Source organism: Caballeronia sp. J97, assembly GCF_905220305.1.
Taxonomy (GTDB): Bacteria; Pseudomonadota; Gammaproteobacteria; order Burkholderiales; family Burkholderiaceae; genus Caballeronia.
The window spans coordinates 1-57,671 of record NZ_CAJMZL010000026.1 but is presented as its reverse complement, the minus strand read 5'-3'; the positions used below and the strand labels follow the sequence as shown (position 1 = coordinate 57,671).

Genomic DNA, 57,671 nt, shown 5'->3' with positions numbered 1-57,671 from the left:
CCCGTTTCAGCGCGCCCGGTTCTGCCGACGGGCGGTTGCAAGGGCAGATCGGGATCGCGATTCATATCGACGAGAAAAAATTCGAGCTCGGGCGCGACGACGGGCCGCCAGCCCTTCGCGGCGTATTGCTGCAGCACTTGCCGCAGCACGCGGCGCGGCGAAATCGCCACGGGCGTGCCGTCGAAATGCACGCAGTCGTGGATCACTTGCGCGGTCGGATCGGTGGCCCACGGAATCAGGCGGATCGTCGCGGGATCGGGCACGCACACCATGTCGGGATCGGTGACGCCGGTGAAACTGCCGTCGACGGGATAATCGCCCGTCACGGTCTGGATCATCACGGCTTGCGGCAGCCGCATCGATTCTCCCGACTCGAACTTGCTGCGCGGAATGATCTTGCCGCGCGCCGTGCCGGCCATGTCGGGAATGATCGCTTCGATCTCGGTGATGCGGTGTTTTCGCAGGAATTCGTCGATGCGTTCCATGTTCGTTCTCGTGTTTTGAGCAGGCGCGCGTTTCCACCGCCTTCGCGATGCATCGCAAAGGCGCAAGGAAGACGCGCGCATTACGCGTGCAGACGCACGCGCGCGGATCGGTGGTTAAGCGTCGAGAAAACGAAAAGAGGCGCTACGGCAGCAGCGAAGCCGCGCCGACGCAATGGACGGCGATGAACGCGCGGGCGGACACCGCGTTGCGACGCCGCACGCAGCGGCGAGAGAGGACGGTCAGAACCGACAGGAAGCGGCGATCGGAAATCTTGCCGCAGCGATCGGCGCCGGAGCGTTGGCTCCGACGTGCCAGAGGGCTTTGGACTTTCACGATAAGACTCGTTGTCGAGTTGATCTGCAGGGCGCATGTCGATGCCGACAATTGCCCTTCAGCGAGCATATACGAGACATAAACGCCGTCAATACGTTTTTTCCATCGGCCGCGCGCGTGGCGATTTTGTTGCGCGAGGAAGGCGTTGCGCAATTCATCGATAATGTCGGCTCTTTCAGCGATATCTCGACGGAGCCGATGCTCTCCAACCTGCTCGTCCAACTCGTCAATGGCCTGGCCGACGCTTGCGCGCTCTTTCTCGTCGCGTCGGGCCTGTCGCTCATCTTCGGCGTCACGCGCATCGTCAACTTCGCGCACGGCTCGCTCTACATGCTCGGCGTGTATGTCGCGTATAGCCTGACGAGCCGCTTCGGCACGAGCGTCGCGGGCTTCTGGGCGTCGCTTGCGGGCGCGGCGCTGCTGGTCGGCGCGATCGGCGCGGCGATCGAAATGAGCGTGCTCAGGCGCATCTATCGCGCGCCCGAGTTGTTTCATCTGCTTGCCACGTTCGCGCTCGTGCTGATCATTCGCGATGCCGCGCTCTGGTTGTGGGGACCCGACGATCTGTTCGGCCCGCGCGCTCCGCATCTTGAAGGCGCGGTGCAGATGCTCGGTCACGCGCTGCCGGCCTACGATCTCGCGTTGATCGTCATCGGTCCGCTCGTGCTGCTCGCGCTCTGGTACGCGCTCACGCGCACGCGCTGGGGCACGCTCGTGCGCGCGGCGAGCGCGGATCGCGAGATGCTCGGCGCGCTCGGCGTCAATCAGGCGTGGCTCTTCACCGGCGTGTTCTTCGTCGGCGCGATGCTCGCGGGACTCGGCGGCGCGCTGCAGGTGCCGCGCATGTCGGCGAATCTGTCGCTCGATATCGAGACCATCGGCAATGCGTTCGTCGTGGTCGTGGTCGGCGGGATGGGCTCGATTCCGGGCGCGTTCGTCGCGGCGCTGCTGATCGCCGAGATCAAGGCGATGTGCATCGGCATCGGGCATGTGTCGATCATCGGCGTCGATTTCTCGTTGTCGAAGTTCACGCTCGCCGCGGAGTTCGTCGTGATGGCCGTCGTGCTCGTGCTGCGTCCATGGGGACTCTTCGGGCGCGCGCAGACGATCGCGCGTTCCGCCGCGCCCGCCGATCAGCCTTTGCGTCCCGCCACGCGCGCGATGAAGATCGCCGGGGCAGTTGTCGTGATCGCGCTTGCGCTCGCGCCGCTCGCCGCCGATGCCTTTCCCTACATGCCCGTGCTGTTCGTCGAGATCATGATCGCGGTCCTGTTCGCCGCGAGCCTGCACTTCATCATGGGACCGGGCGGCATGCACTCGTTCGGTCATGCGGCGTATTTCGGTCTCGGCGCATACGGCGCGGCGCTGTTTCTCAAGGTGTTCGCGTTGCCGATGGAAGCCGCGCTCGTGCTCGGGCCGCTCATCGCGGGCATCGGCACGATCGTGTTCGGCTGGTTCTGCGTGCGCCTGTCGGGTGTCTATCTGGCGATGCTCACGCTCGCGTTCGCGCAGATCGTCTGGTCGGTCGTCTTTCAGTGGGACGCGGTGACGGGCGGCAGCAACGGCATATTGGGCATCTGGCCGTCGCCGTGGCTGTCGTCGCCCGTCGCGTTCTATTACCTCACGCTCGCCTTCGCCCTGATCGGCGTGTGGCTTCTGCGCCGCATGCTTTTCTCGCCACTCGGTCTCGCAATGCGCGCGGGTCGCGACTCGCCGTTGCGCGCGGAGGCCATCGGCGTGAACGTCGCGCGCGTGCAGTGGGCGGCGTTCGTCGCCGCCGCGCTCGTGTGCGGACTCGCGGGCTCGCTCTATGCGTTCTCGAAGGGCAACATCTCGCCCGAAGCGATCAGCGTGGGCCGTTCCGTCGACGGCCTCGTGATGGTCCTGCTCGGCGGCATCCAGACGCTTGCCGGCCCGATCGTCGGCGCGAGTGTGTTCACCTGGTTGCAGGATGCCGTCGCGCGCCAGACCGATTACTGGCAGGCGCTGCTCGGCGCCGCGATCCTCGTGCTCGTCATCGCGTTTCCGCAAGGCATCGCGGGCTTCGTGCGCGAGCGCTTCTTCGGGGGGGGCGCAATGACGCTGCTTTCGATCGCGCATCTCTCGAAGTCGTTCGATGGCGTGCACGCGGTGGACGACGTCTCGTTCGAACTTCAGTCGGGTCAGTTGCTCGCGCTGATCGGCCCGAACGGCGCGGGCAAGTCGACGTGCTTCAACATGATCAACGGCCAGCTCAAGCCGACGGCCGGCACGATCCGTTTCGATGGTCACGATATCGCAGGCATGCGTCCGCGCGATATCTGGCGACGCGGCGTGGGCCGAACGTTTCAGATCGCCGCGACCTTCAATTCGATGACCGTGCTCGAAAACGTGCAGATGGCGTTGCTGTCGCGCGAGCGGCGCGTCTATACGCTTTTCGGCCGCGTTGCGTCATGGAAGGAAGACGAAGCGCTGGCCTTGCTCGATCTCGTCGGCATGGCGACGCATGCGCGGCGAAGCTGCGCGGTGCTTGCATACGGCGACGTGAAACGCGTCGAACTAGCGATCGCGCTGGCGAATCATCCGAAGCTCTTGTTGATGGACGAACCGACCGCCGGCATGGCGCCGCAGGAACGCAATGAACTGATGGCGCTCACCGCGCGCCTCGCGAAAGAGCGCAACATCGGCGTGCTGTTCACGGAGCACAGCATGGACGTGGTCTTCTCGCATGCGGACAAGCTGATCGTGCTCGCGCGTGGGCGTCTCATCGCGCAAGGCGATGCCGAAGCGATCCGCAACGATGCGCGGGTGCGCGAGGTCTATCTCGGCACGGGCGCGTCGTTTTCGCCGCGCGTGGGGGCATCGACATGACGTGCCTGAAAGTCGAAGCGCTGAATGCGTTCTATGGCCGCGCGCAGATCCTGTTCGACGTCGCCTTCGAAGTCGGCCGCGGCGAAGTGGTCGCGCTGATGGGCCGCAACGGCGCGGGCAAATCGACGACGATGAAAGCCGTGATGGGTCTCCTGCCGCGCATGGCGGGGGCCGTGTCCTTCATGGGTGAAGACATCGCCGGCATGGCGCCGCATCGCATCGCGCGAAAAGGGCTGGGCTATGTGCCCGAAGATCGCCGTGTGTTCGGCGATCTCACGGTGATGGAGAATCTCGACACGGGCCGTCAGCCGCCGCGCGAGGATGCGCCGCTATGGACGCCCGACAAGCTCTTTCGCGTGTTCCCGAATCTCGGCGAAATGCGCCATCGTCGCGCGAGCCGGATGAGCGGCGGCGAGCAGCAGATGCTGACCGTATCGCGCACGCTGATGGGCAATCCGCGTCTCGTGTTGCTCGACGAACCGTCGGAAGGCGTCGCGCCCGTGATCGTCGAGCAAATGGCCGATATGATTCTCGACTTGAAGCGCGAAGGGCTCGCGATACTCTTGTCGGAACAGAACCTGCACTTCGCGGAACTGGTCAGCGATCGTGTGTATGTGCTGGAGAAAGGCCAGATTCGCCATGAAGGCGCGATGAACGCATTCGCACGCGACGACGCCGCGCGCCGCGAGTTTTTAGGTATTTGAAGGCAAGCCAAACAAAGGAAGAGGAGAGCATCACATGACGATTCGTGCAGGCACGCACCTGAGCCTCGCCGCCATTGCAGCGGCCATGACTTTCGCCGCGCACGCCGACACCATCAAGATCGGCGAGATCAACAGCTACAAGGCGCAGCCTGCGTTTCTGATGCCGTACAGGAACGGCTGGAACCTCGCGCTCGACGAGATCAACGCGGCGGGCGGCATCGACGGCAACAAGCTCGAAGTCGTCTCGCGCGACGACAACGGCAATCCCGGCGACACGGTTCGCGTCGCGCAAGAACTCGTCACGCGCGAGCAGGTGAGGCTGTTGTTCGGCGGTTTTCTGTCGAATACGGGTCTCGCGCTCGCCGACTACGCGAAGCAAAGGCGCATCTTCTTCCTTGCGGCCGAGCCACTCACCGACAAGATCGTCTGGCAGGACGGCAACAAGTACACGTACCGGCTGCGCCCGTCGACTTACATGCAGGTCGCGATGCTCGTGCCCGAAGCCGCGAAGCTCAAGAAGAAGCGCTGGGCGCTCGTCTATCCGAATTACGAGTACGGTCAATCGGCTGTGGCCACGTTCAAGCGCTTGCTGAAGGCCGCGCAGCCGGATGTCGAGTTCGTCGCGGAGCAGGCGACGCCGCTCGGCAACATCGATGCGGGCGCGGTGACGCAAGCGCTCGCCGACGCGAAGCCCGACGCCATCTTCAACGTGCTCTTCAGCGCGGACCTCGGCAAGTTCGTGCGCGAAGGCAATACGCGCGGCTTGTTCAAGGATCGCGCGGTCGTGTCGCTGCTGACGGGCGAGCCGGACTATCTCGATCCGCTCGGCAAGGAAGCGCCGGTCGGCTGGATCGTCACGGGCTATCCGTGGTATTCGATCGATACGCCGGAGAACAAGAAGTTCGTCGCCGCCTATCAGGCGAAGTATCACGACTATCCGCGCCTCGGATCGGTCGTGGGCTATACGGCGATGATGTCGATCGCCAACGGCCTGAAGAAAGCCGGCTCACCCGATTCCGACAAGCTCGCCGCCGCATTCAAGGGCTTGTCAGTCGATACGCCGTTCGGTCCCATCACGTACCGCAAGCAGGACAATCAATCGACGATGGGCGCGTATGTCGGCGTGACCGGCCAGAAGGACGGCAAGGGCGTGATGACCTCGTTCCGCTATATCGATGGCGCGAGCGTCCAGCCATCGGATGAAGAAGTGAAGAAGCTGCGTCTGGAGCAGTGACGCATCATGCCTTCGGGAAGGGCTTGCTGACGAACTTCGAACCGGCGAGCCCGAAGCGCCACGGCACGTCCATCGCCTTGGTAATGCCGATGCGCGGCCCGTGCACGATCGGAAAGTCCTCCTCGGGCGGCTCGATATGAAACGGCGCTTCGAGCAGGGACATGCCGTTGTTCTTGTGCGTGATGCCGAGCGCCTGCGCGACGCGGCCCGGCCCCGAGCATAGAAGTCTGATCGGCTCGAGGCCGCGCCGCTCGCGCATTTCATCGATGCCGACGAGCGGCTCGATCGCGCGAATCAGCACACCCGCGCCGTGACCGGCTTCGCGGCACACGAAGTTCATGCACCAGTGAATGCCGTACGAGCGGTAGACGTAGACGCGCGCGGGCGGCCCGAACATTGCTTCATTGCGGGGCGTCGGTCCGGAGAAGCTGTGCGAGGCGGGATCTTCGCGATCGTAGGCTTCTGTTTCGACGATGCGGCCGCCGACGCCGTCGACGGTCACGATCGCGCCGATCAGCCGTTGCGCGACGATGTCCGACGGCGCATTGAAATCGATGGGTTTGGGCTTCTTGTTCACAAGCGGTATTCTAGCCGCGCCGCCGCAACCGACCTGAACATCGGGAGACGCCGAATGAAAACTTCCTGGTTCCTCAAGTTCTCCAACGCGCTCGCGCAAGTGGCGGGGCGGGCCTCGACCTTCGTCATCGCCGTGGCGCTCGTGATCGTCTGGGCCGCTTCGGGGCCGCTCTTTCACTTCAGCGACACCTGGCAACTCGTCATCAATACGTCGACGACCATCGTGACGTTCCTGATGGTGTTCCTCATCCAGAACACGCAGAACCGCGACACCGCCGCGATGCAGATCAAGCTCGACGAACTCATTCGCGCAATCGACAAGGCGCATAACGCGCTGCTCGATCTCGAAGAACTGGACGAAAAGGAACTCGCGGTTTTCCGCAAGCGGTATGAAAAGCTCGCGCAGGAGGCGCGCCACGACCTGCGCTCGGCGAGCAAGGATATCGACATGCCTTCGTTCGGCGACGGCGAAGACCGCTCCGGCGAACCGAAGCGGTAGCGGCGACGGCGTCTACTTCGTGAGGCGCAGCACGCCCAGATTGCCGGCGATCTGCTGGAAGATGTTCTCGAGCGTCGTGTTGTCCGGCGCGTGGTAATAGTTGCCCGGGCTCGCGCAGTTCTGCATCGTGACCTGCGCCGTCGAGCTCGATGCCGACGAACCGAACGTGATCGAATAGATCGTGATGCCGGCCGCCTTGATCGCCGTGCAGATCGCCAACTGGTACGAGTTGGCGTCGTCGGGGTAACCCGCGTTGTTGCCGCTCGACGTGTCGATGGCGCTGCCGCCATGCAGCTCCGACGAGTCCGTGAGCGCGTTCGACATCTTGGTGCCGTCGGCCCGGAGCACCGTCGGCGCCGACAGGCTGTTGGTGCCCACGCCCGAGAGACCGTTGAAATACAGCGTGTTGGGAATCGACCCTGCCGCGCCGATCTGGTTCAGCCCGTCGGTGAGCACGATCATCACGCGTTGCAGGTTCTGCACGGAGCCGTCGGTGGGCTTCGGCAGGCTCGGGTCCGACGACGTCCAGCCGTTCTTCGTGCCCGCGACATTCTGCGACCACGACGGCTCCAGCATGCGCCAGCCCCAGAGCAGTCCGACCGGAATGATCGTCGAGCCGGACGGCGTCATCTTATTGACGGCCGTGGTGAGCGTGGTGGCGTTCTGCGTGAGGAAGGTCATCGAGGTGGCGAGGCAGCCTGAATTCTGCGTCAGGTTCTGCCCGGTCGTGTTGGTCTCGTCGAACTGCGTGCCGATGCCCGTGCCCGTGCCGCCGCTCGGGCTGTTGCACTTGTTCGCCGAGCCCGACGAGCCGATCGTGAACGGCACGTTGGAAATGGTCGACGTCGTGCTCCCCGATGTGTTGCACTGGCTGTAGCGGGTCGACGAGCTATAGGTGATCACCTTCAGCTTGGTCGTCGGCACGTTGTAGTAGTAGCGCTGGAACTTGCGGGTGTCCGTCGGCGAGTAGGCTTCGGGCGACAGATTGCCGCCGGTGCGCGGCTCGATCACGCAGCCGTTCCACGTGCCCGTCGTCACGTTGCTGGTGTTGTAGGTCGGCAGCGTCGAACTGAGCCAACTGCCGGTGGACGGCAGCGCGCCCGTCGTATTGACGGTGCTCGCGAACGGCACCAGTCCGATGAAGTTCTTGTTGGTGGAGGTGCTTCCGCTCGGCAGCAGATCGGCGATCAGCGCGTTGGCCGCGGTCTGGAGGCCGCTCATCTTGCTCGGGCCGGACGTGCCGTTCGCGGCGTCCTTCATCGAGCCGGTGTTGTCGAGCACCATGACGAGTTCCAGCGTGCTCTGCGGCAACCGCAGCGCGGTGTTGTTCGCCGATACCGACGACGTATCCGGCGACGTCGCGCCGCCGCCGGAACCCGTGCCGGAACCGCTGCCCGATGTGTTGCTGAACACCTTCGGCGCAAGCAAAGGCAACGAACCCGATGCCGACAGCGCGATGGTCTGCCCGGTAGCCGGTGCGCCCGATACGGTCGCGCTGAATTGCGCGTCGGGCATGGTGAAGCCCAGCACGCCGGCGGGGCTGTTCGCGTCGTAGTAGGCGCGCGCGTCCTTTTGCCATGTGGCGAGGGACGTGCCGGTCGGCGTGTTGCCATAGCGTTGCAGATCGACGCCCGCCGACAGCGTGGCGGCATCGAGCGCCATTTGCATGCGGCCCTGCGTCATCACGTAGTCGATCATGTCGAGCGACACGCACATGGACCCGATCATCGCGCTCGCGCACATCGCGAACATCATCGCGATGCTGCCCTCGTCGCTCTTCGACGTCCGGCTGCACGAGCGGAGCGTCGACCAGAACCCTTTGCGCTTGATTTCCATGTGGGCGTCCATGATCCGGCGAGCGTCAGTAGAACGCCCGCATCGCGCGCGGCCGCACGTACACGCGGCGGTACACGGTCTGCTGGCCCGGCAGGCCCGACATCAGATTCGAGGTCATCGTGAACGGGTTATACGACAGGAACACTTCCACGATGATCGCGGAATCGCCCGTGCGAAATGGCCACGAAGCCGGCAACGGGCTCGTGCCCGTAATCCGCGATGCCATGTTCGTGCTCTTGCTGTTGGTCCATGAAGGCGGCGACGCCGTCCACTGGACTTTCGGCGTGGCCGTCGTCATCGAGGTATCCATGTCCTTGCATTTGTTGCTGGAATCGGGATCGCACACGAACGTCACATACACCATGCCGTTCGCCTTCAACTGATACGGCGCGGCGAGCAGCGCCGCGTCCTGCCATAGCGAGCCGTAGCTGTTCGCATCGGTGGTGTCGTTGTTGTCCGCGATGATCGAGGTCATCTGACCGATGGTGTTGGCGAGCGTGAACGCGGTGCGGTCCACCGCGCTGACGGCGCGCATGTACATGTAGACCTCGGCGAAGCCGAGCATCACGATCAACATCATCGGCACGATGATGACGAATTCGACGGACACGCTGCCGCGATCCGAACGCAACATGCGGTTCAGCTTCGCGCGGATCGACCGCACTGTTTCGAAGAGCGTTCTCATTTCTCGTTCTGCACGATGAAATTGCGCTGGAAGGTCAGTTCCGAAATCCCGAACATCGCCGGAATGCCGGTGATGCCGGGCATCCTGACCTGGATGTTGTAGGCGACCACGTCGCCGTATCCGCCCATGTCCTGCGTCGGCGTGTACGTGGAACTGGCTACATTGGCGTAGCCGTAGTTACCGTAGTTCAGCTCGGTGACGGTGATGGTCGCGCCCAGCGTTCTCCATCCGCCGAGGATCGCTTCGACGATCGCCTGCGCCTTCTGCACGCGCGTGCCCGTGTTCGGCGCGGTCGTCGTCAGGCCCACGCGCGACGCTTCCTGCGCCGCGGCCTGCACCGTCGCGTCGACGATCATCTCCAGCGCGAGCTCCACCGTGCCGATGATGAGGATCGCCGCGATGAACACGACGAACGCGAATTCGATGGACGCGATGCCGCGCTCGTCGCGCAGCAGTCGCATCGCGACGGCCGGCGATCGTGGGCGGCGGCGCGCGGAGGCTTTCATTTGAGACGCGTCGTCTGCACCTGGGCCGTCGGAATCGCGGCCGGCGTCGCGGGCCGCGCGGACGATGCGGTCGAAACCGGCGATGCGGACGGAACGGCCGACGCGCGTTGCGACATCAGCTCGCGCTGAATGTCGTAGTAGCGCAGGTTGTCCTCGACCGATGCCTTCGGCAGATCGCGCGACAGGATTTCCGCAGCCGCTTCGCGGTTGCCGAGCAGCCCGTAGGCGAGGGCGAGATCCTGGCGCGCCTGCGGTGGCGCGGCGGGAAAGCGCGTCACGTCGAGCAGCACGTTCGCGCCTTCGCGCGGATCGCCGGAGAGCGTCAGCGACAGGCCGAGGTTCACCGAGAGCAGCGGGTCGCCGACATTCTTCCGCAGCGCCTGGCGCAGCACGCTCTGCGCGCCCTTGTGATCGCCGCTCATGTCGAGCGCGGCGCCGAGCCCGGCCGAGGCGAGCGGGTCGTCCGGCGTGAGCGCGAGCAGACGCCGGTAGGTCGCGATGGCGTCGTCGAAACGGCGCTGACGCATGGCGACGCGTGCGAGGCCGATGAGCGGCGCGCTCGCCTTCGCATCGACCTTGCTGGCGCGATCGTAGTAGACGCCCGCGCGCGTGAAATCGCCGACCGTATAGAGCGTGTTGCCGAGTCCCGTCAGTCCCGCGACCGAGTGCGGGTCCGCCTGCACCGCCTTTTCGTAGAGCGAGGTGGCGAGCTCGACGTTGCCCGAATCGAGCGCCGTGTCGGCGATCCGCAGCTCGCTCATCGTGCTCGGTGCGGAATTGCGCGTGACGGGGCGGCTGTCGACGCTCTGCCGGGTCGTCGTCGTGCAGGCGGACAGCGCGATCACGAGCGTCGCACAGCAGGCAGCGAGTGCGAGGCGGCGCATGCCGGGAAGTGGAGTCGGTGTGGTCTTCATTTCTTTGCAAAGACGCTCATGAGTTGAATGACGGCCGGGCCTGCGGCGATCAGCATCACCGCGGGCAGGATGAAGAGCATCATCGGCACGGCCATCTTGGGTGCGAGCTTGGCCGCCTTTTCTTCGAGCGACACGATGTGCGCGAGCCGCTCGGTGTGCGACAGCGTGCGCAGGGCTTGCGTGATCGGCGTTCCGTAACGCATCGACTGCGTGAGCGTGGAAATCAGCGCGCGGATCGACGGCAGGTCGATGCGGTCGGCGAGCGCCTGCAGTGCACGCGTGCTGTCGCCGGAAAGCGAGAGTTCGTCGGCGGTCAGCGAAAATTCGCCGGAGAGCGGCGGACAGATGGTCTTCAGCTCGTCGGCGACGCGCCGGATCGAAACACCGAGGCTGTTGCCCGCGTTCGTGCAGATGACGAGCAGATCCAGCGCATCGGGCAGGCACGACGCCATGGCCTTGCGCCGCCGCGACGCGAAGAAGGCGAGCACGTATTCCGGCAGGATCATGCCGACCACGAACACCAGCAGCATCATCGCGCCGCGCACGGCCGGATAGCCGCCGATCACGGGAATGCGCGAGCCGAGCATCACGGTGAACGCGGCGCAGACGAGCCCGACGACGAACTTGATCGCGAGCAGCACGGACACCGCCGCATGGCTGCGATAGCCGCTGCGGACCATCTGCGCGCGCAGCTTCGCGCGGTATTTGGCGTCGAAGAGCGGCAGCCGGTCGCCCAGACGCGCGAGGCGATGCGCGAGGCGAGCCTTGAAGCCTTCGCCGTCGTCTTCGTCGGCGAGCGTGCTTTCGTTGCGCTGCACGATCGCGGCCTGACGCGTGCGCTCGGCGATGCGCCCGCGCGTGCCGCCGTGCTTGGTCGCCCACCACAGCACGATCGCGACGACGAGCGCGAGCAGCATCAGCAGGTTGATGAGTGTTTCGAGGTTGGCCTGGCTCATCGCGCGGTATCCAGTTTCGACATCTTGTGAACGACGCCCAGTCCCATCGCGAGCGAAATCGCCGCGCACGTCAGCACTTTCTGTCCCGCCGACGTCTGGAACAGCACCATCAGATACGCGCGGTTGAGCAGGAACATGCTGCCCAGAATGAAGAACGGCACCGCTGCGAGAATCTTGGTCGTGATGCGGGCCTCGCCCGTCAGCGCCTTCGTTTTCTGGCGAATCTCGCGGCGCCTGCGCACGATGCCCGCGAGATTCTCCAGCGTTTCGCCGAGCTGTCCGCCGGTTTCGCGCTGCAGCAGCAGACAGACGCAGAAGAAGGAAAAATCGGCGATGCCGATGCGCGCGACCGCCGTCGCGAGCACTTCTTCCAGATCGAGACCGACCTTGAGGCCGTCGCCCATCAGGCGGAATTCGCTCTTGAGCGGCTCGGCGCATTCGCTCGACGCGACGCCCATCACGTGCGTCACCGGCACGCCCGCGCGCACCGCACGCACGATCAGGTCGATGAGATCGGGAAAGCCGTCCAGAAAGCGGCGCTTGAAACGCTCGACGAGAAAGCGGTATGCCTGAATCGCGCCGAGCACCGGCAGGCCGAAGAGGAGCAGCGGCGTGGCGAACGCAGGCAGAGGCAGCAGCTTCGTCATCGCGAGCGCGAGGATTTCGCCGATCACCGCCGTCGCGATCACGATGCGCAGCCCGCGCGCGCCGGCCACCGTCTTGAGCCGCGCGATCTTCGGCGCGAACCAGCGGCTCACGATGTTGTCGTTGCGGCTGAAGGTGAAGAGGTCGGAGTGATCGTGCCGCGGGTCGCGTCCGCTCGGACCCGCCGACGGAAAGGCGGCCTGCAGCCGCGCCTGGATGCGCGCCTCGGGGCGCTGTTTGCGCATGTCCTGAAACACGAGCAGCATGATGCCGAGCAGCAGCACGACGGCGAACGCGGAAAAGGTGATCAGGTCGATGGAACTCATGGCCGCATCGCCTCCAGCAATGCGTCTTCGAGACCGTAGTACGCGGCGCGCGCGGCGAACGCCGGCCGCACCGCGCCCGTTTCGAACACGCCTTTCACTTCCTCGCTGTACGCGCTCGCGTCATAGCGGAACGTGAAAAGATCCTGCGTGATGATGACTTCGCCTTCCATGCCGACGAGCTCGGTGATGCGCGTGACGCGCCGCATGCCGTCGCGCATCCGCTCGATCTGCACGATCATGTGCACCGCGCTCGCGATCTGGCGGCGGATCGACAGCAGCGGCAGGTTGCCGTTCGCCATCATCACCATCGACTCCAGACGCGTGATGCCGTCGCGCGGCGTGTTCGCGTGGATCGTGGTCATCGAGCCGTCGTGACCCGTGTTCATCGCCTGTAGAACGTCGAAGGCTTCCGGGCCGCGCGTTTCGCCGAGGATGATGCGGTCCGGGCGCATCCGCAGCGCGTTGCGCACGAGATCGCGCTGGGTCACCGCGCCGAGCCCTTCGGCATTTTCGGGGCGTGTTTCCAGACTGACGACGTGCGGCTGTACGAGCTGCAACTCGGCCGCATCCTCGATCGTCACGGTGCGCTCGCCGTGCCCGATGAAGTGCGACAGCGCGTTGAGCAGCGTCGTCTTTCCCGAGCCCGTGCCCCCCGACACGATGACGTTCAGCCGGCATGTGCTCGCGAGCTTGAGCACGGTGGCCATCGCGGCCGACAGGTTGCCCTGTTGCGCCATGCGATGCAGCGTGATGTTGCGCTTCGAGAATTTACGAATCGAGATCGATGCGCCGTGAATCGCGAGCGGCGGCAGCACGACGTTCACGCGGCTGCCGTCGGCGAGACGCGCATCGACCATCGGGCTGCTTTCGTCGACGCGCCGCCCGACGCCCGCCGCGATGCGTTGCGCGACATTGATCACGTGCGTGTTGTCGCGGAACTTGCAGTGAGTCAGTTCGAGCCGCCCGTGCCGCTCGACCCAGACCTGGTCGGGACCGTTGACGAGGACATCGGTGATGGTGTCGTCGGCGAGCAGCGGTTCGATCGGGCCGAGCCCGAACATGTCGTTCAGCAATTCGCCGACGATCTGCTGCTGCTCCGCGATCGTGACGTTCAGCCGCTCGCGCTCCGCCACGTCCAGCACGAGCTGTTCGACGCCCGGCTTCATCTGGTCGCGCGTCTTGCCGACGGCCGCCGATGGATTCATCGCGGCGAACACGCCGTTGCGGATCACCCTGAAGAGGTCCGAGCGCACGAGCACTTCGCTGCCTTCCGGCGCGTGCGCGCGGACGGGCGGCGCGACCGGCGGCGGCGCCTCGGCAACCAGCGCGGTTTCCGAGCCGGGTGCCGCGTCCGGATCGGGCGTGGGGCGGGGAACCTGCTTCTGTCCGAACATCAGCCTCTCCTGAGCCGAAGCTTCTGGAAGAACGAGCGCTCGCCGTTCATCTGCTGACCGGTCAGGTCGCCGCCGATGCGCGTGATCATCTGATTGAAGCCGTTCACCGCCTTCTCTTTCGGCGCTTCGCCGAGATTCTCGGCAGTCGCGAGCGACTTCGCCTCGAACGGGATTTCATACAGCACGTTGCGGCCGACCGCCGTCATGAAGTCGTTCGTCTGCACCTTGCCGCTCGTCGCGGCGTTCGGGTTGTTCAGCAGAAGCGAGGTCGGCGGATTGTTGTCGCGATCCTCGATGTGACGCAGCAGGCGGATCGTCTCGCGCGTGGAATGCACCGAGCGGTCCGCGACCATGTAGACGCGCGCGGCGTGATCGAAGGCCTCCTGCGCGAGCGGGTCCGTCACGGTGCCGATGTCCAGGATCACGTAGTGGAAGCTGTCGCAGAGCAGTTCGAGCACGCGCGGCAACGCACCCGGGCCGAACGGACGCGCCGCGCCGTAATCGTGTTCCGCCGACAGCATGAAGAGGCGGCTGCCCTTGGCGACGAGCGTGCGCTCCACGTATTGCGGATCGAGTCGATGCACGTTCTGCAGCACATCGACGAGCCCGTTGTTGCTCTGCAGCCCGAGCATGGAGTTGGCCGCGCCGCCGTGCAGGTTCAGATCGACATAAGCGACGCGCCGATGCGTGTCCTCCGAAAGATGGCGCGCGACATTGAGGGCGAGCGTCGTCACGCCGACGCCGCCGCGCGAGCCGGCGAACGCAATCGTCTTGCCGGCGCGCGCGAGCATCACCGGGCTGACCTTGCCTTCGGCGACATTGACCGTGCGCTTGAGCAGCTCGACCGTGATCGGCTTGACGAGGTAATCGCGCACGCCGATCTTGAGCAGGCTGCGGAACAGGCCGACATCGTTGCGTTCGCCGAGCGCCACCACCTGCACCGACGGCTCGCAGACTTCGGCGAGGCGGCCGAGATCGGACAGCGGCATCACCGAGTCCTGCAGGTCGACCAGCAGGAAGAGCGGCGAGCGGTCGACTTTGGCGAGATACGCTATGGCATCGTCGACGTTGCCCACGACGATATGCGCGTGCGGCATCGCCTGTTCGAGCACGAAGCTCTTCACGATCTGCTCGCTCTTGCGATCGGAGACGAAGGCGATGAAATCCGCGTTGCGCGTGCCGGACTTGGTCTTCGAAAAGGAGAACTCTGTGCTCATGGCTGGCCTTGTGGCTTCGGGCTGTATCGCGTTACATCACTTGCTGTCGCGTGAGGTCGACTTGTCGAGCGGAATCACGCGGCCGGTCTCGTAGCGCCGCACCGCGCTCGCCGCCACCGCGGCGTTCGCCGGGCCGAGCGTCTGCGGATGCACGGCGTCCTCGGGGTGCGCGAGCTGCGCGGCCAGATTGGTGTACGTCGCGCAGCCCCATTGCATGCTCGGGCGGCGGATGCCGGCATCGGTCAGCAGCGACGGGCGCGAGAGGCTGTCGCAATCGGGCGGCACGGCCGAGACGCCGTCGTAGCCGATCACCGTTTCGTTCGGCATGTTGCGCGGCGGCTTGAAGCAGCCGCTGGCGGCCACGGCGAACACGCCGGCGAGAAGAAGCGAAAGCAGTCGGGTGTATGTCATGACGGCCTCAATAGACGTAGCCGGCCGCGCCGACGAGGCGCGGTTGTCCGGCCTGTGCCGGCGCGCCGCCGTTCTGGCGCCGGAAGCTGTACTCGACATCGCTCGACGGCGAGATCAGCGAATCGAGCGGCGAGCGCAGTCTCGACGGATCGGTCGGCTCGACGAGATACGGCGTGACCATGATCACGAGTTCCGTCTTGTTGTTCTGGTAGTTCGTCGACGAAAACAGCTTGCCGAGCACCGGAATCGAGCCCAGGCCGGGCACCTGCGAAACGACGTCGCTGGTGTTGCTTTGCAGGAGGCCGCCGATCGCGAAGCTCTGGCCGCTCGCGAGCTCGACGGTCGTGTCCGCGCGGCGAACGGAAAGCCCGGGCACGGTGACGCCGCCGGTCGTCACGCTCGCGGTCGTGTCGATCTGGCTGACTTCCGGCCGCACCTTCAGGCTGATGCGCCGGTCGTTGAGCACGGTCGGCGTGAAATCGAGCTTGACGCCGAACTGCTTGAACTCGACGGTGATTGCGCCGTTGACCTGCGATACGGGAATCGGGAACTCGCCGCCCGCGAGAAAGCTCGCCGTCTGGCCGGACAGCGCGACGAGATTCGGCTCGGCGAGCACCGTCAGCAGGCCTTCCTGATTCAGTGCGTCGACGAGCGCGCGAATGTCCACGTTGTTCGTCTTGAAGGCGCCGAGGATCGAATAGGCGTTGTTGGTCGGCAGATTGACCGGATAGCTCACGGAGCCGTTGGCGTTCGTGATCGGCTGGTTCAGGTTGTAGATCGGGCGGCCGCTGAAGATGCCGCCGTAGAAGTTGCCGACCGCGTTGCCCATCGCCTGCCAGTTGATGCCGAGCTGCTGCGTGATGTTGCGATCCACTTCCGTGATGCGCACGCGCAACTGCACTTGCAGCGGCCGGTCGATCGTCATGCGATTGACGAGCACTTCCTTGTCGGCGAGAAAGGGCGTCACCGCCTGGACGATGGCGTCGGCATCCGCCGGGTTCGACGCCTGGCCGCTCAGCATCAGCGAACCCTGGCCCGTCGCGACCTGCACGTTCGTGTTCGGAAAGCGCGCCGCGAGCATGGCGCGCAAGGTGATCATGTCGCGCGAGACGACGATCGTGCGCTGCACGAGCGGCCGGTTGTTGGCGCCGAGCACGTAGAGCGTGGTCGTGCCGGTCTTCTTGCCGAGCACGAAAACCGCCTTGGCCGAGGGGACGTGCACATCGGCGATGGCCGGATCGGCCACGAACACCGACGCGACGTTTTCGTTCAGTTGCAGCATCGTGCCCTTGCCCGCGTCGAGAATGAGCGCGCCTTGCGCGGCGGCGGGCGCCGTCGCGTCCGTCACGCCCGGCCGCGTGACGTTCGCCGTGCGCACGGGCGAGGCCGCACCGGCGTAGGGCGGCATCTTTGCCGGCTGCGCGGCATGCGCGGTGGCGCACGCGATGAGCGCCGCGCCCGCCAGAGCCGGAGCGATCGACCGTCTGGCCGTGCGGCTCGCGATGCGACTCGAACTGAACTGCGTTTTCATGAATGTGAATCCTGGCGATGACGCGCTTGCGAACGAGGACATGGTGTCAACGCTCCGCGGGCACGGAAGGCAGCGGCGGAACGGCCTGGCCCGAACCGCCTGCCTGGGCGACGCTCGACGTATCCGACTTCTCGGAGCCGCGATAGATGGTCACGGTGCGCGGCATGGCCGGCGCGGCGCTCGGCGCGCCCGACTGGGCCGGGCGCGCGCGCGGCAGATCGCGCACGGCGCGGGAGATGTCGCCGGCCCAGATGGGCTTGCGTTCGGCTGACGATGCGCCAGCGGGCGCCGCCGGGTCGCGGCTGACCGTCGCGAAGCTGCGCAGCGCGAGCGAGAGGCTGCCGAGCCGCGCCGCGACCGCGACCACTTCGCCCATGCGCGGCGTGACTTCGAGGGTCACGGTGCGGGCGCGGGCCACGGCCACATCGCCATCGCCGTCGTTCTTCGGCCGCTTGATTTCCGAGCCGACGGCGAGCACCCGCACATGCTCGACGACCGTCTCGCTCGATACCGCGAGATCGGGGGACTCGGTGCGGCGGTCCATTTGCTGGGTAAGAAGCAGGTCGACGTAGTCGCCCGGCTGGATCAGCCCGGCGTTGCCGGACACGTCATCGACGGCGACCGAGACCGCGCGCATGTCGGGCTTGAGCGTCGCGGCGAGAAATCCCGGTGCGCTCGGCAGAAAGACATCGTCGGAGACGAGCACGGTGCCGCTCGCGACAGGATGGCGCAGCAGCGCGCCCTTCAGGTCGGGCGCACTCGCGACGCCCGCGACGATCGCGTTGGACGGCATCTCCGACTTCGGGATTTCCTTCCAGGCGAGATCCTCGTCGCGCAGCAGCAATCCCTGCGGCAGGTTCGCGGCGCTCACGAGCACTTTCTCGCTCGTCACGACGGGCTTCGGCGCGCGCGAAGCGCTTGCCAGCACGACGCGCACGATCAGCGCGATCAGAAGCGCGCCGACCAGCAGCACGGCGAATTTGATGATGTTGGACATGGGGTGGCCGTCCTATCGCGTCGAGATGAGGTGCAGCAGGGCAGGCAGCACGATGACGAGGCCGCCGCCGAAAGCGAGCGCCACGCCGTAGGGAACGCCGCGTGCCGCGGAGAACATCGCGAGCGCGCGCAGCGGCATGAAGCGCTGCGACGGGTTCATGCCGCGAGTGGCGAGACTGATGAGCGACACCACGGTCCCGATCACGGAGACGAGCGTCAGCGTCGCGAGCGAAAGACCGAATCCCACCCAGAGAAAGATGACCGAAGCGAGCTTGGCGTCGCCGCCGCCGAGCATGCGTGCGACGAACAGGACCGCGCACGCGAGGAACACGATAACCGCGAGCAGCAGATGCGAGATGACATCGTCGAGCGGCATGCCGACGATGCACGCATCGATGAAAAACAGTGCGCCGATCGTGAGGACGATGCGCGTCGGCAGGCGTCGGGTGCGCACGTCGCTGACCGCGAGCCACAGAAGCGCGCAGAGCACGAGGAGACGGATGACAACGGACAGGGTCGGCACGATGGGCTCGAATCGGTTCAGGTCAGATCGAGGTCCGGGCGTTTGAAGGCCCGGACCCGGGGCGACTGCTTAGCCCGCCGCGTTCTTGACTTTGGTGGTCAGGTTCGTGAAGACGTCTTGCATATTGGTGCTGAACGCCGAGCCGACGGCCACCAGCGCGACCACGACGATGCCGGCGAGGATGGCGTATTCCATGGCGCTAACGCCACGTTCGTCGCGCACGAAGGCCTTGATAAGTTTTTGCATGTTGCTTCCTTGATGAGTGAGAGTCGGGTTTGCAGTGCCAGGGGAAGTGCTTACCTGTTTGGATCATATCCACGGCCGCCCCGGCCAGAACGCAAGAACAGCAGGCAAAACAGGCCTCAATTTGAAGCGACCCGGGTGCTATGGATAAGCGCGTTAACGGCAGCGTTGTGACGAGCTTTAGTCGATTCGAGCGATGAATCGCAAACGCGGGAAATTCGCCGCAATCCCTTTGTTGACGGGCTTGTCAGCGATCGCACGATTACCCGGATAGCAAGACGGGCGCGTGCGCCGGCGTCGGGCGCATGCGGGCGATGCCGGTTGCCGGCGGCGCAGCAAACGTTTGCATGCCGAAGAGGCGGGCATGGGCGTTGCTCGCTTCGTCGCTGCAAGTCCACGTCATATGGAGGTCCGACATGCCCGAAAAGAGAACCCTCGAGCGCGCAGCGAAGGCGAAGCGCGCAGGCAAATCCCCGAGCACGCAGGCGGGGGCGTTCGTGAAGGAGCAGATCGATCACATTCGCGAGGGCAAGCACGGTGCGAAGTCGGCGAAGCAGGCCATCGCGATCGGCTTGTCCGAAGCGCGGCGCTCGGGCGTCAAGATGAAGCCGCCCAAGAAGGGCACCGCATCCGAGGCGACGCGCAAGAAGGCCGCCCAGGACACGAAGGCGGCGCATCGCACGAAGAAGAGCCCGGGCACGGAGTCGAAGGCGAAGCGCTCGGCGACCTCCACGCGCGTGCTGAAGCGCGAAAGCACCAAGGCTGCTTCGCACACGTCGCTTTCGCGGCAAACGCATGCGGCCGCGAGCCGGCGCTCGGCGGCGGATCGCTCAGCCGCCGCGAAGAAGGGCTGGGCGACGCGGCGCAGGAACGCGGCCGCCAAGTCCAAGGGCTCGCACGCTCGTCACCCGTCGCGCTGAGGCGGCAGCATCCGCGCGAACGAGACGGCCATCGTCGCGAGTTCCTGCGCCGCGGACGTGAGCGGCACGCCCGCGCGGCGCAGCAGACACACCGGCGTTTTGGCGGCGCGCTCGGCGATTGGCACGATGTCGACGTGCTCGCGGAAGAACGGATGCCCGGCGAGGCTGGCGGGTTCGAGGCCGAGGTAATCGCTCGACGCGATGCAATGCAGCGTGTCGAAGACTGCTTCGGTCGTCGCGGCGATGCGCGGCGGCGCGAGCTTCGCGTGTTCGAACAGCGTGGACAATTTGTTGCCCGGCGCACCGCCTCCGCGCTGCCGCGTGCTGACCCATTCGGCGTTGCGCAAGTCGTCGAGCCTGCGCGCACGTCCGAGCGGATGACCGCGCCGTGCAATCACCGCGACATCGGATTCGAAGAGCGGCGTGGTCTCCATATCGTGGATGTCCGCGTCGGGCGCGATCAGCGCGAGCGCGAAATCGAGGCTGCCGTCGCGCACCCATGACGTCAGCATGCGCGAGGTCGCGCTCGTCAGATGCACATCGATGCGCGGACAGCGTTCCCGGTAGCTCGCGAGCAGTGCGGGAAAAAGCCGCATCGTCGCTTCGGCGGCAAGTCCGAGCGCGACGCGGCCGGTCAGTTCGCCGCGCAACTGACGCATCTCGTCTTCCGTCTTGCGGCATTCCCCGAGAATCAGCTCGGCGCGCACGCGCAGGCGCTCGCCGATGGGCGTGAGTCGCGCGCCGCGCACGTCGCGTTCGAAGAGCGGCCCGCCCGCCAGCGCTTCGAGCTTCTGCAACTGCTGCGTGATGCCGCTTTGGGCGACATCGAGCCTTCGCGCGGCGGCGCGCACGCTGCCCGCATCGGCGACGGCGACGAACATGCGCAACTGCGTCAAGGTCAGATCCACGCTCGCCGGCTCCGTCGGGTGATCACCAAAAGTGAACATGATAAGCAAAACGCCTCTTTTTGCGAGCGTTTTGCGGTCGTACCATCGGTGCCGACATTCAGGAGACACCCCGTTCATGTTCAGACTCAGTGCCTTGTTCCTGGCCGCCGCGCTCGTGGCCGCCACGCCGGTTCACGCGAACGATGCCGACACCTTGCGCCTCGGCATCGACCCCGGCTATCCGCCGATGGACGTGAAGACGCCCGACGGCCATGTCGCGGGCTTCGACGTCGATCTCGGCGATGAAATCTGCCGCCGCATCGCGATGCGCTGCCAGTGGGTCGAGCTCGAATTCTCGGGGATGATTCCCGCGCTGCAGGCACGCAAGATCGACGGGATCATGTCGTCGATGGCGATCACCGACAAACGCATGAAGCAGATCGCCTTCTCCACCAAGCTGTTCCAGTTCCGCTCGCGCCTGATCGCGAAGCAGGGCGCGCCGCTCACGGCGAGCGCGCAGGGCTTGCGCGGCAAGCGCATCGGCGTGCAGAGCGGCAGTCAGTTCGAAACCTACGCGATGAAGAACTGGCAGCCGGGCGGCGTCGAAGTGGTCGCGTATCAGAGCATGGACGGCGTGCTGAGCGACCTGACCGCGGGGCGCATCGACGCCGCGCTGCTCGGCTCGGTCGAAGCCGAGCACGGCTTTCTCAAGACGCCGCGCGGCGCGGGCTTCGCGTTCGTGGGCGAGCCGCTATCGATGGGCGATCACGGCGTCGGCATGGGTTTGCGTCAGGACGACGCGGCGTTGAAGGCGAAAGTCGACAAAGCCGTCGGCGACATGCGCGCCGACGGCACGTATCAGAAGATCGCGCGCAAGTATTTCGATTTCGACGTCTACGGCGACTGAACATGCACACGCAACGCCATCCGCTCGTCTCCACCACGCTCGGCACGTCGCGCGAGCTCGTCAGCTTTCATTTCGGCGACGCCGCAAAGGGCGAAAGCGTCTATCTGCAGGCTTCGCTGCACGCCGATGAAACGCCCGCGATGCTCACCGCGTGGACCTTGAAGCAGCGTCTCGCCGCGCTCGAAGCCGCGGGCCGCGTGCGCGGCGAAGTCGTGCTGGTGCCGGTGGCGAATCCCATCGGACTGTCGCAGCATGTGCTCGGGCAATTTCTCGGGCGCTTCGAGGCGAACAGCGGCCACAACTTCAATCGCAGCTTTCCGATGCCGCCCGCCGCCGCGCTGATCGAACGCGTGGGCGCGCGCTTCTCGTCGCACGATGCCGCGCACAACGCGCGCCTTCTGCGCGGCGCGCTCGTCGGCATGCTCGGCGAAATGACCGCGAAAAACGAGTTCGAATCGTTGCGGCTCGCGCTGCTCACGCTGGCGTCGCGGGCCGACATCGTGCTCGATCTGCATTGCTCGCTCGAAGCGACGATGCACCTCTACACGAGCCCCGCGAGCTGGCCCGCGATCGAGCCGCTCGCACGCTATCTCCGCGCGAACGGCGTGCTGCTCGCGACGGATTCCGGCGGCCAGTCCTTCGACGAGGTTCATGCGCTGCTGTGGAACGAGATCCGCGAGCGTCTCGGCGACGAAACGCCGCTCGGCCCGCCGAACGTCGCGGCGACGATCGAGCATCGCGGGCAGCGTGATGTCGATTACGACACCGCATCGCATGATGCCGATGCCATCGTCGATTATCTGGTCGCGCGCGGCGTGATCGAGGGCGAGGCGAAAGACGCGCCGCCGCTCGCGCAATCCGCGACGCCGCTCGCGGGCAGCCAGCAACTGGCGGCGCCGGTGAGCGGGATCGTCGTGTATCGCGCGAAAGTGGGCGCGCGGCTGAAGGCGGGCGATCCTGTGTTCGATATCGTCGATCCGCTCACCGACGCGGTGACGACCGTCACGACGAGCAACGACGGCGTGTTCTACATGCGCCGCGCGATCCGCTTCGTGTCCGCGGGCGCGCCGATGGGGCGCGTGACGGGCGAAACGCCGGTCAGGCGCGGGGTGCTGATCGGGGCGTGAGGTCGCGCGCGTCGCGCCGGGCGCGGTTTGGCCTTGCTCGCTAGAATGACCCTTCCTCTCGAAGGAGTCTCGCCATGCTGGACTTCGGACGCCACGCCCGCACGCCGACGCTCGATATCGCCTACGCCGATTCCGGTCCCGCCGACGGTCCCATCGTGATGCTGATTCACGGCTGGCCTGATGCGGCGCGCGCGTGGAACGCGGTGGCGCAGCGGCTGAACCATGCCGGCTATCGTACCGTCGTGCCCGAGTTGCGCGGCGCGGGCGGCACGCGATTCCTGCGCGACGACACCGTGCGCGACGGCTCGGGCGTCGCGCTCGCGCACGATGCCATCGAGCTCGCCGACGCGCTCGGCATCGGCCAATTCGATGTCGTCGGCCACGACTGGGGCGCACGCGCCGCCTACACCCTTTCCGCGCTGTTTCCGGAGCGCGTGCGCCGCATGGCCGCGCTCGCGCTCGCGTATCAGCCGCGCGGCGTCTTCTCGTTGCCCGATTTTTCGCAGGCGCGGCGTTTCTGGTACCAATGGTTCATGTCGCTCGACGGCGGCCCGGATGCGCTCGCAGCCGATCCCAAAGGCTTCGCGCGCATTCAGTGGGACACGTGGTCGCCGCCCGGCTGGTTCGACGAGGCCGAATTCGCGGCGACGGCGCGCGCATTCGAGAATCCCGACTGGGTGCCGGTCACGCTGAACGCGTATCGCCGGCGCTGGCGCGGCGACCAGCCTTCCGACCCGGCGCTCGCCGAACTGCATGCGCGGCTTTCGACGATCGATCGCATCGGCGTGCCGGCGCTGATGATCCAGGGCGGCGCGGATTTCTGCGACGAGCCGGCGAGTTCGGAAGGGCAGGCGCACTATTTCACGGCGGGATACCGGCGTGTCGTGGTCGACGGCGCCGGGCATTTTCCACTGCGCGAAGCGCCCGATGCCGTCGCGGACGCAGTCATCGCACATCTGAATTGATCGGCGGGCTGGCGAGCGGCTTGCGCAGGATCACGGACAGTCCTGACACGTTTGGCGACAAACACTGTATGCGTGTACAGTATTGTCCGCTATGGCTTGCGCGCACTTCCGAACACTCGCGCGCTCTCGCCCAGGGCTTCGAGCAAGCCGCCTAACCTTTTGAACCGGTTGAAAAATTGGCATCGAACAACGCAATCCGCATTCGCGGCGCACGTCAGCACAACCTGAAGAACCTCGACCTCGACCTGCACACGGGCCAGATGACGGTCGTGACCGGCCCGTCCGGATCCGGCAAGTCGAGCCTCGTGTTCGACACGCTGTACGCGGAAGGCCAGCGGCGCTATGTCGAAACCTTCAGCGCGTACGCGCGCCAGTTCCTCGACCGGATGGACCGCCCGCAAGTCGACCGGGTGGACGGCGTGCCGCCCGCCATCGCCATCGACCAGACGAATCCGGTGCGCAGCTCGCGCTCGACCGTCGGCACGATGACCGAGCTGAACGATCACCTGAAACTGTTCTACGCGCGCGCCGCTGAGCTTTTCGACAAGAAAACCTCGCACCGCGTGCGCCATGACACGCCCGAGACGATCTACGCCGAGTTGCTCGAACGCACGCGCGCGGACGATCCGCGCCTCGCGATCACGTTTCCCGTGGAGTTGCCCGATACCGCGAGCGACGAGGAAGTCGAGCAATGGCTGTCCGCGAGCGGCTACACGCGCGTGCAGGCGAAGCGCCGCGTGCAGACGGCATCCGGCGCGCGGCAGATGCTCGATGTCGTCGCGGACCGATTCCGTTTGCAGAACACCGAACGCTCGCGCGCGCTGGAGGCCATCGAAAGCGCGTTGCTGCGCGGCACCGGTCGCGTGGACGTCTATGTGCTCAAGGACGAGGCCGAAGCGGAAATCTGGCGCTTCTCCACCGGCCTGCACAGCCCGGAAAGCGACCTGCGCTATGCGGACCCGCAGCCGGCGCTCTTTTCCTTCAACTCCGCCTATGGCGCGTGCGAAACGTGCCGCGGCTTCGGGCGCGTGATCGGCGTCGATTACGGCCTCGTCATTCCCGACGAGAAAAAGACGCTGCGCGAAGGCGCGATCAAGACGCTGCAGACACCCGCGTGGAAAGAAAACCAGGACGATCTCGTGCGCTACGGCGCGAAGGCGGGCATCCGCCTCGGCGTGCCGTGGAAGGATCTCACGCAGCAGGAACGCGACTGGGTCATCAAGGGCTCGCCCGATTGGACCGGCAAGTGGCAAAACCAGTGGTACGGCGTGCAGCGCTTCTTCGATTATCTGGAGTCGAAGGCGTACAAGATGCACATTCGCGTGCTGCTGTCGAAATATCGCAGCTATACGACTTGCCCGGTCTGCGCCGGCGCGCGGCTGAAAACCGAATCGCTGCTGTGGCGTCTCGGCACGAAAGAGCAGGCCGATGCGGTGCTGTCGCCGCGAGATCGATTCATGCCGGCAGGCGTCGACTGGACGCGCGCGCAGCTCGAAGCGCTGCCGGGCCTCACGGTGCACGATCTGATGCTGATGCCGATCGAGCGCATTCGCCGCTTCTTCGATTCGCTGACGCTGCCGTCCACCTTGCTCGACGAAGCGCTCAAGCTGCTGCACGCGGAAGTGCGCACGCGCCTGAAATATCTGTGCGACGTCGGCCTCGGTTATCTGACGCTGGATCGGCAATCGCGCACGCTGTCCGGCGGCGAAGTGCAGCGCATCAATCTGACGACCGCGCTCGGCACGTCGCTCGTGAACACGCTGTTCGTGCTCGATGAACCGAGCATCGGCCTGCATCCGCGCGACCTGAACCGCATCGTCGAGGCGATGCACCGTCTGCGCGACGCGGGCAATACGCTCGTCGTCGTCGAGCACGATCCTTCGGTGATGCTCGCGGCCGATCGTCTCATCGACATGGGACCTGGACCGGGCGAGCGCGGCGGGCAGATCGTCTACGACGGCGCGCCCGACGACATCCAGACCACCGACACGCTGACCGGCGCCTATCTCGGCGGCCGCAAGCATGTCGCGCATGCGTCGAACTGGAACCGGCGCGTCGTCGATGCGAACACGCCGCGCCTCACGCTCGAAGGCGCGAGCGATCACAACCTGCGGGACGTGACGGTCGATATTCCGTTGCAACGGCTGGTGTGCGTGACGGGCGTCTCCGGCTCGGGCAAATCGACGCTGATTCAGGACGTGCTCGCGCCCGCGCTGATGCGTCATTTCGGCAAGGCGACGGAAGCGCCCGGCGCGTTCCGCGATCTGAAGGGCGCGGAGCATCTGAGCGATGTCGTGTTCGTCGATCAGTCGCCGATCGGCCGCACGGCGCGCTCGAATCCCGCGAGCTATGTCGGCGCGTTCGATGAAATCCGCAAGCTCTATGCGAAGGCGCCGCTCGCACTGCAGCGCGGCTACGGCGCGAGCATGTTCAGCTTCAATTCGGGCGACGGACGTTGCCCGACGTGCGGCGGCTCGGGCTTCGAGCATGTCGAGATGCAGTTCCTGAGCGACGTCTATCTGCGTTGCCCCGATTGCGACGGACGCCGCTATCGCGCGGAAGTGCTCGAAGTGAAGATCGAGCGCGGCGGGCGTCAATTGAGCGTCGCCGACGTGCTCGAATTGACGGTGAGCGAAGCGGTCGCGCTGTTCGCCGACGACAAGGAAGTGCTGCGCGTGCTGCAGCCGATCGTCGATGTCGGGCTCGAATACGTGAAGCTCGGCCAGCCGGTGCCGACGCTCTCGGGCGGCGAGGCGCAGCGTCTCAAGCTCGCGGGCTTTCTCGCGGAAACGTCGCAGGCCAGCAAGAGCGAAAGCCGTCTCTTCATGTTCGACGAGCCGACCACCGGCCTGCACTTCGACGATATCGCCAAGCTGATGCAGGCGCTGCGGCGGCTGCTCGAGCGCGGGCATTCGCTGATCGTCATCGAACACAATCTCGACGTGATTCGCGCGGCCGACTGGATCGTCGATCTCGGTCCCGAAGGCGGCGACGGCGGCGGCGAAGTCGTCTGCGTCGGCACGCCGGACGACGTGGCCGCGTGCGAGCAGTCGCATACGGGCCGCGCGCTCGTCGAATACGAGGAAGCGATGGCGCCGGGCGCGGCGGAGAAGCGCGCGGGCGTGCCCCTGCAACTCGCGGCGGAAGTCGCGAGCGCGCGCCGCGCGCTGCAGGGCGAGGACGTGGTGCGCATCGTCAATGCGCGCGAGCACAACCTGAAGTCGCTCGATGTCGATATTCCGCACAACAAGTTCAACGTCGTGACGGGCGTGTCCGGCTCGGGCAAGTCGACGCTCGCGTTCGATATCCTCTTTCACGAAGGCCAGCGCCGTTACCTCGAATCGCTGAACGCTTATGCGCGCTCGATCGTGCAGCCCGCGGGCCGTCCCGAGGTCGATGCCGTGTACGGCATTCCGCCGACCGTCGCGATCGAGCAGCGCCTGTCGCGCGGCGGACGCAAGTCGACGGTCGCGACGACCTCGGAAGTGTGGCACTTCCTGCGTCTGCTGTATGTGAAGCTCGGCATCCAGCATTGCATCCACGATGGCACGCCGGTCCAGGCGCAAAGCTCCGAATCGATCGCCGCGCAAATCATGCGGGATTTCAAGGGGCAGCATGTCGGATTGCTCGCGCCGCTCGTCGTCAATCGCAAGGGCGTGTACACCGATCTCGCGAAATGGGCGAAGGCGCGCGGCAATACGCATCTGCGCGTCGATGGCGAATTCCTGCCGGTGAGTCCGTGGCCGAAGCTCGATCGCTTCCGCGAACATACGATCGAATTGCCGGTCGCCGATCTGATCGTTTCCGCCGACAACGAAGCGGAACTGCGCCGCCTGCTCGACGAGACGCTCGAAATCGGCAAGGGCGTGATGCATCTGTGCGCGCCGCTCGACGATCTTCACGGCGCGTGGCAAAACGGCGCGCGCCGCGGCAAGGAGGAAACGCGCGTGTTTTCGACCAAGCGCGCGTGCCCGGTGTGCGGCACGAGCTATCCCGAGCTCGATCCGCGCATGTTCTCGTACAACAGCAAGCACGGCTGGTGCAACACATGCGTCGGAACCGGCGTGAAGCTCACGCGCGAACAGCGCGCCGCGTTCGATGACACGCTCTTTGCACAGGACGATCGCGGCCGCGAGCAGAGCATCGGCTCGGTGGATCAGGAGCCGGACGATATCGTCGATCAGCCGTGCCCGGATTGCGAAGGCACGCGTCTGAACGATGTCGCGCGCGCCGTCACGTTCGGCGACTATCCGATCACGGAAGTCGGACGCTGGACCGTCAGCGACACGCGCGAGTGGATCGGGTCGCTCAGGCTCACGGGCCGCGATGCGGATATCGCGCGCGACGTGGTCAGCGAGATCGAAGGGCGCCTGCAGTTCCTCGAAGAAGTCGGGCTCGGCTATCTGAGCCTCGATCGCGCCGCACCGACGCTTTCCGGCGGCGAAGCGCAACGCATCCGGCTCGCCGCGCAACTCGGCAGCAACCTGCAAGGCGTGTGCTATGTGCTCGATGAACCGACCATCGGTCTGCATCCGCGCGACAACCTCATTTTGTTGAGCGCGCTGAAGAAGCTGAACGACAAGGGCAATACGCTCGTCGTCGTCGAACATGACGAAGACACGATTCGCCGCGCGGATCACATCATCGATATCGGGCCGGGCGCGGGCAAGCGCGGCGGCACGGTGGTCGCGCAGGGCACCGTGACGGACCTCGCGGCGCACAAGGCGTCGCTGACGGGGCAATTCCTCGCGAACCCGATCGTGCATCCGTTGCAGCCGCGCCGCGAAGTGCGCGCGGCCACCGCGAAGCGGGCCGCCGTGCCCGAGCAATGGCTGACCGTCGAAGGCGCGACGCTGCACAACCTGCGCAACGTGACGGCCAGCATGCCGCTGAACCGTCTCGTCGCGATCACGGGCGTGTCGGGCTCGGGCAAGTCGACGCTCGCGCGCGACGTGTTGATGACCAACCTGCTCGATGCCGTCGGCCGCTCGGTGCTGTCGTCGCCGGCGGTGCGGCGCGCGCGCAAGGCGGCGCAGGCCGGCGCTCCCGCGACGAAGTCCCGCGCCAGCGTGCTCGCGCGCGAAACGCCGCGTCCGAAGTTCGACGTCGCGCACGCATGGCAGGGTTGCGCGGGCGTCACCGGGTTCGAAGCGATCGACCGCGTGCTCGAAGTCGACCAGACCCCGATCGGCAAGACGCCGCGCTCGTGTCCGGCGACGTACATCGGCATGTGGGACACCATCCGCAAGCTGTTCGCCGATACGCTCGAAGCCCGCGCGCGCGGCTACACGCCGTCGCGGTTCTCGTTCAACACCGGCGAGGGGCGTTGCCCGGCGTGCGAGGGCCAGGGCGTGCGCACCATCGCGATGAGCTTCCTGCCCGACGTGAAGGTGCCGTGCGACGTGTGTCACGGCCAGCGCTTCAATCCGGAAACGCTCGCGGTGACGTGGCGCGGCAAGAACATCGGCGAAGTGCTGACGATGGAGATCGACGAGGCGGTCGAGTTCTTCTCGTCGATGCAGAGCATCGCGCATCCGTTGCAATTGCTGCGCGATGTCGGCCTCGGTTACCTGACGCTCGGCCAGCCGTCGCCGACGCTGTCGGGCGGCGAGGCGCAGCGCATCAAGCTCGTCACCGAGCTGTCCAAAGTGCGCGACGACATCACGCGGCGCGGCCAGAAGCCGCCGCACACGCTCTACGTGCTGGACGAGCCGACCGTCGGCCTGCACATGGCGGACGTGGCGAAGCTGATTCGCGTGCTGCATCGGCTGGTGGACGGCGGGCATAGCGTGATCGTCATCGAGCATGATCTCGATGTGATCGCCGAAGCCGACTGGGTGCTCGATCTCGGACCGGAGGGCGGCGTGAACGGCGGCACGATCGTCGCGCAAACGGACCCGGAGACGCTCGCGACGCATCCGCGCAGTCATACCGGCGCGGCGCTGCGGCCGGTGCTCGAACGCACGCGCGAGGCCGAGAATGCTGCGTGATCTCGATACGCTGATCGCGTCGATGCAGCCCGAGTTGCAGCCGGGCGTCTACGTGTTCGCGACGCTGCCGCACGATGCGGCGCTGAGTGGCGCGGGCATCGTCGCGACGTTCCGGGAACGCGAGGGATTGACCGTCGTGATGGAGGAAAGCGTGGCGCAGGCGGCGGGCATCGCGCCGCTGTTTCGCGCGGCGTGGATCACCCTGACCGTGCATTCGGATCTGAACGCGGTCGGTTTGACGGCGGCGTTCGCGCGTGCGCTCGGCGACGCGAACATCAGTTGCAATGTGATCGCGGCGGCGTATCACGATCACATCTTCGTTCCGGTCGACGATGCCGAACGCGCGATGGAGACGCTCTTAGAACTGCAACGCCGTGCTGGTAAGCTTTCGTCCTCTCCAAAACCATGACACCGACATAGATGGAAACGCAGGACAAAGCCGTCGCGCTGAAAAGAATGAAATGGTTCGCCGCTGCGCTGCTCGTCGCGGCGGGCGGCCTGTTCGCGCTCGCCAAAAGCCAGCATGATGCAGGCGTGTGGGCGTGGGTATCGTCGTTTGCGGAAGCCGCGATGGTCGGCGCGCTCGCGGACTGGTTCGCGGTCGTCGCGCTGTTTCGCCATCCGCTCGGCGTGCCGATTCCGCACACGGCGATCTTGCCCGCGAACAAGGCGCGCGTCGCGGACAACCTGGCCGTGTTCGTGCGCGACCGTTTTCTCGGCACGGATGCGCTCGTCGCGCGCGTGAATGCGTTCGATCCGGCGAGCCGTCTGTCGATGTGGCTCGCGGAGCCGAAGAACTCGGCGTTGCTCGGCAGGAAGGCGGTGACGGCGGTTGGACAGTTGCTGTCCTTCGTCGACGACGAGCGCGTGAAGACCATGCTCTACGACACGCTGCGCCGCCGCGCCGATTCGTTCGATCTCGCGAGCGCGGCGGGCAGCGTGCTGTCGACGCTGACATCGGACCGGCGTCATCAATTGCTGCTCGACGAAGGCCTGAAACAACTGGCTGCGTGGCTCGACAAACCCGAAGTGCAGGAGATGCTCGCGACGCGCATCGTTGCGGTGGCGGGCGAAGAGTATCCGAAGCTCGTCGGCATGTTGGGTTTCGTCGGACTGAACGCGGAGGACCTCGGCAACAAGTTCGCGGCGGGACTGGTGCGCGGCGCGAATCAGTGGCTGCACGACGTGAGCAGCGATCCGGAGCACGAGCGCCGCAAGGCATTCGACGCGGCGGTGGAGCGCTTCGTCGAGCGGCTCAAGACGGATGCGACCTTCAAGGCGCGCATCGACGAGCACAAGCGCGAATGGCTCGAGCGGCCCGAGTTGCGAGGTTATGTGAACGGGCTGTGGGACGAGTTCATCGCGTGGCTCGATGCGGACATCAGGCGTCCGGATTCGGCGCTGCATGCGAAGGTCGTGGCGATGGCGGGTGGTTTCGCCGAGGCGCTCGGCAGCGATCCGGCGTTGCGCGATTCGATCAACGAGCATATGCGCGATGCGTTGAAGGCGCTCGCGCCGGAGTTGCGCGATGGCATCGCGAAGCATATTGCCGCGACGGTCAAGCAGTGGGACGATGCGACGCTCGTGAGGGATGTCGAACTGAATATCGGGCGGGATTTGCAGTTTATTCGGGTGAATGGGACGCTGGTGGGCGGGGCGGTGGGAATTTTGATTCACGCCGTGACGGTGTGGGTGGGGTGAGGGGGTTGGGGTTTGGTTGTTGCTGGATCCCGTGATCGTGTTGCTTTGGTTTCGCCGGATCCCGATTTTTTAGTGGTCTATTGGCGTTGCCCCTGTGCGGGGCGGCAGTCACTTTCTTTGCTGCTGCAAAGAAAGTAACCAAAGAAAGCAGCTATTTCCATCCAAAGTACCTCACACCGGCCGCGGCACAGGCGATTGGCCTAATGGTCCGGCAATAGCGAGTGCCCTCACAAGCAGAGCACGGCTTGGATCGCGCACGGTCCGCCCCATCGCACCACACAACCAACTGGTACAGCACAAGACTGCTCCGGCCCGCTTCGCGGCCGAACGGTTAATTGGGGATGCGTGTGCCTCCTTACTAACGCTTCCATCTCACCGCAATTGCAACCGCTGGTTTCCCTTGCAGACCCGGCGGCAGCGCGTAGCGCTGTGCCGGATGTATGATTGCTGGGCCATCGCGCTAGAACTTCCGGTTAGTCAGACCGTGCGCGAGCCACGCCCGATGTGGCCTATGAGGGCACTCGTTAGGCAGCCCACGAACGATGAGAGGACTACCCAAATTGCGTGTGACCGCGGGCGTATCGGGAGCTGCTTTCTTTGGTTACTTTCTTTGCAGCAGCAAAGAAAGTAACTGCCGCCCCGCACAGGGGCAGTGCCAATAGACCGACACGAACAAGGGATCCGGCGACAAGCCAACGCGACAAGCCAAAGCTAAAAACCAAAAGCAACGAAAGCAAAAATGCCATGACGCGCATCGAACGCATCGAAAGCAACGAACAATCGCCGATCGACGCCGCGCGTCTCGAAGACGAATGGCTCGAAGCCGACTCCAGCGGCGGATTCGCCTCCGGCACTGTCGGCACGATGCGCACGCGTCGCTATCAGGCGCTGCTGCTCTCCGCGACCCAACCGCCAGCGGGCCGCGTCGTGCTCATCAACGGCATCGAAGCATGGCTCGAAGCGAACGACGAGCGCTTCCCGCTGACGATGCAGCGCTACGCACCCGACGTGCTCTATCCGGACACCTCCGCGACGCTGCTTTCCTTCGATACCGAGCCATGGCCGACATGGCGCTACCGGATCGCGGACGATGCGATCGTCGTCGCGGAAGTGTTCGTCGCAAAGGAGATGCGCGAAACGGTGCTGCGCTGGCGTCTCGAAGGCGCATCGAAAGCGGCGAAGCTCGATGTTCGCCCGCTGCTGTCGGGCCGCGACTACCACGCGCTGCATCACGAGAATCCGGCGTTTTCATTCGATGCCACGCTCGAAGGCGAACGCGTGCAATGGCAGCCCTACGGCGATCTGCCGACGATCTGCGTCACGTCCAACGGCGCCTACGATCACGCGCCCGACTGGTATCGCAACTTCTGCTACGCGCGCGAACGCGAACGCGGACTCGATTTCACCGAGGACCTCGCGACGCCCGGCGTGTTCACCTTCGACCTGACGCGCGGCGACGCCGTGATGATCCTTCACGCGCATGCGGGCCACGACAAGCCGTTCGAAGACAGCGCGCTCGCGCATGCTACGCGCCTCGCATCGCGTGAGACGGAGCGCCGCGCGGCGTTCGGCTCGCGGCTCGCGCGCTCGGCGGATGCGTATGTGGTGAATCGCAATGTCGGGCGCACGATCATCGCGGGCTTTCCGTGGTTCACCGACTGGGGCCGCGATACCTTCATCTCGATGCGTGGCCTGCTGCTCGCATCGGGCCGATATCCGGAAGCGGAATCGATCCTGCTCGAATGGGCCGATACGATCTCCGAAGGCATGGTGCCGAACCGCTTTCCGGATAGCGGCGGTCTGCCGGAGTACAACTCCGTCGATGCATCGCTGTGGTTCGTCGTCGCCGTGCAGGACTATCTGGCGACGGGTCACGCCCACGCCGCCACGACGAGCCGCCTGCAACGCGCCGTCGATGCGATCCTCGACGGCTATTCGCGCGGCACGCGCTTCGGTATCGCCGCCCATGGCGACGGCCTGCTGCGCGCGGGCGTTCCCGGCGTGCAGCTCACGTGGATGGACGCGAAGGCGGGCGACTGGGTCGTGACGCCGCGCATCGGCAAGCCGGTCGAGGTGCAGGCGCTGTGGATCAACGCGCTGTCGATCGCGAGCGCGTGGAATCCGAACTGGCAGGTGCTGCGCGACCAGGCGCGGGTTTCGTTCGCCGCGCGCTTCATCGACCCGGACACGCACACGCTCTTCGACGTCGTCGATGTCGATCACGAACCCGGCAAGGTGGATCGCTCGGTGCGCCCGAATCAGATCTTCGCGGTCGGCGGGCTGCCTTTCGCGCTCGTCGACGGCGATATCGCGCGCGCCGTGGTCGCGCAGGCCGAGGCGCAACTGCTCACGCCGCTCGGGCTGCGCACGCTCGCGCCGTCCGATCCGGCTTACCAGCCGCATTATGCGGGCGGCGTGCAGGCGCGCGACGGCGCGTATCACCAGGGCACCGCGTGGCCGTGGCTGATCGGCCCGTTCGTCGAGGCATGGGTGCGCGTGCACGGCGCGGCGGGCGCGCGCGAGCGCTTTCTGACGCCGCTTTATGCACATCTCGATCGTTACGGTCTCGATCACATCAGCGAAGTCGCCGATGGCGACGCGCCGCATACGCCCGGCGGCACGCCGTTCCAGGCGTGGTCGCTCGCAGAGCTTCTGCGCCTCGAAAAGCTGCTCGGCACGCCGTAGACGCACCGCGCACGTCCCGCAAGCAAAACGCGCTAAATTACGAGTCTTGCCCGCTGTTTTGCACGCCGTCAACGAGGAGACGCCCATGCCGAAATCGCGCCCCGTCAATCAGCTCGACACCGTCGAAGGCTCGAGGCTCCATTCGAAGGATTGCCCGCGCTGGCAGCGCTGGGGACCGTATCTGAGCGAACGGCAATGGGGCACGGTACGCGAGGATTACAGCGAATTCGGCACCGCGTGGGAATACTTTCCGCACGATCATGCGCGCAGCCGCGCGTATCGCTGGGGCGAGGACGGTCTCGCCGGCTTCGGCGACGACAAGCTCAACTGGTGCATCTCGCTCGCGCTCTGGAACGGCTGCGATCCGATCATCAAGGAGCGGCTCTTCGGTCTGACGAACCAGGAAGGCAATCACGGCGAGGACGTGAAGGAACTGTACTTCTACCTCGACGGCACGCCGACGCATTCCTACATGCGCATGCTCTACAAGTATCCGCATGCGGCGTATCCGTACGCCGATCTCGTCGATGAAAACGCGCGCCGCGGCGCCGATATGCCCGAGTACGAAGTGCTCGACACAGGCGTGTTCGACGACGAGCGTTACTTCGACGTGCTGGTCGAATATGCGAAGCACACGCCGGACGACATTCTGATGCGCGTGACGATCGAGAACCGCAGCAACGTATCGGCCGGGCTCGACGTGCTGCCGCAAATCTGGGCGCGCAATACGTGGTCGTGGAAGCCGACGCCGAACAAGCCATCGCTGAAAGTGGAGACGGTGCAGGGCGAAGGCACCTACGTGCTCGCCGAACAAGGCGCGCACGAGCCGATGGTCGTCACCGCGTGGTCGCCGGATATCGCGAACATCGAATGGCTCTTCTGCGAGAACGAGACCAACGTCAAGCGGCTTTATCGCATGGAAGGCGAAGGGCCCTTCAAGGACGGCTTCAACGACTATATCCTGCATGACGACGAAGACGCGATTCGCCGCGACAAGGGCACGCGCGCCGCGGCGCATGCGCCTCTCGAACTCGGGCCGCACGGCAAGGGCGTGGTGTATCTGCGCTGGCGCCCGGAATCCGCGCCGGACGCGGTGCCGCTCGACGTCGACGGACTCTTCGCGCGCCGCCTCGCGGAAGCGGACGAGTTCTACGGCGCGCTGCAGCACGATATCGCCGACGCCGATCAGCGCCTCGTGCAGCGCCAGGCGCTCGCCGGCATGTTGTGGTCGAAGCAGTACTACCAGTTCGACGTGACGCGCTGGCTCGACGGCGATCCGCTGCAGCCGAAGCCGCCGAAGCAGCGGCGCTTCGGGCGCGACGCGGACTGGCGGCATCTGTGCAACGCGGACATCGTGTCGATGCCGGACAAGTGGGAATACCCGTGGTACGCGTCGTGGGATCTCGCGTTTCATGCGGCCGCGTTCGCGCTGATCGATCCGGAATTCGCGAAGCGCCAGTTGCTCCTGCTCGTGAAGGATCGCTATCAGCATCCGAACGGCCAGTTGCCCGCCTACGAATGGGCTTTCGGCGACGCGAACCCGCCGGTGCATGCATGGGCGACGTGGCGCGTCTACGAGATCGACCGCGCGATCACAGGCCGCGGCGACCGCGATTTTCTGGAACTCGTGTTCCACAAGCTGCTGCTGAACTTCTCGTGGTGGGTCAACCGCAAGGACGCCGACGGCAAGAATATCTTCCAGGGCGGCTTTCTCGGGCTGGACAACGTGGGCATCTTCGATCGCTCGTCGCCGCTGCCGACCGGCGGCCACATCGATCAGGCCGACGGCACCGCGTGGATGGCGGCGTACGCGCTCGACCTGATGCGCATCGCGCTGGAGCTCGCGTACGCGAACAAGGTGTTCGTCGATATCGCGGTGAAGTTCTTCGAGCACTTCCTGTATATCGCGGAGGCGGTGAGCTGCGAGGACAACTGCGACACCGGCCTCTGGGACAGCGAGGACGAGTTCTTCTACGACAAGCTGCGCCTGCCCGACGGGTCGAGCGTGCCGATGCGCGTGCGCTCGATCGTCGGGCTGATTCCGCTTTTCGCTGTGCATGTGCTGGAGCCGAAGGTTTATCGCTCGCTGCCGGAGTTGCGCGAACGGCTGCATTGGTTCCTCGAACATCGCACCGATCTCGCGCGGCTCGTGTCGCGCTGGAATGTCTCGGGGCAGGGCAACAGCGTGCTGCTGTCGCTATTGCGCGGACATCGCATGAAGGCGCTGCTCAGGCGCACGCTCGACGAAACCGAGTTCCTCTCCGATCACGGCGTGCGCGCGCTCTCGCGCGTGCATCTCGACAACCCGTTCGTCTTCTATCACAACAGCGAGAGCTTCAGCATCCGCTATCTTCCGGCGGAATCGGACTCGCGCGTGTTCGGCGGCAATTCGAACTGGCGCGGCCCGGTGTGGATGCCGGTGAATTATCTGCTGATCGAATCGATCCACGAGTTCCATCGCTATTACGGCGACGATTTCCGTGTCGAATATCCGACCGGCTCGGGGCAGAAGTTCTCGCTCGCGCAGATCGCCGACGAACTCGCGCGCCGCGTGACCACGCTCTTTCTGCTCGACAAGAACGGCGAGCGTCCCGTGATGGCCGCGTATCCGTTGCTGCAGGCCGATCCGCGTTCGCGCGATCTCGTGCTCTTTCACGAATATTTCCACGGCGACAACGGGCGCGGCGTGGGCGCGTCGCATCAGACGGGCTGGAGCGGCCTGGTCGCGCTGCTGCTGCAGCCGCATGCGACCGGACCCTCCGGCGTCGTGCCGCTCGCAGGCGAAGCCGATGCCGATATTCAGGAATTCGCGGGAGCGAAGTAAGTCATAGAGCGCGGTCGCGACGTTTCACGAGAGTCAAGCGCGGAACGTCGCGCGTATTGTTCGGAAATGTCTGGTATTGCTGGTCGGTCCAACTGTGTAAGTTTGTGAAACACAAATCGATAACAGTTCGGATCGCAAAATGAATAACTCGATCAGCGCCTATTCGTTCAGCGGCTACCAGTCGGGCATGGGAGCCGGCAGCAGGACTCACATCGAGCACGAGCATTGCCCGCCGTTCGCTCTCGTCATGCTGGTGTTCGCTGCCGCGATGCTCGGCGGCGCATGGTTCAGCAACGAATTCAACAGCTTCGCCGCAGGATGGATCGCGTGGGTCGCGATCCTCGCCATGCTGGGCGCGTTCATCGATCGCCGGTTCAGCGGCGCCGCCGCGCTCGAGCGGCGCATTCGTCAGCGCGAGAAGGCGCGGCGACATGCGCTGTGCAACATGTCACCGGGGCACGGCTTCATGCCGCAACCGCGCGACCGGAAGACGTCAGCAACACCGGAATGGACTTCGAAGTCGGCGTGCCGGCGCCATCCGCAACCGACGACAACGGCACGAGCGGGTTGGTCTCCGGATAGTACGCACCGAGGCAGCCGCGCGGAATATCGTACTCAACGAGCTTGAAGCCGTCCACGCGACGTTCGACGCCGTCGTCCCACACGCTCGTGATGTCCACGAGTTCGCCCGGCTCGAAGCCGAGCATATCGATATCATCGCGGTTTGCGAACAGCACGTGCCGCTGTCCGTACACGCCGCGATAACGATCGTCGAGGCCATAGATCGTGGTGTTGTACTGATCGTGCGAGCGCGTCGTCATGAGCGTCATGAGGCGCTCGCCGTGAAGCGCGCGGGCGCGGTGAATCGGCGTATCGATCGCGATCTCGTGCACGATGAACTGCGCCTTGCCGCTCGGCGTCATCCAGACGCGGTCGCGCGAAGGCACGCCCAGATGAAAGCCGCCAGGCTGCTTCAGACGTTCGTTGTAGTGTTCGAAGCCGTCGAGCACTTTCTCGATGCCGTCGCGGATCAACGCATAGTCGCCCGCATGCGCGCGCCAGTCCACCTTGGCGGAGCCGAGCGTCGCATGCGCGATGCGTGCGACGATCGCCACTTCGGACAGCAGATTCTGCGAGGCCGGCTTGTTCATGCCGTACGAGATATGCACCATGCTCATCGAATCCTCGACGGAGACGCCTTGCGGCACGCCGTTCTGGAGATCGATTTCGGTACGTCCGAGCGTCGGCAGGATCAGCGCGTCGCGGCCGTGTACGAGATGACTGCGGTTGAGCTTCGTCGTGATGTGCACGGTGAGATCGCACGAACGCATCGCTTCCCAGGTGCGCGGCGTGTCGGGCGTCGCGATCGAGAAATTGCCGCCCAGTCCGATGAACACCTTCACCTTGCCTTCGAGCATCGCGTGAATGGTTTCGACGACATCGTAGCCATGCTCGCGCGGCGGCTCGAAATTGTAGGCCGCGCCGAGCCGGTCGAGAAACGCCTGCGTCGGCTTTTCCTCGATGCCGACCGTGCGGTCGCCCTGCACGTTCGAATGGCCGCGCACCGGGCATAGCCCCGCGCCGCGCCGGCCGATATTCCCGCGCATCATCATCAGGTTCGAGAGAATCTGAATCGTCGGCACGGAGTTCTTGTGTTGCGTGAGGCCCATGCCCCAAGTCGAGATGACGGCGCGGCCTTTCGCGTAGATATCGGCGAGCTGGAGCAGATCGTCCATCTCGACGCCGGATTCTTCGATGACTGCGTCCCAGCTTTCGGCGCGCAGATCATCGGCGAAGGCATCGAAGCCGACCGTATGCTGTGCGATGAAATCGACATCGAGCACGCGCTCGCCGCCGTTCGCGCAAGCCGCGTCGTCCAGTTCGATCACGCGCTTCGCCACGCCTTTGATCAGGGCGAAGTCGCCCCCCACTTTCGGGCGGATGAACACCGAGCTGATCTTCACGCCCTTAGGCGAGAGCATGTCGAGTGTGTGCTGCGGGCTTGCGAAGCGTTCGAGTCCGCGCTCCTTCAGCGGGTTGATCGACACGATGGTCGCGCCGCGCTTCGCGCAGTCGCGCAGCTCGCCGAGCATGCGCGGATGATTCGTCGCCGGATTCTGGCCGAAGAGCAGCAGCGTGTCGGCGTGCTCGAAGTCGTCGAGCGTCACCGTGCCCTTGCCGATGCCGACCGTATGCGGCAAGCCGCGGCTGGTTGCCTCGTGGCACATGTTCGAGCAATCGGGAAAGTTGTTGGTGCCGTACATGCGCACGAACAACTGATACAGAAAGGCAGCTTCGTTGCTCGCGCGCCCCGACGTGTAGAACGCGGCGCGGTCCGGATCGTCGAGCTTGTTCAGATGCGAGGCGATCAGTGCGAACGCGTCGTCCCATTCGACCGGCACGTAGCGGTCGCGTTTCGCATCGTAGACGAGCGGATCGGTGAGCCGGCCGTGCTGCTCCAGTTCGAAATCGGTCTGGGCCATCAGCGCCGACACGGTGTGCTCTTCGAAGAACGCGGGCGTCACGCGCTTGCTCGTCGCCTCGGCGGCGACGGCCTTCACGCCGTTTTCGCAGAACTCGAAGGTCGAGCCGTGCTCGCGGTCGGGCCACGCGCAGCCGGGACAGTCGAAACCATCGGGCTGATTCTGCTTGAACAGCGTCTTGTAGTTGCCGCCCGCCACCTTCTCCTTGACGAGGTTGATGGCGACCTGCTTCAACGCGCCCCAACCGGCGGCGGGATGCGTATACGGTTCGATGCGCTCTTCGGGCTTCTTGAACATGGCGTGTGGGATGACGCTAATGGCTTGGGGTGATAGAAGCGTACTGTGTTCCGAAACGCGCGCGGCACACAGAAAATGCGAAATGGAAGGAGTACAGTTGCGACGTTTTGCCCTAGACTTGACGCATTGCCGCTCCAGGACGAAGAACCCGTGAGGCTCTACGAGAAGCTCGCCGATGAAATCGAGGAAGCCGTGCGGCGCGGCGTGTTCGCGCCGGGCGAGAGAATCGCGTCCGTGCGCCAGGCGAGCCAGCAGCACGGCGTGAGCATCAAGACGGTGCTGCACGCCTACGCGATTCTGGAAAGCCGCGGCATTCTCGAAACGCGGCCGCAATCCGGCTATTTCGTGCGCGCGAAGCCGCAGGCGGGCGCGGCGCACAGCCAGCCGAAGCGCGTGATCGCGACCGCATCGGAAGTCGATGTGAGCCGGCTCGTGCTCTCGACCTTGCGCAGCATCCGCGCGCACGACGCCGTGCCGTTCGGCTCGCCGTATCCCGATCCCGAGCCGTTCCCGTGGCGGCGCATCAACCAGTATGCGAACGCGATCGCGCGGCGGCATTCGAGCTGGAATCTCATCGACGATCTGCCGCCCGGCAATCCGGAACTGATTCGCCAGATCGCGCGGCGCTATGCGGAAAATGGCGTGCCGGTCGATCCGGAGGAGATCGTCATCACCGTCGGCGCGACCGAGGCGATCAACTTGAGCCTGCAGGCCGTCGCGAAGCCGGGCGACACGGTGGCCGTCGAATCGCCGACGTACTACGCGATGCTGCATGCGATCGAGCGTCTCGGCATGCGCGCGATCGAAGTGCCGACGCATCCGGCGGCGGGCATCGACATCGAGGCGCTAGCGCAGATCATCGGCAGAAGCAAGGTCGCCGCGGTCATGGTGATGCCGAACTTCCAGAATCCGCTCGGCTTTCAGATGCCGGATGAACGCAAGCGCCAGCTCGTCGGCTTGCTGGGCGCGCACGAGATTCCGGTCATCGAGAACGATGTCTATCACGAGCTCTACTACGGCGACGCGCGCCCGTCGACGCTCAAGAACTTCGACACGAAAGGGCTCGTGCTGCATTGCGCGTCGTTCTCGAAGAGCCTGACGGCGTCGTACCGGATCGGCTGGGCGATGCCGGGGCGATATCGGGCGCAGGTCGAAAAACTCAAGTTCCTCAACACGCTGACGACGCCGTCCGTGCCGCAGGTCGCGATCGCGGACTATCTGCGGCAGGACGGCTATGACCGGCATCTGCGACGCGTGCGCAAGCTGTATCGGCAGCAGTCGCGCATCATGAGCGCGATGGTCGAGCGGTTCTTTCCGGCGGGCACGCGCACGTCGGCGCCGCAGGGCGGCTACGTGCTATGGGTCGAATTGCCGGCGCGCGTCGATTCGATGCGGCTCTATCGCGCGGCGCTCGACAGCGGCATCACGATCGGGCCAGGCCATATGTTCTCGACGCGCAACGCCTTCAGCCACTTCATCCGGCTCAACTACAGTTATCCGTGGACCGCGCAGAGCGAGGCCGCGTTGCAGCGGCTCGGCGAGCTCGTCGGCGACATCGGCGCGCGCGCGGGCAGGGACACGATCATGGGAGAACGCGCATGAGCGATGACATCGATCCGGCGCTCGTCGCCGTGCTGACGCAGTTATGGCGCGCACAGACCGAGACGCCCGGGCGCGCGTGGTCGCTTGCGAAGCTCGCCAAGCAGTCCGGCTTGCCGATGAGCGCACTCAGGCGGCACTTGACCGGGATGGAGGACGCGGGGCTCGTCGAGGTGCGCATGACCGAGGAAGGGACGGGGAGCGCGTGGCTGAGCGACGAAGGGGTGGCGCTGTGCCGGGCAGCCTTAGGCGACGACGAAGCGGCTTCCTGAGCGTGGCTCGATTGGGCATACTCAGGTAACCACTCGAGGCCGCTTGCTGCGTGACATCTTGGACATCCACATCACCCTTCACGGCCGCCGCGACCTGACCGGCCAGATCTACGGCCAGCTACGCGCGGGCATCGTAGAAGGGCGGCTCGCCGCGAACACGCGCCTGCCGTCCACGCGCGATCTCGCCGCGCAACTCGGCGTGTCGCGCAAGACCACGCTCGAAGTCTTCGAGCGTCTCATCGCGGAAGGCTTTCTGCGCACGCGCGCGGGCGACGGCACGTTCGTCGCGGAAGGGCTCACTCGGCTGCCGTCCGCGCAGGCCCGACCGGTTTCGGCCCGCGCTCGCGCCACCGGCATCTGGCGCAAGATACCCGAGCGCATGGCGATGCCGATGCCGCCGGTCCACGAAACGCTCGACTGCGATTTCAAGGGCGGCGTGACCGACAAATCGCTGTTTCCCTTCGATGCCTGGCGGCGCTGCCTGAATCAGGCGCTGCGTACGCAGGCGCGCGCTGGTGGCGGCGTCGCGGGCTATCGCGATCCGGGCGGCGAGCAGGCGTTGCGGCTCGGCATCGCGCGCTATCTCGCGTTCAGCCGCGCGGTCGTCTGCAACTGGCAGGACGTGATCGTCACGCAGGGCGCGCAGCAGGCGCTCGACCTGCTCGCGCGCGTGACGATCCAGCCGGGCGATGTCGTCGCGGTCGAGGAGCCGGGCTATCCGCCCGCGCGGGCGCTGTTCGCCGCGCTCGGCGCGCGCATCGCACATGTGCCGGTCGACGGCGAGGGCATCGTCGTGAAAAAGCTGCCGCGCAACACGCGCCTCGTCTACGTGACGCCTTCGCACCAGTTTCCGCTCGGCATGCCGATGAGCCTCGAGCGGCGCGTCGAACTGCTCGAATGGGCGGGCAAGCGCGGCGCGGTGATCGTCGAGGACGACTACGATGGCGAATTCCGCTTCGAAGGCAGGCCGGTGGAATCGCTGAAAAGTCTGGACCGCGCGGGTCTCGTCGCCTATGTCGGCACGTTCTCGAAGACGCTCTTTCCCGATTTGCGGCTCGGTTACGTCGTGCCGCCCGCGACGCTGTCCGAACCGCTCTGGAACGCGAAGCAGATCTGCGACTGGCACAGTTGCGCGCTGACGCAAGCGGCGCTGGGCGCGTTCATGCTCGACGGCGACTATGCGAAACATCTGCGCCGCATGCACAAGGCGTACGCGGAACGCCGCGCACTGCTGATCGAGCGTCTGAGCGGCGTGCTCGCGCCCTGGTTCGAACCGCTGCCCGCGACGGCGGGCATTCATCTGGTCGCGCGGCTCGCCGCTTCGCTGCGCGAAGACGAAGTCGTCGCGGCGGCGCGCGCGGAATCGGTCGGGCTGTATGGCATCCGCGCGTTCTACGCGGGTGAGCCGGCGCAGCAGGGCGTGCTGCTCGGCTACGGCGGGACGAGCGCCGATGCGATCGAGCGTGGCGCGGCGCGCCTTGCCACGCTCATGCCGACGCTCGTCCGCTAGCTGCGCGGCGTCATTGATCGCACAGCAGCAGCAGCTTTTCCTGCGCCGAGCAAGCCGCTTTCCTGGGCTTTTGCGCGGCCGGGTCGGCGTCGCGCGTGGCGACCTTGCGCGCCGGATTCTGCGAGTGCTCGGCGGCCGCCGTGCGCTGCGCGATGCACGCGCGCAGGTGCTTTTCCATCGGCGGATAGTATTTCCAGCCTTTCGTGAGCGGCGGCAGTTCCAGATGCACCTGCTTCCACTTCGGATGGCCGTTCGCCTGCAGCGTGTCGAAGTTCGTGCACAGCGAATCGGCGAACTTCGACAGCGCGCCGACCGTGCCGCGCAAACCGTAATCGTAGGTCACGAGGAACGCCTTCACGGTGAGCGTCGGCGTGTCTTCCTGAATCCAGTTCGGATAACTCGTCGTGCGGATCGTCGCGGGGAAGTAGGTCTGCTTCGCGCGCGCGGTTTCCTGCGCGCCGGAATCGAGGCGCAGCAGCTTGATCTGCTTCAGCAACTCGGGGTTCATGTCCTGGAAGAGTTTCGCCGGCTGGCCCGCGACGATCACCGCCACGTCGATCTTGCCGACGATCAGCCGCGCGAGCGAATCCTCGTTGTTGAGATGCTGCTCGTTGGCTTCGGCGATCGGCTCGCCGAACATCAGCCGATACAGCGTTTCCGCCGATTGCGCGGTGCCGCTGCCGATCGGCCCGACGCTGATGTTCTTGCCCTTGATCTCGTGGATGAACTTCATCGGCGAATCCGCGCGCGTGACGAAGTAAATTTCCTCGTCATAGAGCGGCATGATGAGCCGCAGCGGCTTGATGATCTTGCCCGCGTCCGCGTTGCCCGAAGTCGCCATGTCCATATACGCCTGATACACGTCCGATTGCACCAGCGCGAACTTCACGCCGGGCTCGTAGCGCATGCGCTGCACGTTCTCCGCCGATCCCTTCGACGGCAGCACTTCCAGATCGATGCCCGCCGGCTCGGCCACATACTTCGACAAGTCCTGACCGATCTGGATATACGTGCCGCGTTCCTGGCCCGTCGTGATCTTGTACGGAATCGGATCGGCGGCGAAGCTCGATCCCGCGCCGATCAGCCCGGCGATGGCGAGAAGCGTCAGCGCGCCCCGTGCGGCGTTGCGCATGCATTTCGTGGTGAACATGATTGACCCTTAATCGGAGTTGGACGGGTACTTTTGAAACTCGCGCGACGCGGAAGTCGTCCGCAATGCGCGCAATTCGCTCATGCCCGGATACTCACATGCGGCTCAACGCGAAAATGCGTGGCGCGTGCTTGCCGTGCGTGGTTGTTGTCTCTGCGTGTTCTTGTACTGTGGTCGTTCTTTTACTTGCTTTTAGCGCGACGGCGGCTTGGGCGCCGTGCCGCCGCCGCTCCAGCCGTATTGCTTGATGGCGCGTTCGAGTTCTTCTGATTTGTCCGAGTCGAGATGCGAGCCCGCCGGCATGTTGGCGAACTGCGGCGATGCGCCGGTGCTGGCGGTCGCCTGCGTGCTGCGCGCCGCCGCGCTGGTCTGCGCGACGGGTTGATTCACGACCGCCGGGACGCGTTGCGCGGCGGCGGTCTGCGTGGCGGCAGCCTGTGCCACGGCCGCGGGCGGCCGCGGCACGGCGGCCTGCATCGTCGTTGTCGACGGCGGCAAGGCACTGCTCTGGTTGCTGTCGCTGGACGGGGGCGGGCGCGGCACGGACGCCCGCGTGGCGGGCGCCGCGGGTGCCGGCGGATCTTCGCCGAGGTAATACGCGCCGCGCGGATTGGCCGGACGGGCGGCCGGCTGCGGCGGCTCGTCGCCGAGATAGTAGGGCGTGCGCGGGTTCGCGGCACGGGCGCTGGCCGCGGCCGAAGGATGCGCGTCCTCGTCGCCGAGATAGTAGGGCGCACGCGACGCCTGCGCGACCGGCGCCGGCGCGGGCTTTGCCGCCGCCGGTTGTGACGGCGCGGGCGCGGCGGCTTGCGTGGTCGCCTGAGCGGCGGGCGCGGGCTTCGGCAGCGCGGTGGCGACGCCGGGAGCGGCGGGTGGCGTGATCGTCGCCGCCGTGATCGCGGCCGTTGCCGCCTGGCCGCGCGCGATCTTCTCGGCGCGCGATTCGTAGGCGGTGTCGTCGTCGGACTGGCGCGCGGCGGCGACGCTGCGTTGCGCCACGCGCCGATCCTGTGCGGGCTTTTGCGCGACGATGCTCGACCGGGCCGCCGGCGCGGCCGCTGCAACGTTTGCCTGCGCGGGAAGCGGTGCGGGCGCGGCGGCCGTCGTGTTCGTCGCGTCCGGCGCGTTCGCCACGGCGACCGGAGGCGCCGTGCCCGGCACCTTCTTCGCGAGCGCCGCCGCCGCGGTCGGCGCGAGCCAGCCCGCATGCGAGATCACGCGCTCGAGCATGGCTTGCGATTCGATGTTGCTGCCGTCGAGCGCAAGCGCCTCGCCCGCGTTCTGCTGCACGCACGCCCACGCCGAGGTCCGCTCGCACGCGCGCGCGAGCTGCAGCGCGGCGTCGCGTTGCGCTTCACGCTTGACGAGCTCGTCCTTCAGCGTTTCGTAGTCGTCGCGCGCCTGTTGCTGCGCTGGCAGTACCTTGAGCCGTGCCCGGGCGGTGGCCAGATCGTGCTGATCCAGCGCGAGGCGCGCGTCCTGCAGCGCATTGCCGGTCGCGGCCGCGCGGGTGTCGGCCAGAGCGCGCCGCTCGGCGATGACCGGAGCGGCAGTCGTGTTCGTCGGCGTATCGGTCGCGCCGCGCACGAGCGAGCCGACCTTGGAATCGATCACGCCCGAGACGCTGTGGTCGGCGGACGGCGTGCCCGAGCCGCCGTCGGAATCGCCGAGCTGATAGTAGAACGTCGCGCCGAGCAGCAGCGCGAGACCGCATGCACCCGCGATGACGGTCTTTTTCGTGCTCCAGCGCTCGGAGGGCAGGGCGTCGGGATCGTTGCTGGATTCGGCATAGGCGTTGCGTGCGGATTCTTCGGCGCGTCGTGCGCGATATTCCGCCGCCTTTTGCGCGATGCGCTCGCTCGCGCGCTCCGTCCAGCGCGAGCGCATGCCCGGTTCGATGCGCTCGGCGCTGTCCGAGCCGAGCGAGGTGGAAGAACCCGATGTGGAAGCAGCCGCCGATGCGAGCGGCGCCGATGCCGCTTCTTCAAATGCGCGCGCGCGCGATTTGCCCGAGTCGGCCTCGCGCGACTGGCCGAACGCGGCGCGGCGGTCGGCGCCGCAATTGGGGCAGCTGTCGGCGTTTTTGCGCACCGTGCTGCCGCACCTCTGGCAGACGACGGAGAACATGGATGCGGGAAACGTCAGACGCGTGGTCATGCTGGAGCCCTCGAAGGACGTGTGCGTGAGGTTGCCAAATTCGCGTGGCCGCCAATGCGCGCCGAGTCGTCGCGCCTGTACGCGGGAACGTGGTTCCCGCGGCAGCAATCCTTCGTATTCTGTCCCCACGCGGCGCGCGCGCCGGCGGGAAACGACATTCCGACTATGGTTCAACCACTATCGGACGTCAATTGCCTTTCGCACCTACCCGGGCCGCAACCTTAAGCGACTGCACCATTGCGTTTCGCCTCGCCTCGTATGGCGTTTGGACCGAAGCGTCCAGTGCATGGCCCTGATGTCGATGCGAAAGCGTCGGGTCGATGCGCGTACGGCGGCCGATCGGCCCGCGCAGAGCGCCACGCTCCTCTCGCTCACGATATTTCTGACATTTTGGGATCGCGGCGGCGGTTTTGAACCGCCAATCCTTAGCCGTTAAACGACAAGGGGGCGCGATCGGCGGATAACCCACTGATGCCAAAGCGATCCGGGCATCGCGCGGAGTGTTGCTGCGCGTCCACGCCGGCGGGGTAAACGCGGATCGGGCCGGATCATGGACCGTTGCGGGATATTGATAAGGTTTCCGAAGCATCGCTCGAAATCAACGTCCCGCCTGAAGCAAAAAGGCCGCGGCGCTTGCGCGCGGCGGCCCTCGTCAGCCAGGCAGGAAGCTTACTCGGCCAGTTGCAGCTTGCCGTCGATGCGGCGGTTCAGGCCGAGCGGATTGTCCGTCTTCAGCGCGTCGGGCAGGAGCGCGTCAGGCAGATCCTGATAGCTCACCGGGCGCAGGAAGCGGTTGATCGCGAGGCTGCCGACCGAGGTCGAACGGCCGTCCGCGGTCGACGGGAACGGGCCGCCGTGCACCATCGCGTGGCCGACTTCCACGCCCGTGCCGAAGCCGTTCACCAGCAGGCGGCCGGTGCGGCGCTCGAGCGCGGGCAGGACGCGCTTCGCATCGGCGTAGTCCGCTTCGTCGATATGCAGCGCCGAGGTCAGCTGGCCTTCCAGCGATTCGACGAGCGCGAGCATGGTCGCGAGGTCCGGGCAGCGCACGACGAGCGACGACGCGCCGAAGATTTCTTCCTGCAGCTCGTGGCTCTTGCGGAATGCGTCTGCCGTGGTGACGAACAGCGCCGACTGGCCCTGATTGTCGCCCTTGGCCTCGGCGCCGCGCGCGGCGGTCTTCACGTCCGCGTGCTCCGCGGCGCGCGCCACGGCGCCCTGATACGTCTTGCAGATGCCCGGCGTGAGCATGGTCTGCGCGGCGGTCTCCTGCAATGCAGCCGATGCCGCTGCGATGAACTTGTCGAGATCCGGACCGTCGACGGCGAGCACCAGGCCCGGATTCGTGCAGAACTGGCCCGCGCCGAGCACGAGCGAGCCGACGAACGCCTTCGCGATGCCTTCGCCGCGATTCTTGAGCGCGTTCGGGAACAGCAGGACCGGGTTGATGCTGCTCATTTCCGCGTAGACCGGGATCGGTTCGGCGCGCGCCGCGGCGATCTTCATGAGCGCCGTGCCGCCGCCGCGCGAGCCGGTGAAGCCCGCCGCCTTGATGCGGTTGTCCGCCACGAGACCCTGGCCGACGTCGCGGCCGCTGTCGAACAGCAGCGAGAACGTGCCTTCGGGCATGCCGCAGTCCTTCACGGCCTTCTGCACCGCGCGGCCGACGAGCTCGGCCGTGCCCGGATGCGCCGAGTGCGCCTTGACGATGACCGGGCAGCCGGCTGCGAGCGCCGAAGCGGTGTCGCCGCCCGCGACCGAGAACGCGAGCGGGAAGTTGCTCGCGCCGAACACGGCGACCGGGCCGACGCCGATATGGCGCAGGCGCAGATCGACGCGCGGCAGCGGCTTGCGTTCGGGCTGCGCCGGATCGATGCGCACGCCGAGGAAGTCGCCGTTGCGGACCACGTCCGCGAACATGCGCAACTGGCCGACCGTGCGGCCGCGCTCGCCTTCGAGACGCGCGCGCGGCAGGCCGCTTTCGATCATGCAGCGCTCGATCAGGTCGTCGCCGATATCGAGGATGTTCTGCGCGATCGTTTCGAGGAACTTCGCGCGCGCTTCGGGCGCCGTTTCGCGATAGACGTCGAATGCGGACCACGCGAGCGCGCACGCGCGGTCGAGATCGGCGAGCGTCGCGCCGCCGAAAGCCGGTTCGATGGCCGCGCCGGTCGACGCGTTGACGGCCTTGATCGAGCCATTCGAGCCGAAGATCGATGCCTGACCGATGAGCAGGTTGCCAGTGAGTTGCATGATGTCTCGTCCTTGCTTGAAGTGTTTCGCGGCAGCCAGTTGTACGATGACTGCATCACGCCCGACTATACGGCCTCGGGCGGGCGGCTGTATAGTGAAACCTTTCCATCGCTTGATCGCTTTTTGGAATCACCCCAAGGTTTCCCGCAGGCCGAGGCATGAAGAACACGCTCGATGTATTGATGTCGCGGCTGCGCATGAAGCAGTTGCAGTTGCTGATCGCGCTCGACGACCACAAATCGCTGCACAAGGCGTCGAGCGCGATGGCGATGACCCAGTCTGCCGCGAGCAAGGCGCTCGCCGAGCTCGAATCGATGCTGGAGGCGCCGCTTTTCGAGCGCGCGAAGACCGGGCTGATTCCGAATCCCTTCGGCCGCTGCGTGGTGCGCTACGCGCGCGTTCTGGCCGCCGACCTGAACGCGTTATGTCAGGAAGTCGCGCAGATTCGCGCGGGCACGGGCGGGCGGCTGACCGTCGGCACGATCATGGGAGCGGTGCCGGGCGTCGTCGCGCCGATCGTCAACGAGATGCATGCGAAGCATCCGGATCTGGCCATCGAGGTCGTCGAGGATACGAGCGCGCGCATGCTGCCGATGCTCGACGATGGCCGCGTCGATCTCGTGATCGGCCGCTCGAGCGTGTCGGATCAGCCGTCGAAATATCACTATCAGCCGCTCGCGGACGAGCCGCTCTGCATCGTCGTCGGTCACGGTCACGAGCGCACGGGCGAGCGCGAAGTGGGTTTTGCGGATCTCGCGCGTTACCGGTGGGTCACCTATCCGAGCTACATGCCGATGAGCGCGCTGCTCGAACGCGAACTCGATCTCGCCGGCCTGCCGATGCCCGCCAATCCGATTTCCACCGCGTCGCCGCTCATGACGGTGACGCTGCTGCAGCAGAGCCCCGAGCTGGTGTCCATCTTGCCGGCGAGCGTCGCGAAGGTGTTCGAGCGCTCCGGCATGTTGCGGATTCTGCCGGTGCGCATGAAGTCGAAATCGCAGACATACGGCATCGTCACGCGCAAGGGCGGCGCGCTTTCGCCAGCGGCGCGGCAGTTCGTGCAGATGCTTCGCGAACAGAGCCGGCCGCACTGAGCGTTACCGCGTCGCGACGATGAAAAGGCGCGGGAAGGGCAGCAGCACGCTGCCGTCGTCGAGAACGGCGTAGGCGGTTTTCAGCCCGGCGCGATAGCGTTCGAGGAACGCGGTCGCCTCGGCCGCGTCGAGCTTCGCGAGGAACGGCCGCAGCGACGTGCCCTTGAACCATTCGATGATCGCGTCCACGCCGCCTTCGAGCGGATGATGGTATGTCGTGCGCCACACGTCGACGTGCGCGCACAGCGGCTTGAGCAACGCGTAATACCATTCCGGCCGATAGCGCCCGGTGCGCTCCACGCCCTTCAGCCTGTCGCGCCACGGACCGTCGGCGGCGGTTTCGCGCATCAACCGGTGCGCGGGCTCGTCGAGATTGTCGGGCATCTGCACGGCGAGCCGCCCGCCTCTCGAAAGCTTGCCGACGAGCGACGGAAACAGCGTGTCGTGCTCGGGCACCCATTGCAGCGCCGCGTTCGCGAGGATCAGATCGAACGGTCCATCGGCCTGCCACGCGGAAATATCGGCGAGTTCGAATTCGACTTGCGGAAGGCGCTTCTTCGCCGCGTCGATCATGTCGCAGGAATTGTCGATGCCACGCACGACCGCGTTCGGCGCGTGAGCGATCAGCGTCTCGGTCGAATTGCCGGGGCCGCAGCCGAGATCGACCGCCGTGCGCGCGGTTTCCGTCTGCGCCGCGTTCAGCAGATCCCTGACCGGGCGCGTGCGCTGCTCCTCGAAGAGCGAGTATTGGCGGGCTTGCCAGTCGGCCGATGTTGTCGTCATGTCGGATTCCTGTCGAGTGTTCGTGGTGGGGACAGCCGCGATTCTGGACTGGCGGCGGTCCAGCGTAAAATGAATTTATGCTGCGGATTATTTGGTTTTTCTTATGAAAATCGACACGCTGGGCGTGCAGGCGTTCGTCGCCATTGCCGATCAGGGAAGCTTCAAAGGCGCGGCCGAGCGTCTGAACATCACGCAGACCGCGATCACCCAGCGTCTGCAGAAGCTCGAAGATTTTCTCGGCGTACCGCTGATCGAGCGTACGACGCGCTCGATGAGCCTCACCGAAACCGGACGCATTTTCTTGCCGCAAGCGCGGCGCCTGCTCGCCGAACTGTCCGCTGCGCTGATCGAAATCCGCGAGACGGGCATCGCGCGGCGCGGCGACGTGTCGATCGCGTGCGTGCCGACGGTCGGCGTGCAGTATCTGCCGCGCGTGTTGCAGGCTTATTCGGCGCGGTATCCGCATAACCGCATCCGGATTCTCGATCACGCGTCGTCGGCGGTCGCGCAGGCGGTGCTGCATCGGGAAGTGGAGTTCGGCATAAAGATCGCGGGCGAGCATCAACCGGATTTGCAGACCGAGCCGCTCGTCGAGGATCGGTACGTGCTCGTCTGCCATCGCGACCATCCGCTCGCGCGGCGCAAGCGCATAGCGTGGCGTGCGCTATCGGACTATCCGCTGATTCTCGCGGGCGACGTAAGCGGCAACCGTGCGTTGATCGATGCCGCGCTGGACGGCAGCGGCATCGAATTGCATTCGTTTTATGAAGTGCAGCGCAGTTCGACGGCGCTCGGGCTCGTGGCGCAGCGCGTCGGGGCCGCGATCGTGCCGGCGCTCGCGATTCAGAAAGACGCCTATCCGACCGTGCGCGCGATCGAACTCGTCGAACCGACGGTCACGCGCTCGCTCGTGCTCGTGACGCGCAAGTCGGCGTCGCTGTCACCGGCCGCTCAGGCGCTCTACGCGATGCTCGCGAATCCGCGCGACGACATTTGAATGGAATACTGAGTCCAGTGCGTGCGCGAGGCTTCGGTGAAAGCCCCGGAAAGTTCAAAAGAAAACTCGGATATGTCCCTTCGGCGCGAGCATCGCGCCTATACTGGCGGAGCATTGGCCGGCGGCTCCGGACGTTATCGGCATTGCTTTCGACTGCATATCACGATCACCATGCGCGCCGTTTTCCGGCGCCGCAAGCACTCGGGAACGCGTAGATGAGCGACACGTCTGTCGGTGGCCTGAAGGGTCTCGTGGCCGCGCTGCGCGCGCAGCAAAACGCGCTCACCGAACGATGGATGAAGCTCGTGTTCGGCGATCAGGAAGTCGAACATTCCGACCAGCTCACGTATCGGCAGCTCGCGGACCATCTTCCGAGTATTTTCGACGAAATCTGCATCGTGCTGGAGTCGCGCAATCTGCGCGACCAGGAAGGCGCGATCGAGCGCAATGCGCGTCAGCACGGCCAATGGCGCTGGCAGCAGGGCTATCGTGTCGACGAACTGGTGCGCGAGCTGGATCTGTTCCGCCAGGTGCTGCTGCTCGCGATCGGCGAGTATGCCGGCGCGCACGAACATTTCTCGCGCGCGGACGAAGAGCACGCGCGCCTCATGACCGACGAAGTGGTGAGCTTCGTCACGCTCGCGTCGATTCGCGAGGCGATCGGCGAGCGCGATCGGAAGATCGACGAATACACCGGCATGCTGGAGCGCGCGAACTACGAGTTGACGCTTCGACAGAAACTCATCAGCGACCTGTACGAGACGCGCATGCAGATCACGCGGCGCGTCGCGCACGATCTGCGCAATTTTCTCAACGTATTCTCCACGGCGCTGCAGCTTGCCGGGCGCTCGCCGGCCAAGCGTGAAACGGCGCTTGGCTTGGCGAACCGACAGGTCGCCGACATGGCGACGCTCGTCGATGAAATGGTCGAATACTCGAAAGTGCTCGGCGACGATTCATTGCTGAGCGTCGAGCCTTTCGATCTCGTCGGCCTGTTCGACGAGCTGATGCAGGCGTGCCGCGTCGCGACCGAGGCGAAAGGATTGAAACTCGTCGGCCAGCTCGATCCGGCGCTCGACGTGGTCACGTCGAACCGGCTGAAGGTGAAGCAGGTCGCGCTGAATCTGCTGTCGAATGCGATCAAATACACGTCGTCGGGCGAGATCGTGTTCTCGGTCGTCGCCGCGCCCGACGAGCGCTGGAAGCTGCGCGTCGCCGACACCGGCGTGGGCATCGGCGCGGCGGATCAGGAGCGCGTGTTCGAAGAGTTCGAGCGCGCCGCCGATGACGACATTCCCGGCGCGGGGCTCGGTCTCGCCATCGTCAAGGAATTGTCGCGCACGCTGGAAGGGGAGTTGCGGTTTCAGTCATCGAAAGGGCACGGCAGCGTGTTCGAAGTGACATTCCCGACGGTGCTGGTGCCCAAGGCGTCGGACCGCCAATAAACGAAAAAAGGCGAACGGGTCGCCCCGTTCGCCTTCCGGTCACACGACGCGTGAGCGATGCTCAGGCCGCCGCTTCTTCTTCGACCACTGCTTCGTCTTCCACCGACGCGCGGATCAGATGATCGAACGCCGACAGCGATGCCTTCGCGCCTTCGCCGACCGCGATCACGATCTGCTTGTAGGGCACCGTCGTCACGTCGCCCGCGGCGAATACACCCGGCACCGAGGTCGCGCCCTTCGCGTCGACGACGATCTCGCCGTGCTTCGACAATTCCACCGTGCCCTTCAGCCACTCGGTGTTCGGCACGAGGCCGATCTGCACGAACACGCCTTCCAGCTCGACGTGATGGCTCGCGCCCGTCGCGCGGTCCGTGTACGTGATGCCGTTGACCTTTGTGCCGTCGCCGCTGATTTCGGTCGTCTGCGCGTTCGTGACGATCGTCACGTTCGCGAGGCTGCGCAGCTTCTTCTGCAAGACCGCGTCGGCGCGCAATTCGGTGCCGAACTCGATCAGCGTCACGGCCGTCACGAGGCCGGCGAGGTCGATCGCCGCTTCCACGCCCGAGTTGCCGCCGCCGATCACCGCGACGCGCTTGCCCTTGAAGAGCGGGCCGTCGCAGTGCGGGCAGTACGCCACGCCGCGGCCGCGGTATTCGCGCTCGCCCGGCACGTTGATTTCGCGCCAGCGCGCGCCGGTCGAAAGAATCACGGTCTTCGCCTTCAGCACCGCGCCGCTCGCGAGATGGATCTCGTGGATGCGGCCCGGCACGAGCTTCTCGGCGCGCAGCAGGTCCATCACGTCGACTTCGTAGCTGTTCACATGCTGCTCGAGCGCCGTCGCGAACTTCGGTCCGTCGGTTTCCGTCACGGAGACGAAGTTTTCGATCGCCATCGTGTCGAGCACCTGTCCGCCGAAGCGCTCGGCGACGACGCCCGTCGCGATGCCCTTGCGCGCCGAGTAGATCGCCGCCGCCGCGCCCGCGGGACCGCCGCCGACGATCAGCGTATCGAATACCGGCTTGTTCTCCAGCTCCTTCGCCGCGCGCGCCGATGCGCCCGTGTCCAGCTTCGCGAGAATTTCCTTCACGCCCATGCGGCCCGAGCCGAAGCTCTCGCCGTTGACGAACATCATCGGCACGGACATGACCTGACGTTCCTCGACTTCCTTCTGGAACAGCGCGCCGTCGATCGCGACATGCCGGATGCGCGGGTTGATGATCGCCATTACGTTCAGCGCCTGCACGACTTCCGGGCAGTTCTGGCACGACAGCGAGAAATACGTCTCGAAGGCGTAATCGCCGTCGAGATTGCGGATCTGCTCGATGGTCGCATCGTCGAGCTTGATCGGATGGCCGCCGGCTTGCAGGAGCGCGAGCACGAGCGAGGTGAATTCATGGCCCATCGGGATGCCGGCGAAGCGAATGCCCGCGGGCTTGCCGGTCTCGCCGATGGTGAAGGACGGACGACGCACGCTGGCGTCCTCTTTCTCGACGACGCTGATCTGCGCGGACAGCGAGGCGATGTCGTCGAGCAGGCTTTTGAGCTCGCGCGACTTGTCGCCGCCGTCGAGGAAGGCGACGAGTTCGATCGGCCGGGTGACTTTTTCCAGATACGCTTTTAATTGGTTCTTGAGGTTGGCGTCGAGCATGGCGATGTCCGTTCCTTGACTTGGGGTAATGCAGACGTGTTGCGCCGCGACGCTGCGAAAGCCGCAGTGCCGGACGAAACACGTTTTCGGGGTGAACCTGCCGCTGAGCCGCGGCAGGTTCGATGCAGCGCTCGCGAGGTGCGAGACTTAGATCTTGCCGATCAGGTCGAGCGACGGGGTCAGCGTTTCAGCGCCCGGCGTCCACTTGGCGGGGCACACTTGACCCGGGTTCTTGGCGATGTACTGAGCAGCCTGAACCTTGCGGAGCAGTTCGCCGGCGTCACGGCCGATACCGTTGTCGTGCACTTCGCACAGCTTGATCTCGCCTTCCGGATTGATCACGAACGTGCCGCGCAGCGCCAGGCCTTCTTCTTCGATCAGAACGTCGAAGTTGCGCGAGATCGCGAGCGTCGGGTCGGCGAGCATCGGGTACTTGATCTTCTGGATCGTGTCCGACGTGTCGTGCCAGGCCTTGTGCGTGAAGTGCGTGTCGGTCGAGACCGAGTAGATTTCCACGCCGAGCTTCTTGAACTCTTCGTAGCGGTCAGCCAGGTCGCCCAGTTCGGTCGGGCACACGAACGTGAAGTCGGCCGGGTAGAACACGAACACCGACCACTTGCCCTTCAGGCTTTCATCGGTAACGGTCACGAATTCGCCGTTGTGATAGGCGGTTGCTTTGAACGGCTTGACTTGGCTGTTGATGATGGGCATTACCAGTTTCCTTTTGGAGTGGTGTTGAAGAAGTATGTGAACTATACAGGAAAACTATCGTACCTGCGAAGTGGATTGATTTTATTGTCGAGATAGCGCGGGACTATCGGCCCGATATGCCAGGTTTTCCCGCATGAGGCATTCTGATTGCGCGCGCCCTTCACAGTTCCTTCCAGGTAGCTGGACTCTTTCACTTTCATTTCAAGGAGGCGGTATGAAAATCGGAATAATCGGGGCAGGGAATATTGGCTCCGTGCTGGCCTTGCGGTTCAGCGAAGGCGGGCATGAGGTGCGTATCGCCAATTCGCGCGGCCCGGCGTCGCTGGCGGATGTCGAGCGGGAGACGGGCGCGAAGGCGGTCGAGGCGCGTGACGCCGTGACGGACGCGGAAGTCGTCGTCGTGACGATTCCGGAGGCGAAGGTGCCGAATCTGCCGAAGGACCTGTTTGCGAGCGTCCCGGCGAGCGTCGTCGTCATCGACACCGGCAACTATTATCCGCAGCAGCGCGACGGGCGTATCGAGGGCATCGAGCAGGGCACGCCGGAAAGCCGCTGGGTCGAACAGCAGATCGGGCGGCAGGTGGTGAAGGCGTTCAACAATATTTATGCGGATCATCTGCGCAATCGCGGCAAGCCTGCGGGCACGCCGGGACGCATCGCGCTGCCGGTCGCGGGCGATGACGCGAAGGCGAAAGCCGTCGTGATGCGGCTCGTCGATGAGATCGGCTTCGATCCCGTCGATGCGGGCGAAATCGGCGATTCATGGCGTCAGCAGCCCGCGACGCCCGTCTACACCGGCGATTTCGATGCGGCCGGCGTGCGCGCGGCGCTGCAACAGGCCGATCCGGCGCGCAAGCCCGAATGGCGCGCGACCGACAGCAGTCCGGGCACCTTCGAGAATCCCGCATGAGCGGGAAACGTCGATAAGCGGAACGCCCGTGCGGGTAAGCGCGGGAAGCGGCGCGCGCCGTGCGACAATCTGCAAACTTTCCCGATGGGCTTTAACATGACGAACCGGGCTGGCGTGAACAATAGACCAACGCCCGGCGTCGTGGACTCGCAGATTGATCTATGAAAACCGCTTCTCCTTCGCAGCACGTGCAGGACCCGCAACACCGCTTCGGCGTATGCGATGACTGCGCGGACGTCGAACTCGTGGCGACGGCCACCATTCCGACCCGCTACGGCACCTTCGATTCGTACGTCTACCGCGTGAAGCACACGGACGTCGAGCATATCGCGTTCGTGATGGGCGACGTGAGCAACGGCGAATCCGTGCTCACGCGTCTGCATTCCGAATGCGTGACCGGCGACGTCTTCGGCTCCTACCGCTGCGACTGCGGCGAGCAGCTCGATCTGGCGCTGCGCTATATCGCCGCGGAGGATCGCGGCATCCTGCTGTATCTGCGCGGGCATGAAGGACGCGGCATCGGCCTCGCGAACAAGATCCGCGCCTATGCGCTGCAGGAGCAGGGGCTCGATACCGTCGATGCCAACCTGCATCTCGGCCTGCCCGACGACGCCCGCGAGTACGATTCCGCCGCCGCGATCCTGCGCTCGATGAACGTGAAGTCGGTGCGTTTGATGAGCAACAATCCGTCGAAGTTCGACACGCTGCTCAAGCACGATATTCCCGTGTGCGAACGCGTCGCGCTCGCCATCCCGATGCGCGAGGAAAACGAGCGCTACATCAAGACGAAACAGGCGCGCTTCGGGCATTACTTCGACGAGAACGAGTAACGCGCGCGCTCACTGCGCGTCATGAAAAATCACCCCGAGCATATGCCTGCGCCCCGAGCGCAGGCGGCTCACGCCGTGCTTCATGTTCACCCGATACGGCCCGCGCGTGCCCCGGACTGGCCGATGATGCACGGCGAAGAACGCCACATCGCCTTGTGAGAGCGGCACGACTTCGGCACGCGATTGCATGCGCGGACGCTGCTCCGTCATCACGAACTCGCCGCCGGTGAAATCGCGGCCGGGCGTTGAAAGCAGGATCGCCATCTGAATCGGAAAGACATGCTCGCCGTAAAGATCCTGATGCAGGCAGTTGAAGTCGCCGGGCACGTAACGTAGCAGGAGCGGCGTCGGCCGCGTCTGTCCCGCGCGATGACATCGCTCGATAAACGCGGCGTGCTCGCGCGGATACCGCGTCTCGATGCCCATCACCTCGTTCCAGCGATTCGCGACCGGCGCGAGATGCGGATAGACCGCGCGCCGCACATGCTCGATCGCATCGGGCAGCGGATACGCGAAGTATTTGTATTCCCCGCGCCCGAAGCCGTGGCGCTCCATCACGACGCGGCTGCGAAAGATGCCGTCGCGGTCGTAGAGCGCGGCGAGCGCCTCGCATTCGTCGCGCGAAAAGAGGGCGGATGCCGTTGCGCAGCCGTAGCTGTCG

General features: G+C 65.5%; 47 protein-coding genes and 1 pseudogene (1 of these 48 running past the window's edge). 22 read left to right on the top strand and 26 right to left on the bottom strand.

Annotated features, from left to right (window positions below; translation table 11 throughout):
• A protein-coding gene (locus U4Y90_RS26790) for a glutamine synthetase family protein (RefSeq protein ID WP_321799147.1) crosses the window boundary here: on the bottom strand, positions 1-485 show its 5' end (the start). Its footprint begins 850 nt before the window's first position; 485 of the gene's 1,335 nt are visible here — the first part of the coding sequence; it begins with the start codon at positions 483-485; the stop codon falls past the left edge of the window.
• A 142-nt stretch (positions 486-627) separates the two neighbouring features.
• On the bottom strand, positions 628-1,041 hold the full coding sequence (locus U4Y90_RS26785) for a hypothetical protein (protein WP_321799229.1): 414 nt from the start codon (positions 1,039-1,041) through the stop codon (positions 628-630).
• Between U4Y90_RS26785 and U4Y90_RS26780 the strand changes: the two are divergent.
• The 4 genes and pseudogenes from U4Y90_RS26780 to U4Y90_RS26765 all read left to right on the top strand — a co-directional run.
• Positions 1,018-2,880 (top strand): annotated as a pseudogene (locus U4Y90_RS26780) (ABC transporter permease); the annotation flags it as partial. The gene U4Y90_RS26785 and the pseudogene U4Y90_RS26780 sit on opposite strands and share 24 nt — an antisense overlap.
• Before the next feature lie 15 nt (positions 2,881-2,895).
• The gene (locus U4Y90_RS26775; protein WP_321799221.1) at positions 2,896-3,669 is read left to right on the top strand and encodes an ABC transporter ATP-binding protein; all 774 of its coding nucleotides are present in this window, start codon (positions 2,896-2,898) and stop codon (positions 3,667-3,669) included.
• Positions 3,660-4,373, top strand: coding sequence for an ABC transporter ATP-binding protein (locus U4Y90_RS26770; protein ID WP_415749419.1), 714 nt, complete (start codon positions 3,660-3,662; stop codon positions 4,371-4,373). The genes U4Y90_RS26775 and U4Y90_RS26770 overlap by 10 nt, the downstream gene beginning before the upstream one ends.
• A 34-nt stretch (positions 4,374-4,407) precedes the next feature.
• Positions 4,408-5,607: an ABC transporter substrate-binding protein gene (locus U4Y90_RS26765; protein WP_321799145.1), complete on the top strand. Its 1,200-nt coding sequence runs from the start codon at positions 4,408-4,410 to the stop codon at positions 5,605-5,607.
• Positions 5,608-5,611: 4 nt separating this feature from the next.
• On the opposite strand, the gene U4Y90_RS26760 is transcribed toward U4Y90_RS26765, so the two are convergent.
• A complete protein-coding gene (locus U4Y90_RS26760) occupies positions 5,612-6,184 on the bottom strand; it encodes a DNA-3-methyladenine glycosylase (protein WP_321799143.1) in 573 nt (190 codons plus the stop codon).
• 54 nt (positions 6,185-6,238) lie between these two features.
• Between U4Y90_RS26760 and U4Y90_RS26755 the strand changes: the two genes are divergently transcribed.
• A complete protein-coding gene (locus U4Y90_RS26755; protein WP_321799141.1) occupies positions 6,239-6,682 on the top strand; it encodes a low affinity iron permease family protein in 444 nt (147 codons plus the stop codon).
• Between the two features lie 12 nt (positions 6,683-6,694).
• Here U4Y90_RS26755 and U4Y90_RS26750 read toward each other — a convergent pair whose 3' ends face one another.
• The 13 genes from U4Y90_RS26750 to U4Y90_RS26690 all read right to left on the bottom strand — a co-directional run bounded on the left by U4Y90_RS26750 (position 6,695) and on the right by U4Y90_RS26690 (position 18,868).
• Positions 6,695-8,518, bottom strand: coding sequence for a VWA domain-containing protein (locus U4Y90_RS26750; RefSeq protein ID WP_321799140.1), 1,824 nt, complete (start codon positions 8,516-8,518; stop codon positions 6,695-6,697).
• Between the two features lie 25 nt (positions 8,519-8,543).
• Positions 8,544-9,203: a TadE/TadG family type IV pilus assembly protein gene (locus tag U4Y90_RS26745; RefSeq protein ID WP_321799139.1), complete on the bottom strand. Its 660-nt coding sequence runs from the start codon at positions 9,201-9,203 to the stop codon at positions 8,544-8,546.
• Positions 9,200-9,709 (bottom strand): TadE/TadG family type IV pilus assembly protein, encoded by a 510-nt coding sequence (locus U4Y90_RS26740; protein ID WP_321799137.1) that lies wholly within the window; start codon positions 9,707-9,709, stop codon positions 9,200-9,202. The genes U4Y90_RS26745 and U4Y90_RS26740 overlap by 4 nt, the downstream gene beginning before the upstream one ends.
• The gene (locus U4Y90_RS26735; protein ID WP_321799136.1) at positions 9,706-10,623 is read right to left on the bottom strand and encodes a tetratricopeptide repeat protein; all 918 of its coding nucleotides are present in this window, start codon (positions 10,621-10,623) and stop codon (positions 9,706-9,708) included. The genes U4Y90_RS26740 and U4Y90_RS26735 overlap by 4 nt, the downstream gene beginning before the upstream one ends.
• Entirely contained in the window at positions 10,620-11,579 is a 960-nt protein-coding gene (locus tag U4Y90_RS26730) for a type II secretion system F family protein (protein WP_321799135.1), read from the bottom strand. Before U4Y90_RS26730 ends, U4Y90_RS26735 begins: the two co-directional genes overlap by 4 nt.
• Positions 11,576-12,550, bottom strand: a complete 975-nt coding sequence (locus U4Y90_RS26725) for a type II secretion system F family protein (RefSeq protein WP_321799133.1) — start codon at positions 12,548-12,550, stop codon at positions 11,576-11,578. Before U4Y90_RS26725 ends, U4Y90_RS26730 begins: the two co-directional genes overlap by 4 nt.
• Positions 12,547-13,944, bottom strand: coding sequence for a CpaF family protein (locus U4Y90_RS26720; RefSeq protein ID WP_321799132.1), 1,398 nt, complete (start codon positions 13,942-13,944; stop codon positions 12,547-12,549). Before U4Y90_RS26720 ends, U4Y90_RS26725 begins: the two co-directional genes overlap by 4 nt.
• A complete protein-coding gene (locus U4Y90_RS26715; protein ID WP_321799131.1) occupies positions 13,944-15,161 on the bottom strand; it encodes an AAA family ATPase in 1,218 nt (405 codons plus the stop codon). Before U4Y90_RS26715 ends, U4Y90_RS26720 begins: the two co-directional genes overlap by 1 nt.
• Before the next feature lie 36 nt (positions 15,162-15,197).
• Positions 15,198-15,572: a CpaD family pilus assembly lipoprotein gene (locus U4Y90_RS26710; RefSeq protein ID WP_321799129.1), complete on the bottom strand. Its 375-nt coding sequence runs from the start codon at positions 15,570-15,572 to the stop codon at positions 15,198-15,200.
• A 7-nt stretch (positions 15,573-15,579) separates the two neighbouring features.
• Positions 15,580-16,980, bottom strand: coding sequence for a type II and III secretion system protein family protein (locus U4Y90_RS26705; RefSeq protein WP_415749418.1), 1,401 nt, complete (start codon positions 16,978-16,980; stop codon positions 15,580-15,582).
• A gap of 169 nt (positions 16,981-17,149) precedes the next feature.
• Positions 17,150-18,100, bottom strand: a complete 951-nt coding sequence (gene cpaB, locus U4Y90_RS26700; protein ID WP_321799126.1) for a Flp pilus assembly protein CpaB — start codon at positions 18,098-18,100, stop codon at positions 17,150-17,152.
• Between the two features lie 12 nt (positions 18,101-18,112).
• A complete protein-coding gene (locus tag U4Y90_RS26695; protein WP_321799125.1) occupies positions 18,113-18,622 on the bottom strand; it encodes a prepilin peptidase in 510 nt (169 codons plus the stop codon).
• A gap of 69 nt (positions 18,623-18,691) precedes the next feature.
• Positions 18,692-18,868, bottom strand: a complete 177-nt coding sequence (locus U4Y90_RS26690; protein WP_321799123.1) for a Flp family type IVb pilin — start codon at positions 18,866-18,868, stop codon at positions 18,692-18,694.
• Between the two features lie 413 nt (positions 18,869-19,281).
• Between U4Y90_RS26690 and U4Y90_RS26685 the strand changes: the two genes are divergently transcribed.
• A complete protein-coding gene (locus U4Y90_RS26685) occupies positions 19,282-19,785 on the top strand; it encodes a DUF6496 domain-containing protein (RefSeq protein WP_321799122.1) in 504 nt (167 codons plus the stop codon).
• Here U4Y90_RS26685 and U4Y90_RS26680 read toward each other — a convergent pair.
• Entirely contained in the window at positions 19,770-20,732 is a 963-nt protein-coding gene (locus U4Y90_RS26680) for a LysR family transcriptional regulator (RefSeq protein ID WP_321799121.1), read from the bottom strand. The two genes, U4Y90_RS26685 and U4Y90_RS26680, sit on opposite strands and share 16 nt — an antisense overlap.
• A 76-nt stretch (positions 20,733-20,808) precedes the next feature.
• Between U4Y90_RS26680 and U4Y90_RS26675 the strand changes: the two genes are divergently transcribed.
• From U4Y90_RS26675 to U4Y90_RS26640, 8 genes are all read left to right on the top strand, one after another.
• Positions 20,809-21,579, top strand: a complete 771-nt coding sequence (locus U4Y90_RS26675) for a transporter substrate-binding domain-containing protein (protein WP_321799120.1) — start codon at positions 20,809-20,811, stop codon at positions 21,577-21,579.
• A 2-nt stretch (positions 21,580-21,581) separates the two neighbouring features.
• On the top strand, positions 21,582-22,706 hold the full coding sequence (locus U4Y90_RS26670; RefSeq protein WP_321799119.1) for a succinylglutamate desuccinylase/aspartoacylase family protein: 1,125 nt from the start codon (positions 21,582-21,584) through the stop codon (positions 22,704-22,706).
• Positions 22,707-22,780: 74 nt separating this feature from the next.
• Complete coding sequence (locus U4Y90_RS26665; RefSeq protein ID WP_321799118.1) at positions 22,781-23,671, top strand: alpha/beta hydrolase; 891 nt, start codon at positions 22,781-22,783, stop codon at positions 23,669-23,671.
• 176 nt (positions 23,672-23,847) lie between these two features.
• On the top strand, positions 23,848-29,661 hold the full coding sequence (gene uvrA / locus U4Y90_RS26660; protein WP_321799117.1) for an excinuclease ABC subunit UvrA: 5,814 nt from the start codon (positions 23,848-23,850) through the stop codon (positions 29,659-29,661).
• Positions 29,651-30,070, top strand: coding sequence for an ACT domain-containing protein (locus U4Y90_RS26655; RefSeq protein WP_321799116.1), 420 nt, complete (start codon positions 29,651-29,653; stop codon positions 30,068-30,070). The genes uvrA and U4Y90_RS26655 overlap by 11 nt, the downstream gene beginning before the upstream one ends.
• An 11-nt stretch (positions 30,071-30,081) precedes the next feature.
• Entirely contained in the window at positions 30,082-31,362 is a 1,281-nt protein-coding gene (locus U4Y90_RS26650) for a DUF445 domain-containing protein (protein ID WP_321799114.1), read from the top strand.
• A gap of 744 nt (positions 31,363-32,106) precedes the next feature.
• Positions 32,107-34,047 (top strand): amylo-alpha-1,6-glucosidase, encoded by a 1,941-nt coding sequence (locus tag U4Y90_RS26645; protein ID WP_321799113.1) that lies wholly within the window; start codon positions 32,107-32,109, stop codon positions 34,045-34,047.
• Positions 34,048-34,132: 85 nt separating this feature from the next.
• Positions 34,133-36,871 (top strand): MGH1-like glycoside hydrolase domain-containing protein, encoded by a 2,739-nt coding sequence (locus U4Y90_RS26640; protein ID WP_321799112.1) that lies wholly within the window; start codon positions 34,133-34,135, stop codon positions 36,869-36,871.
• Position 36,872: 1 nt separating this feature from the next.
• Here U4Y90_RS26640 and U4Y90_RS26635 read toward each other — a convergent pair whose 3' ends face one another.
• Entirely contained in the window at positions 36,873-37,304 is a 432-nt protein-coding gene (locus tag U4Y90_RS26635) for a hypothetical protein (RefSeq protein ID WP_321799110.1), read from the bottom strand.
• A 31-nt stretch (positions 37,305-37,335) separates the two neighbouring features.
• The gene (locus U4Y90_RS26630) at positions 37,336-39,651 is read right to left on the bottom strand and encodes an FdhF/YdeP family oxidoreductase (RefSeq protein ID WP_321799108.1); all 2,316 of its coding nucleotides are present in this window, start codon (positions 39,649-39,651) and stop codon (positions 37,336-37,338) included.
• 150 nt (positions 39,652-39,801) lie between these two features.
• Between U4Y90_RS26630 and U4Y90_RS26625 the strand changes: the two genes are divergently transcribed.
• From U4Y90_RS26625 to U4Y90_RS26615, 3 genes are read left to right on the top strand one after another with little or no spacing between them, the layout of a single operon-like run.
• Positions 39,802-41,253 carry a PLP-dependent aminotransferase family protein gene (locus tag U4Y90_RS26625; protein ID WP_321799107.1) on the top strand — a complete coding sequence of 484 codons (1,452 nt, stop codon included), beginning with the start codon at positions 39,802-39,804 and terminating at the stop codon, positions 41,251-41,253.
• Complete coding sequence (locus U4Y90_RS26620) at positions 41,250-41,522, top strand: helix-turn-helix domain-containing protein (RefSeq protein WP_321799105.1); 273 nt, start codon at positions 41,250-41,252, stop codon at positions 41,520-41,522. Before U4Y90_RS26625 ends, U4Y90_RS26620 begins: the two co-directional genes overlap by 4 nt.
• A gap of 58 nt (positions 41,523-41,580) precedes the next feature.
• Entirely contained in the window at positions 41,581-43,032 is a 1,452-nt protein-coding gene (locus U4Y90_RS26615; protein ID WP_321799220.1) for a PLP-dependent aminotransferase family protein, read from the top strand.
• 10 nt (positions 43,033-43,042) lie between these two features.
• Here the strand turns inward: U4Y90_RS26615 and U4Y90_RS26610 are convergent, their stop codons facing one another.
• The 3 genes from U4Y90_RS26610 to U4Y90_RS26600 form a co-directional block, all read right to left on the bottom strand.
• Positions 43,043-44,182 (bottom strand): TAXI family TRAP transporter solute-binding subunit, encoded by a 1,140-nt coding sequence (locus tag U4Y90_RS26610; protein WP_321799104.1) that lies wholly within the window; start codon positions 44,180-44,182, stop codon positions 43,043-43,045.
• Between the two features lie 192 nt (positions 44,183-44,374).
• Positions 44,375-46,339: a zinc ribbon domain-containing protein gene (locus tag U4Y90_RS26605; protein WP_321799103.1), complete on the bottom strand. Its 1,965-nt coding sequence runs from the start codon at positions 46,337-46,339 to the stop codon at positions 44,375-44,377.
• Positions 46,340-47,008: 669 nt separating this feature from the next.
• Entirely contained in the window at positions 47,009-48,592 is a 1,584-nt protein-coding gene (locus U4Y90_RS26600) for an aldehyde dehydrogenase (NADP(+)) (protein ID WP_321799102.1), read from the bottom strand.
• A 158-nt stretch (positions 48,593-48,750) separates the two neighbouring features.
• Here U4Y90_RS26600 and U4Y90_RS26595 point away from each other — a divergent pair, with 158 nt between their 5' ends.
• On the top strand, positions 48,751-49,686 hold the full coding sequence (locus U4Y90_RS26595; protein WP_321799100.1) for a LysR family transcriptional regulator: 936 nt from the start codon (positions 48,751-48,753) through the stop codon (positions 49,684-49,686).
• 3 nt (positions 49,687-49,689) lie between these two features.
• Here U4Y90_RS26595 and tam read toward each other — a convergent pair whose 3' ends face one another.
• Positions 49,690-50,469, bottom strand: a complete 780-nt coding sequence (tam, locus tag U4Y90_RS26590) for a trans-aconitate 2-methyltransferase (RefSeq protein ID WP_321799098.1) — start codon at positions 50,467-50,469, stop codon at positions 49,690-49,692.
• 103 nt (positions 50,470-50,572) lie between these two features.
• Between tam and U4Y90_RS26585 the strand changes: the two genes are divergently transcribed.
• Positions 50,573-51,466 (top strand): LysR family transcriptional regulator, encoded by an 894-nt coding sequence (locus U4Y90_RS26585; protein WP_321799096.1) that lies wholly within the window; start codon positions 50,573-50,575, stop codon positions 51,464-51,466.
• Between the two features lie 215 nt (positions 51,467-51,681).
• Positions 51,682-52,911 carry a sensor histidine kinase gene (locus tag U4Y90_RS26580; protein WP_321799095.1) on the top strand — a complete coding sequence of 410 codons (1,230 nt, stop codon included), beginning with the start codon at positions 51,682-51,684 and terminating at the stop codon, positions 52,909-52,911.
• Between the two features lie 61 nt (positions 52,912-52,972).
• Here the strand turns inward: U4Y90_RS26580 and ahpF are convergent, their stop codons facing one another.
• Positions 52,973-54,559, bottom strand: coding sequence for an alkyl hydroperoxide reductase subunit F (gene ahpF / locus U4Y90_RS26575; protein ID WP_321799093.1), 1,587 nt, complete (start codon positions 54,557-54,559; stop codon positions 52,973-52,975).
• Between the two features lie 147 nt (positions 54,560-54,706).
• Positions 54,707-55,270 carry an alkyl hydroperoxide reductase subunit C gene (gene ahpC, locus U4Y90_RS26570; protein ID WP_062611783.1) on the bottom strand — a complete coding sequence of 188 codons (564 nt, stop codon included), beginning with the start codon at positions 55,268-55,270 and terminating at the stop codon, positions 54,707-54,709.
• A 214-nt stretch (positions 55,271-55,484) separates the two neighbouring features.
• Between ahpC and U4Y90_RS26565 the strand changes: the two genes are divergently transcribed.
• A complete protein-coding gene (locus U4Y90_RS26565; RefSeq protein ID WP_321799089.1) occupies positions 55,485-56,180 on the top strand; it encodes an NADPH-dependent F420 reductase in 696 nt (231 codons plus the stop codon).
• A gap of 161 nt (positions 56,181-56,341) precedes the next feature.
• Positions 56,342-57,010, top strand: coding sequence for a GTP cyclohydrolase II (ribA, locus tag U4Y90_RS26560; RefSeq protein WP_321799088.1), 669 nt, complete (start codon positions 56,342-56,344; stop codon positions 57,008-57,010).
• A 9-nt stretch (positions 57,011-57,019) separates the two neighbouring features.
• Here ribA and U4Y90_RS26555 read toward each other — a convergent pair.
• Positions 57,020-57,671, bottom strand: a 652-nt coding sequence (locus U4Y90_RS26555) for a 2OG-Fe(II) oxygenase (protein WP_321799087.1), incomplete at its 5' end; no start/stop codon positions are given.

Coding starts and splice junctions, on each gene's coding strand:
- U4Y90_RS26600 (WP_321799102.1), bottom strand. CDS start 48,592: ATGCAACTCACTGGCAACCTGCTCATCGGTCAGGCATCGATCTTCGGC.
- U4Y90_RS26585 (WP_321799096.1), top strand. CDS start 50,573: ATGAAAATCGACACGCTGGGCGTGCAGGCGTTCGTCGCCATTGCCGAT.
- U4Y90_RS26710 (WP_321799129.1), bottom strand. CDS start 15,572: ATGACATACACCCGACTGCTTTCGCTTCTTCTCGCCGGCGTGTTCGCC.
- U4Y90_RS26750 (WP_321799140.1), bottom strand. CDS start 8,518: ATGGAAATCAAGCGCAAAGGGTTCTGGTCGACGCTCCGCTCGTGCAGC.
- tam (WP_321799098.1), bottom strand. CDS start 50,469: ATGACGACAACATCGGCCGACTGGCAAGCCCGCCAATACTCGCTCTTC.
- U4Y90_RS26665 (WP_321799118.1), top strand. CDS start 22,781: ATGCTGGACTTCGGACGCCACGCCCGCACGCCGACGCTCGATATCGCC.
- U4Y90_RS26640 (WP_321799112.1), top strand. CDS start 34,133: ATGCCGAAATCGCGCCCCGTCAATCAGCTCGACACCGTCGAAGGCTCG.
- U4Y90_RS26745 (WP_321799139.1), bottom strand. CDS start 9,203: ATGAGAACGCTCTTCGAAACAGTGCGGTCGATCCGCGCGAAGCTGAAC.
- U4Y90_RS26735 (WP_321799136.1), bottom strand. CDS start 10,623: ATGAAGACCACACCGACTCCACTTCCCGGCATGCGCCGCCTCGCACTC.
- U4Y90_RS26630 (WP_321799108.1), bottom strand. CDS start 39,651: ATGTTCAAGAAGCCCGAAGAGCGCATCGAACCGTATACGCATCCCGCC.
- U4Y90_RS26740 (WP_321799137.1), bottom strand. CDS start 9,709: ATGAAAGCCTCCGCGCGCCGCCGCCCACGATCGCCGGCCGTCGCGATG.
- U4Y90_RS26765 (WP_321799145.1), top strand. CDS start 4,408: ATGACGATTCGTGCAGGCACGCACCTGAGCCTCGCCGCCATTGCAGCG.
- U4Y90_RS26610 (WP_321799104.1), bottom strand. CDS start 44,182: ATGTTCACCACGAAATGCATGCGCAACGCCGCACGGGGCGCGCTGACG.
- ahpF (WP_321799093.1), bottom strand. CDS start 54,559: ATGCTCGACGCCAACCTCAAGAACCAATTAAAAGCGTATCTGGAAAAA.
- U4Y90_RS26685 (WP_321799122.1), top strand. CDS start 19,282: ATGCCCGAAAAGAGAACCCTCGAGCGCGCAGCGAAGGCGAAGCGCGCA.
- U4Y90_RS26730 (WP_321799135.1), bottom strand. CDS start 11,579: ATGAGCCAGGCCAACCTCGAAACACTCATCAACCTGCTGATGCTGCTC.
- U4Y90_RS26580 (WP_321799095.1), top strand. CDS start 51,682: ATGAGCGACACGTCTGTCGGTGGCCTGAAGGGTCTCGTGGCCGCGCTG.
- U4Y90_RS26720 (WP_321799132.1), bottom strand. CDS start 13,944: ATGTTCGGACAGAAGCAGGTTCCCCGCCCCACGCCCGATCCGGACGCG.
- U4Y90_RS26690 (WP_321799123.1), bottom strand. CDS start 18,868: ATGCAAAAACTTATCAAGGCCTTCGTGCGCGACGAACGTGGCGTTAGC.
- U4Y90_RS26645 (WP_321799113.1), top strand. CDS start 32,107: ATGACGCGCATCGAACGCATCGAAAGCAACGAACAATCGCCGATCGAC.
- U4Y90_RS26620 (WP_321799105.1), top strand. CDS start 41,250: ATGAGCGATGACATCGATCCGGCGCTCGTCGCCGTGCTGACGCAGTTA.
- ribA (WP_321799088.1), top strand. CDS start 56,342: ATGAAAACCGCTTCTCCTTCGCAGCACGTGCAGGACCCGCAACACCGC.
- U4Y90_RS26680 (WP_321799121.1), bottom strand. CDS start 20,732: ATGTTCACTTTTGGTGATCACCCGACGGAGCCGGCGAGCGTGGATCTG.
- U4Y90_RS26655 (WP_321799116.1), top strand. CDS start 29,651: ATGCTGCGTGATCTCGATACGCTGATCGCGTCGATGCAGCCCGAGTTG.
- U4Y90_RS26775 (WP_321799221.1), top strand. CDS start 2,896: ATGACGCTGCTTTCGATCGCGCATCTCTCGAAGTCGTTCGATGGCGTG.
- U4Y90_RS26675 (WP_321799120.1), top strand. CDS start 20,809: ATGTTCAGACTCAGTGCCTTGTTCCTGGCCGCCGCGCTCGTGGCCGCC.
- U4Y90_RS26725 (WP_321799133.1), bottom strand. CDS start 12,550: ATGAGTTCCATCGACCTGATCACCTTTTCCGCGTTCGCCGTCGTGCTG.
- U4Y90_RS26565 (WP_321799089.1), top strand. CDS start 55,485: ATGAAAATCGGAATAATCGGGGCAGGGAATATTGGCTCCGTGCTGGCC.
- U4Y90_RS26595 (WP_321799100.1), top strand. CDS start 48,751: ATGAAGAACACGCTCGATGTATTGATGTCGCGGCTGCGCATGAAGCAG.
- cpaB (WP_321799126.1), bottom strand. CDS start 18,100: ATGTCCAACATCATCAAATTCGCCGTGCTGCTGGTCGGCGCGCTTCTG.
- U4Y90_RS26650 (WP_321799114.1), top strand. CDS start 30,082: ATGGAAACGCAGGACAAAGCCGTCGCGCTGAAAAGAATGAAATGGTTC.
- U4Y90_RS26755 (WP_321799141.1), top strand. CDS start 6,239: ATGAAAACTTCCTGGTTCCTCAAGTTCTCCAACGCGCTCGCGCAAGTG.
- U4Y90_RS26715 (WP_321799131.1), bottom strand. CDS start 15,161: ATGAGCACAGAGTTCTCCTTTTCGAAGACCAAGTCCGGCACGCGCAAC.
- U4Y90_RS26605 (WP_321799103.1), bottom strand. CDS start 46,339: ATGACCACGCGTCTGACGTTTCCCGCATCCATGTTCTCCGTCGTCTGC.
- ahpC (WP_062611783.1), bottom strand. CDS start 55,270: ATGCCCATCATCAACAGCCAAGTCAAGCCGTTCAAAGCAACCGCCTAT.
- U4Y90_RS26635 (WP_321799110.1), bottom strand. CDS start 37,304: ATGTCGCCGCGCCTTCTCGCGCTGACGAATGCGCCGCTCGAGCGCGGC.
- U4Y90_RS26670 (WP_321799119.1), top strand. CDS start 21,582: ATGCACACGCAACGCCATCCGCTCGTCTCCACCACGCTCGGCACGTCG.
- U4Y90_RS26705 (WP_415749418.1), bottom strand. CDS start 16,980: ATGCCGCCCTACGCCGGTGCGGCCTCGCCCGTGCGCACGGCGAACGTC.